The sequence below is a fragment of the Rhodoferax sp. P1_F3 genome (genome assembly GCF_056405715.1).
Window position 1 is genome coordinate 55,960 of the sequence record NZ_JBFUBO010000005.1, and the last position, 53,231, is coordinate 109,190.

A 53,231-nucleotide genomic window follows, 5' to 3' on the forward strand; every position below is an offset into this window, starting at 1 on the left:
TCGGAGGTGCGGGTGGTGCCGTCACGGCCGCCAGTGGACTTGGCGTGGGCTTGGTAAATCACTTTTTCGATCTTGTTGCTCATGGCGTTGCTTTCATAAAGTGCTGCGTGTGTTGCAGCGGGGTGGGTAATAGGGGGCGATCTATGCGGTGGTCAGGCGCTGGCGCAGGGCTTGTACCTGCTGTGTCAGGCTCATCAGTTCATCCAGCGGGCAGTCGGCTGCGGCCAGCACGCAGGCTGGAATGCGGGCGGCCTGCACTTTGAGGCTGCGGCCTTTGGGGGTCAAAAAAACTTCCACGCGGCGCTCGTCGGTGGCGCTACGCTCGCGGCTCAGCAAAGCGGCCTGCTCCATGCGCTTGAGCAGCGGGGTGAGGGTGCCGGAATCGAGATAGAGGCGCTCGCCCAAGGCCGAGACACTCAGACCATCCTGCTCCCACAGCACCATCATCACCAGGTACTGGGGGTAGGTCAGCTGCAGCGCTTCCAACAGCGGCTTGTACAGCTTGGTCATGGCCAACGAGGTGGAGTACAGCGCAAAACACAGCTGGTTGTCCAACCGCAGGGCTGCGTCGTTAGCGGATTGGGTGCGGCTGCTTGTCATGGGTTGAATTGTAGCTAACAATTTAATTGTGTGCAATACAAATTGTAGAAAATTGTTTCCATCCGTGTAGCGAGCGTGCAAGGGTAAACCGGACTTGGCAGGGCCGCGGCCTCTGCGGTAACGTCAACGCTACCTTGAGAGGAGCAGCCCCGTGTTTGACTACATCATTGTTGGCGGTGGTTCGGCCGGTTGTGTGCTGGCGGCCCGCCTGAGCGAAGACCCCACGGTCAACGTCGCCCTGCTGGAAGCCGGCCCGGCCGACAGCAGCGTGCTGGTCCACTGCCCGGCGGGTCTCGCCGTGCTGGCCAAAAATGGCCAGGCCAACTGGAAGTTCGACACCACGGTGCAGCCCGGCCTGAACGGGCGCCGCGGCTACCAGCCGCGTGGCAAGGTGCTGGGCGGCTCCAGCTCGGTCAACGCCATGATCTACATCCGCGGCCAAAAGGAAGACTACGACCACTGGGCTTCAGAGGGCAACCCGGGCTGGAGCTTTGACGAGGTGCTGCCGTACTTCAAAAAGGCCGAAGACAACGACCGCGGTGCCGACGCCTTCCACGCCCAGGGTGGCCCCCTGCACGTGCAAGATCTGACCACCCCCAACCGCCTGGGCCCGCTGTTTGTAGAAGCCGGGCGGCAGGCAGGCTATCCCGTCAACCCCGACTTCAATGGCGCCAGCCAGGAGGGTGTGGGCGTCTACCAGGTAACGCACAAGAACGGCGAGCGCTTCAGCGCGGCCAAGGGCTACCTCACGCCGCACCGCGGGCGCAGCAACCTGCATGTGTTCACCGGCGCGCACACCACGCGCATCCTGCTGGAGCACAAGAGCGCCGTGGGCGTGGAGTTTTTGCACGAAGGCGAGATGAAAGAGCTGCGGGCCAGCCGCGAGGTGCTGCTGTGTGCGGGCGCGCTGCAGTCCCCGCAGATCCTCATGCTCTCAGGCATCGGCCCGCACCAGCATCTGGTGGAAAAAGGCATTGCCACATTGCACGACCTGCCCGGCGTGGGCCAAAACCTGCACGACCACATCGACGTGGTGCAGGTGGTGAATGCGCCGCATTTGACGGAGACCTTTGGCATCTCCTTCAAGGGGCTGGCGAACGCGGTGCGCGGCGTCTTTGAATGGCGCAAACAACGCACCGGCATGCTCACTACCAACTTCGCCGAAGCCGGCGGCTTCATCAAAAGCCAGCCCGGTGAGCGCACGCCCGACCTGCAGTTCCACTTCGCCATTGCCAAGCTGGTGAACCACGGGCGCAGCACGGTGCTGGGCCACGGCTATTCGTGCCACGTGTGCTTGCTGCGCCCCTTCAGCCGCGGTAGCGTGCGCCTGGCCAGGAAAGACCCGATGGAAGCCCCGTTGATTGACCCGAATTTTCTAGGCGAGCGAGATGACGTGGAGCGCCTGGCGCGCGGCTTCAAACTCATGCGCACCGTGCTGCAGCAGCCTGCACTGGCCGCGCTGGGCGGCAAAGAGGGGCCGCGCTCAGCGGTGGCGCGCAATGACTTCGAGATTGAACAGTTCATTCGCGACAACGCCGACACCGTTTACCACCCCGTAGGCACCTGCCGCATGGGCCCTGGTCCGCAGGACGTGGTGGACCACGAACTGCGCGTGCACGGAATTCAGAGCTTGCGCGTGGTGGATGCTTCCATCATGCCCCGCGTGGTCAGCGGTAACACCAACGCGCCGACCATCATGATTGCGGAGAAGGCGGCGGACTTGATCAAGGCGGCGTGGCAGGCTCCGACGTAGATCAGCCGGCATGCATATCGAAAATCAAGCTGCGTAGCCATTGGTTGGCGGGGTCCTTGTGGTACTTCGCATGCCAGAAGAGGTTGATGGCAATCTGTGGCAGCTTCACCGGATGGGGAACATACCTGAGGTCGAAGGGGCCGGCCATGCGTTCGGCCAGACGTTCCGGCACGGTGGCCACGAGATCGGTGGTTTGCAGGATGTGGCCAATGGCCACGAAATGCGGGACCTGCAGCTTCACCCGCCGCTGGGGTGAATTGCTGTCAAGGATCTCATCCACCTTGCCATGGCCGGTACCGGCCGAGACCACCGCCACGTGGTCGGCTGCATAAAACTCCGACTCCCGGATGGTCTTCTTGTCCAGTGCGTGGCCCTTGCGAAACAGGCAGACGTAACGCTGAACAAACAGGCGCCGTTGGAAGAACCCGCCCTTGAGTTGCGGCAGCAGCCCGATGGCCAGATCGACCTGGCCGCCCTCCATGGCGTCTTTCAAATTGACGGCGGTGTTGCGCACGGTGCTGATGGAAACCAAGGGCGCCACGTCACGGATGCTCTGCATCAGCCGCGGCAGGAAATAGATTTCACCGATGTCGGTCATGCCCACTGAAAAGCTGCGCTTGCTGCTGGCCGGGTCGAAAGAGCTGCGCGCGTTCACCGCGCTGTGGATCATGCCTAGCGCATAGCCGATCGACTCGGCCAGTTGATCGGCAAATGGCGTGGGCTGCATGCCGGTTGAGGTCCGCAGGAACAACTCGTCGCCAAACAGCTTGCGCAGGCGGGCCAGCGCGTTGCTGACGGCGGGCTGGCCCAGGCCCAGGTTCTCCGCCACCTTGGAAACTTTTCTTTCCTTGAGCAGCTGGTTGAAGATGACCAGCAGGTTCAGATCCATGTCTTCGAGTTCCATCGCTGCCTTGTTTAACTATTGATTCAAATGATGTTGACCATTGATGTCATTGTATTGACTGATTTTGATGCGGTATCGATCATCACCCCCACTGAGCCGATTCCCCCACGAGACAACCCAGCGACAGAAGAACATGGAAATTTTTGTGCGTCCCTTGCAGCGCCGAATCAGCGTCAACGCGGGTGTCAACCTGCTGGATGCTCTGCGCGCCAACGACGTGCCGGTGTCGTACAGCTGCCTGGCCGGACGCTGCGGCACCTGCCGCTGCCGGGTGGTCGAAGGCGAGGTGCTGGAGTCGGGCCGCGAAACACAGCGCCCGGGCGGAGATGACGACCACTACGTGCTGGCTTGCCAGACCTTCCTGACTGAATCGTGCACGGTTGAAATTCCCGAGCCGGACGAGGTGGTGGTGCACCCCGCCAGGATCATCAAGGCGACCGTAGTCGCCATTGAGAACCAAACGCACGACATCAAGCGCATTCGCCTAAAGCCCGCCAAGCCCATTGAATTTTCTCCGGGGCAGTATGCCCAGCTCCAGTTCACACCCGACCATATCCGGCCCTATTCCATGGCCGGCCTGCATGCCGATGGAGAACTGGAATTCCATGTGCGGCTGGTGGCTGAGGGCCGCGTCACCGGCTACATCGCCCATACGCTGAAGGTGGGCGACGCGGTGCGGGTCAGTGGGCCACTGGGCTCGGCCTACCTGCGCCGCAAACACGAAGGGCCCATGCTGTGCGTGGCCGGCGGAACCGGTCTGGCCCCCATCCTGTCCATCATCCGCGGAGTGATTGCCCAGGGCATGCAGAACCCGATTCACCTGTATTTCGGTGTGCGCTCCGAACGCGACATCTATGGCCGCGAATGGCTGGCCGCTTTGCAACGCCAGCACCCGCAACTGAAAGTACATGTGGTAGTGACATCGGGCACGGCGCCCGGTTGCCGCACAGGCCTGGTGACCGAAGCCATCGCCAAGGACTGGCGCAGCCTCGAAGGCTTTCGCGCCTACCTCTGCGGCGCACCGCCCATGGTGGAGGCCACGACGCTGCTGGTGCGCCAGATGGGCGTCTTGCCTTCGCAGATCTACGCCGATGCCTTCTACGCCAGCGGCACCTGAGTCGCACCCCCCTACAGGATTTTTCATGAACGCCAACAATCTCGACCCCACAGCCCAACTGCAACGCCGGGCTTACTACGACCGCATCGGCATCGAAAGCATGACGCCGCTGTGGGAGGTGCTGGGTGCACTGGTGCCGCACCAGCCCAAGTCCCCGGCCGTGCCCCACCAATGGAAGTACGCTGCTGTGCGCGACAGCGTCATGGAGGCAGGCAGCCTGATCAGCGCGGAAGAGGCCGAGCGGCGCGTGCTGATCCTTGAGAATCCGGCGCTGCGCGGCCAGTCCTGCATCACGCAGTCGCTGTATGCGGGGCTGCAGCTCATCATGCCGGGGGAGGTCGCGCCAGCCCACCGCCACACCCAGTCCGCGCTGCGTCTGGTGCTGGATGGCGAGGGTGCCTACACAGCGGTCGATGGCGAGCGCACCACCATGCGCCGCGGCGACTTCATCATCACCCCGGCCTGGACTTGGCACGACCACGGCAACCTTGGCGACGAGCCTGTCGTCTGGCTCGATGGCCTCGACATCCCCATCGTGCGCTTCCTCGACGCGGGCTTTTCCGAGAAGAGCGACAGCGCCTACCAGACCGTGGCGCGCCCCGAAGGCGATGCGCTGGCGCGTTATGGCGCCAATATGGTCCCGGTCGATTTCTACCAGCAGCCGGCCGAGCCGACCAAGGTGTTTGTCTACCCCTGGGAGCGCACGCTGGCCTCGCTGCAGGCGATTGCCAGCGGCACGCCCGATGCCCATTTCGGCCACAAGCAGCGCTACGTGAACCCGGCCACTGGCCGCTCGCCGATGCCGACGATGGCTGCGTTTTCGCAGCTGATTCCCGCCGGCTTCGAGACGCGGCCCTACCGCTGCACCGACGGCACGGTGTACGTGTGCCTGCGCGGCAGCGCCGAGGCCAGTGTGGCGGGCCAGACCTTTAGCCTGGACGAGAACGACGTGATCGTTGTGCCCTCCTGGCACAGCCACCAGTTCCGCGCCGGCCCCGAGACCGTGCTGTTCAGCTATTCCGACCGCCCCGTGCAGCAGGCCCTCGGCCTGTGGCGCGAACAGCGCAACTGATTTCTCCCCTTTTCCTTCGAGAACACACCCCATGAACTATGTGATCCAACCCGCCGCCATCCCTTCACTCACCGTGGCCGGCATAGCCGAACGCTTTCCGGTCAACCGCATCTTTTGCGTGGGCCGCAACTACGCCGCCCATGCGCGCGAAATGGGCAAGGACCCTGATCGCGATCCACCGTTCTTCTTCATGAAACCCGCCAACGCGGCGGTCGACGCCGCATCGCCAGCGCGCATTCCCTATCCACCCAAGACCGCCAATTTCCACCACGAGATCGAACTCGTCGTGGCCATTGGCAAAGGCGGCAAAAACATCGCGCAGGCCGATGCGCTGAGCCATGTCTACGGTTATGCAACCGGCCTGGACATGACACGCCGCGACCTGCAGCTGGAGGCGCGCGACAAGGGCCGGCCCTGGGAGTTCGGAAAATCCTTCGCGCTGTCCGCGCCAATTGGGGCCATCTCCAAGGTGGCCGATGTCGGGCACATCGCCGAAGGCACCATCAGTGTCTTGGTGAACGGCGGCGCGCGCCAGTCGTCCGATGTGGCCAAGCTGATCTGGTCGGTGCCAGAGTGCATCGCCTACCTCAGCGAGTACGAAACCCTGGAGCCTGGCGACCTCATCATGACCGGCACACCCGAAGGCGTGAATGCGGTGGTGGCGGGCGATGTGATGCAGGGCGACATCGCCGGCCTGACCGGCATCACGGTGAGCGTCGGGGCCTGAGCGGCGGCTGTGCATTCGATCCAAGGAGATAGGCCATGACCCCATCCACCCCCACCTTTCCCGTCAAGATCCATTGGGAGTCGGAAGGCACGAGCCGCATTCCCTTCATGGCCTACACCGACCCCGATCAACACAAGAAAGAGCTTGATCGCTTCTTTTACAAGGCGCATTGGAACTACGTCGGCCTGGAGGCTGAAGTGCCCAACCCCGGCGACTACAAACGCACGGTGGTGGGCGAACGCTCAGTCATCATGGTTCGCGATGTCGATGGTGGCATCAGCGTGGTCGAAAACGTCTGCGCGCACCGCGGCATGCAGTTCTGCCGCGAACGCCATGGCAACAAGAAAGAATTCGTCTGCCCCTACCACCAGTGGAGCTACACCCTCAAGGGCGATCTGCAGGGCGTGCCGTTTCGCCGTGGCGTGAAGCAGGATGGCAAGGTCAACGGCGGCATGCCTGCGGATTTCAAGACCACCGACCATGGCCTGACCAAACTCAAGGTGGCTACCCGCGGTGGCGTTGTCTTCGCCAGTTTTGACCACGAGATCGAATCTTTCGAAGACTTTGTGGGCCCGGTCATCCTCGGCTACTTCGACCGGCTCTTCGATGGGCGCAAGCTGAAGATCCTGGGCTACAACCGCCAACGCATTCCGGGCAACTGGAAGCTGATGCAGGAGAACATCAAGGACCCCTACCACCCCGGCCTGCTGCACACCTGGTTTGTCACCTTCGGCCTCTGGCGTGCCGACAACAAGAGCGAGCTGAAGATGGACGCGCGGCACCGCCACGCGGCCATGATCTCCACGCGCGGCCAGTCCGGCCGAGCGGACCAGGTCACGCAGGTGTCCAGCTTCAAGGAGAGCATGGAGCTCAACGACCCACGCTTTCTCGACATCGTGCCCGAGCCTTGGTGGAATGGGCCAACCGCCGTGATGATGACGCTGTTTCCCAGCGTCATCTTGCAGCAGCAGGTCAACAGTGTGTCCACGCGGCACATCCAGCCTGATGGCCACGGTGCCTTCGATTTCGTTTGGACGCACTTCGGATTCGAGGACGACAGCGAGGAGATGACGCAGCGCCGCCTGCGCCAGGCCAACCTGTTCGGCCCGGCCGGCTTCGTGTCGGCCGACGATGGCGAGGTCATCGAGTTCTCGCAGCAGGGCTTCGAGCAAAAGCCCTTTCACCGCACCCTGGCCGAGCTGGGCGGGCGCACGGTCGAAGACACCGACCACATGGTCACCGAGACATTGATACGCGGCATGTACGCATACTGGCGTGAAGTGATGGAGGCCGAGGCATGAGCGCCGCGACCATCGTCTTCGCCGACTACCTGCAGATCTCGCAGCTTTATGCCGACTACGCACGCGCGGTCGATGCCGGTGACTGGGACCTGTGGACTGAGTTCTTTACCGACGACTGCATCTACAAGCTGATCCCGCGCGAGAACCATGAGCGCGGTTTTCCCCTGGCCACGTTGTTTTTTGAAAGCAAGGGCATGCTGAAAGACCGCGCGTACGGCATCCGCGAGACGCTGTTCCATGACCCGTATTACCAACGCCATGTCATCGGTGCGCCGCTGGTCCACAAGGTCGAGGCCGAGCGTTTCGAGACCGAAGCCAACTACGCCGTCTTCCGCACCAAGCTATCCAAGGAATCCACGGTGTTCAACGTGGGCCGCTACCTCGATGTGATCGTGCGCACGCCCGCTGGGTTGAAGTTCGCATCACGCCACTGCGTGTACGACAGCGAAATGATCCCGAATTCCATCATCTATCCCATCTGAATGCTGAGTAACTGCCATGAGTGATTCCCAATGGATTGATGCCGCTGACGAAGACGGCGTGCCCGAAGACGACGTGATCGGCCTGCAGGTGGCCGGCAAGGACCTGGCCCTGTACAAGGTCGAGGGCAGTGTGTTTGCAACCGACAACATCTGCACCCACGGCCACGCACGCCTGTGCGACGGTTTCCTTGACGGCTACGAAATCGAATGCCCGTTGCACCAGGGCAAGTTTGACATTCGCAATGGGCGTGGTACCTGCGCGCCCATTGTCGATGCTGTGCGCAGCTACCCGGTCCGCATCGAAGGCGGGCGGGTTTTTCTGAAGTTGAGCGACTGAGGGCCTGCCTCGGCCGCGTTCCGTTCCCCACTTTTATTCCAGGAGACAAAACAATGAAGACATTACAGACCTCTATTCGACGTACCGCGTTCGCAGCCCTGAGCGGTGCAACGCTTGCAGTGGCCAGCCCTTTCGCCACGGCGGCCACCATCGGTTTTATGGCCCCCCTATCCGGGCCAGTGGCGGTTGTCGGGCAGGACCAGGTGGACGGCTTCATGCTGGCGCTGGAGCAGCTCGGCGGCAAGCTCGGTGGCCAGGCCACGACCGTGATCAAGGAAGACGATCAGCTCAAGCCCGAAATCGGCGGGCAGATCGTGCGCAAGTTCATCGACAAGGACAAGGTCGATGCCATTGTGGGCCTGAGCTTCTCCAACGTGCTGATGGCCAGCCTGCCGCGCATCGTCGAGTCCGGTACCGTGGCCATTGCCACCAATGCTGGCCCGTCGCCGATGGCGGGCGCGGGCTGCAAGGCCAACGTGTTCTCCACCGCCTGGCAAAACGACGGTGCGGCCGAGGCCATGGGCAAGTTTGCGCAGGACAAGGGCGTGAAAAAGGTGTACCTGATGGCGCCCAACTACCAGGCTGGCAAAGACATGCTGACTGGTTTCAAGCGTTACTTCAAGGGCCAGATCGTTGACGAGGTCTACACCCAGGTGAACCAGCCCGACTACTCGGCCGAACTGGCGCAACTGCAGGCGGCCAAGCCCGACGCGGTATTTGTGTTCTATCCCGGCGGTATGGGGGTGAATTTCGTCAAACAAATGGCGCAGGCTGGCCTGATGGGCAAGTTGCCCCTGTATTCGGTGTTCACGGTGGACGGAACGACCCTGCCAGGTCTGCGCGATGCCGCCATCGGCAGTGTGAGCGGTGCCATGTGGGATGCGTCCCTAGACACGCCGGAGAGCAAGAAATTCGTGGCCGCCTTCGAGGCCAAGTACAAGCGCACGCCCAGCGCCTACGCGGCCACTGCCTATGACGCGGCCAACATCCTGAACATTGCACTGGCCAAGGCCAAGCCCGGCGATGCGAACGCTCTGGCTGCCGCGGTCAAGGCCGCTGGCGATGAAGTGAAGTCCGTGCGTGGCCCCTTTGCCTTCAACAACAACAACCTGCCGGTGCAGAACTACTACGCGTTTGAGACCGTCAAGACCGGCGGTGCCGTTGTCGGCAAGCTGGTGGCCACGCCGCTGGTGAAGCAGGTCGATGCCTACCACACGCAATGTGCCCTGAAGTGACCTCATGAGCGCCACTCTTGTTTTTGCGCAGCTGCTCAATGGGCTGCAGTTCGGGGTGCTGCTGTTCCTGCTGGCGGCGGGGCTGACGCTGGTCTTCGGCATCATGAGCTTCGTCAACCTGGCGCACGGCTCGCTCTACATGATGGGCGCGTATTTCGCAGCCAGCGCCTTCCAGTACACCGGCTCGTTCGGCCTGGCCGTCGCCGCGGCCATGGGTGGCTCGCTGCTGCTGGGCCTGGCGCTGGAGTTCGTTGCCGTAGCTCGGCTCTATCGGCGCGACCACCTCGACCACGTGCTGGCCACCTTCGGCATGGTGCTGTTTTTCAACGAGCTGGTACGCATCATCTGGGGTTCCCAGCCGGTCTTTCTGCAGGTTCCCGAGTTCCTCAGTGGCGCCATCGACATCGGTGGTTTCAGCTACCCCGCCTACCGCTTTGCCATCATCGTCGTCGGTCTGGTGGTGGCGCTGGGTTCCTGGCTGCTGATCAACAAGACCCGCGTCGGCATGCTGATCCGCGCTGGTGCGGTGAATCCGGCCATGGTTGCTGCGCTGGGCGTCAACATCCGGCTGCTCAATGCCATGCTGTTCGGCGTGGGGGCGATGCTGGCCGGCCTGGCCGGGGCCATGGCCGGCCCCATTCTGTCGGTGCAGTCGGGCATGGGCGAGTCGGTGCTGATCACCACCCTGGTGGTCATCGTCATCGGCGGCATCGGATCGGTGACCGGCGCCTTCTATGCGGCGCTCATCGTCGGCATCGTCGACACCATGGGTCGTGTCTTCCTGCCCCTGATGCTGCGGCAGATGGCTGAACGCTCTTTTGCGGATGCCGCTGGCCCTGCGCTGGCTTCGATGCTGGTCTACCTGCTGATGGCCGTGGTGCTGGCCTGGCGCCCGTACGGACTGTTTCCCGCCAACCGGTAACCCCCATGCACACTTTGTTTTCACGTCCCGGCACCTGGGTGCCCCTGCTGGTGCTATTGGCGCTGGCCAGTGTGCCCTTGGTGGCGCAGGCCACCAGTCAGCCGTTTTATGTCGCATTCTTTGCCCGCATCATCATCTATGCGATCGCGGCCTGTGCGCTCAACATCGCGCTGGGCTTTGGCGGCCTGGTGAGCTTCGGCCATTCGCTGTTCCTCGGCCTCGGCGCCTATGCGGTGGGGTTGGCGTCCTTCCATGGCGTAGGCAACGGCTGGGTGCACCTGGTACTGTGCCTGGGCGTCTGTGCCTCTGTCGGCCTGGTCACTGGCGCCATCAGCCTGCGCACCAGTGGCATTGCCTTCATCATGATCACGCTGGCTTTTGCGCAGATGGGCTACTTTCTGTTCGTCAGCCTGAAGAACTACGGCGGTGACGACGGCATGGCCATCACGCTCACCAGCCGTTTTGGTCCGGTGGACCTGTCATCGGCCACGAGCGTCTACATCACGGCCTTCGTCGTGCTGGTGCTGTCGATCTGGTGCCTGGCCCGGCTGCGGGTAGCGCCGTTCGGCATGGTGATTCGCGGGGCCAAGCAGAATGCGCGTCGCGTCAGCGCGGCCGGCATTCCGGTGGTGCGCTACCAACTGCTGGCCTATGTGATGTCGGGCATGCTGTGCGGCGTGGCCGGCCTGCTGCTGGCCAACCTCAATGCCTTTGCCTCGCCCAGCACCCTAGCCTGGACGGTGTCCGGTGAGCTGATCGTCATCGTGGTCATCGGCGGCTTGGGCACGGTGTTTGGCCCCTTGATGGGCGCGCTGGTGTTCCTGGGTTTGGAGGAGGTGCTGAAGGGTTTTACCGAGCACTGGATGGCGATCTTCGGTCCGCTGATCGTCCTCGTCGCGCTGCTCGGCAAGCGGGGCATCGTCGGGCTGCTGCAAGACTGGGATGGAAGTGCCACGAACGCGAAAGGAACCCTCTGATGGCCAGCGTACTCCGCACCGACGCATTGACCAAGCGCTACGGCGCGCTGCTGGTGACCGATGCCGTGTCACTCGACATCGGAGAGGGAGAACTCCACGCGATCATCGGCCCGAATGGCGCCGGCAAGACCACGCTGATCAACCAGCTCTCGGGCGAGTTGGCCGCCGACGGTGGCAGCGTCTGGTTCAAGGGGCGCAACGTTTCCGCGCTGCCCATCCACGAGCGGGCCCGGCTCGGCCTGCTGCGCTCCTACCAGATCACCTCCATCTTCGAAGACTTCTCCGTGCTGGAGAACGCCACTTTGTCTGCACTCGCCTCGCGCCAGCATGCGTTCAAATTCTGGGCACCGATGCTGGCCAGCAAGGAGGCACGCCGTGTTGCCGAAGAGTCTTTGGAAGCCACCGGCCTCACGCACCGGCTGCATGCCGCCGCGGGCGACCTGGGTTATGGCGAGCGGCGCCAGTTGGAGCTGGCGATGAGCCTGGCGGCACAGCCGCAGTTTTTGCTGCTCGATGAACCCATGGCCGGCATGAGCGTGCAGGAATCGGCCGCCGTGGTCGCACTGCTGCAGCGCCTGAAGCGCCGCTACACCATCCTGCTGGTCGAGCACGATATGGATGCCGTCTTTGCCCTGGCTGACCGCATCAGCGTGCTGGTCTACGGCAAGGTCCTGTTCACTGGCACGCCGGATGAAATTCGCAACCACCCGGAAGTCCGCGCGGTCTATCTGGGCGAAGAAGAGGCAGAGGCCGCAGTATGAGCGCATTTCTATCTGTCCAAGGACTGCAAGCATCGTATGGCCATGCCCAGGCCTTGTTCGACATTTCCTTTGACGTGGCCGAAGGTGAAGTGGTGACGCTGCTGGGTCGTAACGGCATGGGTCGCTCGACCACGGTGAAGTGCCTGTTCGGCATGCTGCCGGTGCGCGGGGGTAGTGTGTCCGTCGCCGGAGCACGAGTTGATCACTTACCCTCACATCGCATTGCCAGGCAGGGCTTGGCTCTGGTGCCCGAGGGCCGGCAGGTGTTCCCTAACCTCAGTGTCGAGGAAAACCTGGTGGCCACCGCCCGTGACGACAAGAAGGGCGCCGGCCGGCGCTGGGATCTGCAGCGGGTCTACAGCTTTTTCCCGCGGCTGAAGGAACGCCGCAGCAACCTCGGCTCGCAGCTGTCCGGTGGGGAGCAGCAGATGCTGGCCATTGGCCGCGCGCTGATGACCAACCCGCGCCTCTTGGTGCTGGACGAAGCCACCGAGGGACTGGCGCCGGTGATCCGCAACGAGATCTGGCGCGCGCTGGCGGAATTGAAGAAGGATGGCCTGTCGCAAATCGTCATCGACAAGAACGTGAAGGCCTTGCTGGGCCTGGCCGACCGGCATGTTGTGATCGAAAAGGGCCGCGTGGTGTGGGGTGGCACGTCCGCCGAACTCCAGGGCCAGCCGGAAATCGTGCACCAATATCTTGGAGTTTGAAACATGGACCGCATTCTTCACACCTACTTCCGCAGCTCGGCGGCCTACCGCGTGCGGATCGCGCTGAACCTCAAGGGCCTGGAGGCCGAGCAGGTCTTCGTGCACCTCAACCGCCATGGTGGCGAACAGTTTGCCGATGCGTTCAGGGCGATCAATCCGCAGTCCCTGGTGCCGGTGCTGCGCGACGGCGACGTGCAGGTCAGCCAGTCGCTGGCCATCATCGAATACCTGGATGAGGTCTATCCGCAGACGCCCCTGCTGCCGGCACGTGCCGCCAACCGCGCCTTCGTGCGTCAGCTGTCGCTGGGCATCGCCTGCGACATCCACCCGCTCAATAACCTGCGTGTGCTGAAGTATTTGACCGGCGCAATGGGCGTGTCGGAAGACAACAAGGCGCTGTGGGTTGCGCACTGGATCTCGGTCGGTCTGCAGGCTTTTGAGGCGCAGCTCCAGCGGCGTACGCATTCGGGGAGCTTCTGCCATGGCGACACGCCGACGATGGCCGACTGCTGCCTGGTGCCCCAGGTTTTCAGCGCCCAGCGGTTCGGCGTGGACCTGTCCGATTGTCCGCTGGTGAACGGCATCTACGGGCGATGTGAACAACTCCCAGCCTTTACCGCGGCCCACCCTGCGCGCCAGCCGGACGCGGAGTGACCCGCTACTTGGCAAACCGTTTCCGCGTCAACGCCAGCGCAATCCAAAACGATCCCACCGCATATACCGCCAACACCGCCAGATGGCGTGCAGCTTCTGCAGGCCACTGGTCCATGAACAGCGGCCGGATCAAGGCCACGGCGTTCGACAACGGCAGCCAGTCAGCCACCACGCGCACCACCACGGGCAGTTGCTCCAGCGGGAAGAACACGCCGCTGAGAAACATCATGGGCGTGAGGAACAGCGTGAAGTAGTAGGTGAAGAAGTCGTAACCCTTGGCGAGTGCGTTGAAGATCAGCGCGATGCAGCTGAAGGTGATGCCTACGCCAAACAGGATGGGCCAGGCCAGGAATAGCTTGGGGCTGTGGCTGATGCCCAGCGCGAGCATCACGCCCATGATGGCGGTCACCGTGAATAGCGACTTGAATGCGGCCCACAGCATCTCGGCCAGCACCACGTCGTCCAATGCTACCGGGGCGTTCATGATGCCGTCCCACGTCTTTTGCACATGCATGCGGCTGAAGGCGGAGTACAGCGCCTCGAACGACGCGGCCTGCATGGCGCTCATGCAGATGGAGCCGCTGGCCAGAAACAGGATGTAGGGCACCTGCACACTGCCCGTGGGGCTAACGACCGTGATCTGACCCACCAGCGCACCCATGCCATAGCCAAAGGCGACCAGCCACATCAGCGGCTCAGCAATATTGCCCACCAGGCTAGGGATGGCCAGCTTGCGCCAGACCAGCAGGTTGCGCAGGAAGACGGGCCAGAAGCGGAACGAGACCTCCGGCGCGCGCCAGATGCTTTGGGGCTTGGGTTGGGTGTAAGTGGATGCAGAGCTCATATCAGGCGTCCTCGCGGATTTGGCGTCCGGTCAGTTTCAAAAACAGGTCTTCCAGGTTGGCCGGGCGGTGCAGGGTGCGCAGCTGCGGGTGGGCGGCCAGGCCTTGCAGCAGGGCGCCGGCATCCTGGGTGTAAAAAAACACGGTCTCGCCGCTCACCTCCACACGCGCAGCCAGGCTGCGCAGCGGGCCGTCCACCAGCGCCAGTGCGCCCACACCAAACACCTCCACCACGTCGGGCTCCAGGTGCTGGGCGATCAGCGCACGCGGTGTGCCCTCGGCAATCTTTTTGCCATGGTCCAGCACCAGCAGGCGGTTGCACAGGCGCTCGGCCTCGTCCATGAAGTGGGTGGTCAACAAAATGGACTTGCCCTGTTGCAGCAGCACCTGCAGGCGCTCCCACATCAGATGGCGGGCCTGCGGGTCCAGGCCGGTGGTGGGTTCGTCCAACAGCAGCAGCTTGGGGTCGTTCACCAGCGCGCGCGCCAGGCTCAGGCGCCGGCGCATACCGCCCGATAGTTCACCGGGTTTGGCGTTGGCCTTGTGGGTCAGCGCCGCAAACTCCAGCAGCTGCGGAATGCGCGCGCGGATGGCCGCGTCCTTCATGCCAAAGTAGCGGCCATAGACCAGCAGGTTTTCCGCGCAGCTGAAGTCGGGGTCCAACGTGTCGAATTGGGTGACCACGCCCAACTGGGCCTTGATGGCCAGCGCGTCGCGCGGCATTTCCAGACCCAACGCGTGGATGCTGCCGCCATCGGGCACGGTGTGGCCCAGGCACATGCGGATGGTGGTGGTTTTGCCCGCGCCGTTGGGGCCAATCACGCCCAAACATTCGCCCGGCGCGATCTCGAATGACAGGTCTTTGACGACTTCGGCGTCGCCGTAGCGCTTGTGCAAGTGCTGCACTTCAAACAGTTTTTCGTTCATGCGGCCATTGTGCCGCAGGGGCCGTCAGTCGGCTTGCAGCAGGCGGCCACGGCCTTGTGCCTTTGCCTGGTATAGCGCGCCGTCGGCACGCGCCATCAGGTCTGATAACTTGAGGTCGCCTGGTTGCAGCAGCGCCAGGCCGGCGCTGTAGTTCACCCGCATGTGGGGTTCCTGGATGCCTTCTTCGCGTAGCGCCAGGCGCAGGCGCTGCTCCACATGCAGGGCGGCAGAGCGGTCGGTCTGCGGCAGCAGCAGGGCGAACTCTTCGCCGCCAATGCGCGCGGCCAGATCGCTGCTGCGCCGGTTTTCTTCCAGCACGGCGCCGGTCATGCGCAGCACCTGGTCGCCCATCTCGTGGCCCTGGGTGTCGTTGATGCGTTTGAAGTGGTCCAGGTCCAGCAGGATCAGGGCCAGTGGCGTGCGGTGGCGCCGAGCCTGGTCAAACAGCGCGGTGGCGCGGTCGTCCCAACCATGACGGTTCAGCAGCCCGGTGACATTGTCGGTAAAGGCCTGTTCGCGTAGCTGGGCCTCGGCCTCTTCGCGCCAAGCGACCAGAATGGCCACGGTGGTGAGTACCAGTGCCACGTTGGCGGTGATCTGGGCCACGATGTTGACGACATGGGGCGCGTCAAAGCTGGGGTACAGCTCGGGGAAGAACGCACCCAGCACACCGCGGGCCAGATTGGCCACGGCAAACGCTGCGTAGCACAGCGCGATGAGCGTGCGCCAGCGCAGGCTGGCATCACCCTTGGGGAACAGGGCCGCGCGCGCGACGATGAGCAACTGCATGCCAAACAGCAGGTTGGCATAGCCCACGCGCCAGCTGTAGTTGCCAAACACCAGGGCGTAGCCAATGGGCATCGCGATGGCTAGGCCCACCAGCAGGCGCGGATAGGGGCGGGGGCCTAGCCATTCGCGCAGGGCGAAGAACATCAGGCAGTTGGCCAGCGAGCCAAACGCCATGGACACGGTGGAGAGAACAGGGTCCAACCAGTGTCCGCCAAAAAAACCGGAGCTGATGATGGCCATCCAGCCAATAGTCTGGCTCAGCAGGCTGAGTTGTGCCAGCTTAGCTGCACGGCTGATGTCTTTGCCCATAATGACTGGCAATGCGATCGAGACGGTGCTCAGGTTGAGCGCTGTCAGGACCAGGATGGTCAGGACACTGAGGTGCTCCATGCGCTTACTGGAAGGCTACTTCGGCAAAGCTGCGTAGCTTGCGGCTGTGCAACTTGTTCAGACTTTGCGCGCGCAGCAGCTCCAGCGCGCGGATGCCGATGCGCAGGTGCTGATCCACCCGCTCTCGGTAGAAGTGGTTGGCCATGCCGGGCAGCTTGATCTCGCCGTGCAGCGGCTTGTCGCTCACGCACAGCAGGGTGCCGTAGGGCACGCGGAAGCGGAAGCCGTTCGCGGCAATGGTGGCGCTCTCCATGTCCAGCGCCACGGCGCGGCTTTGGCTGAAGCGGCGCTGGGGCTGATTGTCGGGCAGCAGCTCCCAGTTGCGGTTGTCGGTGCTGGCCACGGTGCCGGTGCGCATGATGCTTTTGAGCGCCGCGCCCTGCACCTGGGTCACCTCGGCCACGGCTTTTTCCAGCGCCAGCTGCACTTCGGCCAGGGCAGGAATCGGCACCCACAGCGGCAGCTCTTCGTCCAGCACATGGTCCTCGCGCACATAGCCGTGGGCCAGCACGTAGTCGCCCAGCTGCTGGCTGTTGCGCAGGCCCGCGCAGTGGCCCACCATGATCCAGGCATGCGGGCGCAGCACGGCGATGTGGTCGGTGATGTTCTTGGCGTTGGCCGGGCCCACACCGATGTTCACCATGGTGATGCCTGCGTTGTCGGAGCGCACCAGGTGGTAGCCTGGCATTTGGGGCAGGCGGGGCGGGGCGGCGCCCAGTGCGTCGTTGGGCTCGGCGGCCAGGCCCACGCGGCGGGTGACCACGTTGCCGGGTTCGACAAACGCGCAGTACTCGCTGTGGGGGTCGGCCATGGCGGCGTGGCCCATGCGCACGAACTCGTCGATGTAGAACTGGTAGTTGGTGAACAGCACAAAGTTCTGAAAATGCTCGGGCCCGGTGCCGCTGTAGTGGCGCAGGCGGTGCAGCGAGTAGTCCACGCGCGGAGCGGTGAACAGGGCCAGTGGCAGCGCTTCGCCCGCCTTGGGCACATAGGTGCCGTTGGCAATGCCGTCGTCCATAGCGGCCAGGTCGGGCAGGTCAAACATGTCACGCATCAGCGTGCGGCGCTCGGCTGACATATTGCCCTCCACGTGATCGTGTTCGGCAAACGAGAAATGCACGGGGATGGGCTGGCTGCTGGTGCCAATCTCCAGCTCGACGCCATGGTTTTGCAGCAGCAGACTGAACTGCTCCAGGTAGTAGCCGCTGTACAGGTCGGGGCGGGTTAACGTGGTCTCAAACCGGCCGGGGCCGGCCACAAAGCCGTAGCTCAACAGGGATTTGTCGGCCGTAGGTGCGCGGGACACGGTGTCTGTGTGGATGCGCACCAAGGGGTAACAGGCCCGCACATGGCCTGCGCTGTCGTCGCCGGCCACAAAGCGCTGCATGGCCTGGCGCAGGTGCTGGATGCTGGAATCGTAGATGCGGGCTACCTGGGCCAGCGCGGCGGCCGGGTCGGTAAAACGGGCGGGGGCGATGAAGGGGGGCAGACTGGACATAGCCTATTGTGCCCCGTGATTGTTGCGCCGGTATGCGGTAGAGTGATGGGCAAGACGCTAACCAAGGGCCGTGGTGCCAGATCCCAAAGACCCCAAAGACTCTCGTTTTCAGGAAACCGGTTTCCCCTCATTGCAGTGGGAAGAGGAGGATTTGCCCACGCGTCCCATGCCGTTCCACGAGCGGCCGCTGCAGGCCCGCATTGACCACGAGATGGCCATCATCGCGCACCACCACATCCGCATCGCCCTGGCCATTGAGAAATTCTGGGGCCACCGCGACTGTGTGGAGTACCTGCAGACCCTGGTGCTGAGCGGCGGCTACAGCGACACCAGCCGCAACCGAGTAGGGTTCAAACCCGAAGTGTTGTCCGCCCTGATTAACCTGGCGGGGTTGCACCGGCTGGAATAGTGGGGGGCTGTAGCGCCGCACATGCGGCGCAGATGCAGGCCTGGCCCCGGCTGTCGGCGGGCACGCTAGCGAGTAACTCGGCGCTGAAGCTGGCCAGGGTGCACCAGCAGGGCGGCTGCTTCTGGCCGGTGGTACGTTCCACCTCCATCGCGCACAGGTTGCCCCGGCCGCACAGCGGGCACACTTCAGGGTTGGTGGGGCGTGGCGTGGACATGCCCCCAGTGTAGCCACCAGCGCTCTTTTTTTCAGCAAGGACACCTGCCGCCATGGCCATCGAAATCGAACGCAAATTTTTGGTCAACGGAACTGCCTGGCAGCAAGCCCCCGGCGTGCTGTACCGGCAGGGCTACCTGAACCGCGACAAAACCCGCACGGTGCGCGTGCGCGTGGCCGGTGACGCTGCGTTTCTGACCATCAAGGGCGTGAGCGTGGGCGCCACGCGGGCCGAGTTCGAATACCCGATCCCCGTAGCCGATGCCCAGGCCCTGCTGGCACTGTGCGATGGTCCGCTGGTCGAGAAAACCCGCCACGTGCTGAACCATGAAGGCACGGCGTGGGAGGTGGACGTGTTTGCCGGCGACAACGCGGGCCTGGTGGTGGCCGAGGTGGAGTTGGCGTCCGAAGACCAGCCCTTTGCTCGGCCCGACTGGCTGGGCGCAGAGGTGACGCACGACGCACGCTATTTCAACTCCAATCTGGCGAGTCATCCCTTTACCAAGTGGTGACACACGGGCGGAAAACTTTACATTTCTGCAACATGGCTGGTGCACAGTAGAGGCCAGCATCACTGGAGACTGACCATGCGCACCCTTCCTTCCTCGCTGGCCATCTGTGCCGCCCTGCTGTGCTACGCGGCGCTGGCCCAACAGAGCGCACCGCCCAAGCCGCCCGAAGGCCAGAGCAATGGGCAGGACCCCGCCCATCGCGGCCCACCGTCTGAGGCGCTGGCGGCCTGCAAGTCGCTGGCCAGTGGTGCAGCATGCAGCATGACCACCCCGCGCGGCACCTTGACCGGCACCTGCGGTGGCCCTGAGGGCAAGCCCCTGGCGTGCCGCCCCGCGCAACCACCCCAGGGCGATGGCCAAGGCAAGCCGCCACCCAAGCCAGCCAACTAGCAGGCGGTTTTGAAGGTAAATAGGTCGCTAGCCCCCGTGGAATATGCGCGAGTAGCTCCTAAATAAGGAGCGTTACACTGGGCGGCCATGAACACCAGCTTGTCTCTCCGCGGCTTGCGCTACTTGCTGCTGTGCCTGGGGATGCTGCTCAGCGGTTGCGGCGTGCAAAGCGTTTTCTACCACCCAGACCGCGTGCTCTACAGCACACCGACCGATCTGGGCCTGCGGTTTGAGGCGGTGAACTTTCGCAGCCAGGACGGCACGCCGCTCACTGGCTGGTTCATCCCCGCCGCCGGCTACGCCAATCCGCGTGACGCCAAGGGCACCTTGGTGCACTTCCACGGCAATGCGCAGAACATGACTGCTCATTGGCAGTACGTGGCGTGGCTGCCGCGCCGCGGCTACAACGTGTTCGTGTTTGACTACCGGGGCTATGGTGCGTCCCAAGGCGAACCCGAGGCCAAGGGCGTGTTTGAAGATTCCCGCAGCGCGCTGGACTATGTGCGCGCGCGTAAGGACGTGAACCCAGAGCGCCTGCTGGTGCTGGGCCAGAGCCTGGGCGGCACCAATGCCATCGCCACCGTGGGCAGCGGGAACCGAGCCGGCGTGCGGGCCGTGGCCATCGAGGCCACGTTCTATTCCTACAGCCGCATCGCCAGCGACAAGGTGTCAGGCGCCGGCATGCTGATGAACGACACCTACAGCGCCGCGAACTATGTGGACCAACTAGCTCCCCTGCCGCTGCTGCTGATCCACGGCACGGCCGACCCGGTGATTCCCTATGCGCACGCGGTGCTGCTTTTCGGCAAGGCCAAAGAGCCTAAGCGACAGATCACCGTGGAAGGTGGCGGGCACATCGAGGCCTTCACCCCACGCTTTGGTAGTACCTACCAGGATGCTGTGGCAGATTTCTTTGACGCGGCCCTCGGGCTGGGGCCAGCAAAGCCCTGAAGATATGAAAAACGCGTTGCACCACAATGGCAAGCACTATGAACACTTCGCCCTTTGCCCCCTGCGTGTGGCAGCTCTTGCACAGCCTGGACCGCACTACCCATCTGTTGCGCCTCGCGCAGCGCCACTTGTCTGCAGACGGTGCACCGCTGCACAGCGCGTTGCTAGCCGCACGGCTGGCGCCCGACATGCTCCACCTGGCGCACCAGGTGGAGGTGCTGGCTGATGGCGTGGTGGGCAGCGTGGCCCTGCTGGCGGGCGCGGACCACGTAGCCACTGGCAAAGTGTTCAACCGCGGAGAAGACTTGTTGCCCTACTTGCACTGGCGCACGTTGGATGACGCGCTGGACCGCGTTGCCATTGCGCAGAGTGAGGCGCAAGCCCTGGCGACTGTCGCGCACTGGGTGCAGCCCGACGCCGTGCTGACGGTACGCCGCCCCGGCAATGCGCGGCAGTTTGTGGCAACTGCTTTTGCCGAGCGCTACGCCGTACCCAACGCACTGTTCCACCTCTCCATGGTCTATGCGCTGTTGCGCGCCAACGGCGTGCCCATTGGTAAGGCCGACTTTGGTGGCCCCAACCCCTACACCGTGGTGAACTGAGGGCAGACCATGGCCCTCACACTGCACTACTGGATGTGAAGTACGCACCACAGCCTGTGCCCTACACCCTGGCCGTGTCGGATGTGGCTGCTAGTATTCGCGAAAAATTCGTTCCATGCGGTACCGCGAGGTGAACTGCACCCAACCGGAGGCACTCTTGACGATTACTTTCCCTCACCTACGTGTGATTTTTTTCGCCTGTGCCGCTGCGTACAGTGCTCTCTCTGTGTCAGTGCACGCGCAAGACAATTCGGTCGCCTCACGCATCGCCCGTGTGACCGTGTACTCCGGCAGTGCCACCGTGGAGCGTATTGCCAAAGTGCCTGCCGGGGCCCGTAGCATTACCCTGGATTGTTTGCCCGCATCGCTGGACGCGCAGAGCCTGCAGATCAACGCCGATGCCGGCGTGCGTGTGGGCGAGTTCAATGTGCGTACCCAGGACCGCGATGTCGTCACCGCTTGCGCCAGCCCGCTGGACGGGCGCATTCGTGAAATGGAAGACCAGATCGCCTCCATCAAGGCTGACATGGAGTCCTTGCAACTGGTGGAGAGCTACCTCAAGACCGTGGCGGTTGCCGGTGCTGCGGAAGGCGCCAACGGCCGACTGCAGCCGCTTACGCCGGCGCAGATCACGAGCACGGCCGAGGTCTTGCGCAAATCAGCCCAAGACACACACACCCGCTCCAACCAGTTACTACGCAAGCAAGAGGCGCTGGAGTTGGCCCTGAAGCCCCTGGTCGCGGAGCGCGAGCGAACCGCCGGCCAGCGTGCGCAAGTGGTGTCGGTTTCTGTGACTTTGGCCACTGAGCATGAAGCAGAACTCCGCTTGTCGTACCAGGTGCGGGGCACCGGCTGGCAGCCGACCTACCGCGCTACGCTGGACGCCACCAAGGCCACGGTGGTGTTGGAGCGCCAAGCCCTGGTGGCACAAAACAGCGGTGAAGACTGGCGCAACGTCGAGCTCACCTTGTCAACGGGCCAACCTGGGCGTGCGACCCAGGGCCGATTCCCGCGCCCCTGGACGCTGGACGTCGTGCAACCGGTCAAGCCGACTAACGCCGCCGCAAACTACGGCACATTCGCTGCGCCGCCGGCACCAGCGCCTGCGATCTCTCTCATGGCACAAAAGCGCGCCAACGCAGAGGAAGCCCTGCCCAGTTTCGACGTGAGCAGTGTTGACAAAGGGTTCTCCACCGAGTTCTCAGTGCCGCAGCGCATCACCGTGCCATCCAATGGCCAACGCATCACGCTCGCGTTGGGTGCGCACGCCGCGCCCGTCACACTTCTCACCCGTGTCGCCCCAGCAGTGGAGGAGGCTGCCTATTTGGTGGCAGAGCTAGCACCCCCGCCCGGGGTGTGGCCTGTGGGGTCTGCCAACTTGTACCGTGACGGCGCCTTTGTGGGCACCGGGCGCATCGACTTTGCCTCCGCGACCAACGCAGCCAGCAAAAGCAGCCTGGCTTTCGGGCGCGACGAGTTGGTCACCGTGCGTGCGCTGCCGCCACAAGATCTGACGGCAAGTGCAGGTTTCACGGGCTCCCGCACCGAGCGCCGTAGCCGCCACGCCTATACGGTGGAGAACCGCCATAAGACTGCGATCACGCTGCAGGTGTTGCACGCTGCGCCTGTTTCCCGCAATGAAAAGATCGAGATCGAGTCGCGTTACCAACCCCAGCTCACCGATTTGATTTGGAATAACAACCCTGGCACCGTGGCCTGGCAGCAGCCCCTTGCAGCGGGCGCGACAGCGCAGTTCAGTGCTGAGCACACCATTCGCTACTCCAAAGATATTGAAGTGCAGGAGCGTCAATAAAAGCCGGAATGAGATGCCGCGGTGCCGTTCAGTCGTCGACCGGCACGTACAGGTCGGACTTCATCGCATCGATCACTACGTTGGTGGTCATGCGAACGACCTGAGGGACTTCGGCCATCAGGCGGGCGGAGAGGGCGTCGTATTCTTTGACGCTCTTGCTCAGAATGACCATGACCAAGTCCACCGCACCGGTCACATAGAACAGCTGCTGCACTTCCGGTTCTTTGTGCACCCAGGCGCGGATGCGTGGCAGGGCTTCGTAGTTGTCCTTGAGCTCAATGCCAGCAATGAACTGCATGCGCTGCCCGATGACGTGCGGGTCCACAATCGCCACTTCTGCGGTAATCACCTTGTCGGCACGCAAGCGCCGCAGGCGACGCTGCACAGCGGAGGCTGACAGCCCCACCGCTTCGGCAATCACTTCAGCATTGACCTGGCAATCGCGTTGCACGAACTCCAGAATCTTCCGGTCAAAGGGGTCCAAAGGCGTTTCCATCGGGTCATTGTAGGCAACACGGGTGGTTGGTCGGAATCCGCGTGGGGATGGCCTTGTGCGCCGTTTTTCCGCGCAAACCGTGCTGATTACGCAGCCCGGCGTTATTTCTTTTGCGGAAACTTGAGCTTCCTTTGCGTCTCAAAAGCGCAGTTATGGTTGAACAAAGCGGCGTCTTGCGGTGGGATGCCCGAATGGAGAAATGAAGCATGAAGCGTCAGGTTTTGAAAATGGTGGTGGCCGGTCTGTGGATGGCCGCAGGTCTGGCTTGTGCGCAGGACGTGGTGCGCATCGGCACCTTGTCCGACTACCCTCCGTTTGAATACAAGGATGCGTCCGGCCAGCTCAAGGGCATGGAGATCGAGCTGGGCAACGCCATCTGCAAGCACATGCAAGCCAAGTGCGAGTACGTAACCATGGACTTTGACGCACTAATTCCTGCGCTGAAGGCCAAGAAGATCGATGCGGTGCTGGCGCAGATGTCCATTACGGACGAACGCAAAAAGGTGGTGGACTTCAGCGACCTGTTCACTCTGGCACCGGTGCAATACGTAGCCAAGGTGGGCTCCGGCATCAGCGAAGACCCCGCCACCCTGCGCGGCAAGACCGTGGGTGTCTACAGCGGCTCCAACCACGAGACCTACCTGAAGAAGCGTCTGCCCAAGGCCAAGTCCGGCATCGCCACCAAGTCCTACCCCAACCAGGATGCCATTTGGCTGGACCTGGAAGCTGGCCGATTGAACACCACCCTGACTGACACCACCGTAGCCTACGAGTGGCTGGTGAAGACCGGCAAGGCCAAAGGCTTTGATTTCGCCGGCAAGCCATTGAATGACGTGGAGATGTTCGGTGAGGGCACCGGCATCGCCGTGCGCAAGGGCGACGCCTTGAAGGCACGCTTCAACCAAGCCATTCAGAAAGTGCTGGCCGACGGCACCTTCGCTGCCGAAAACAAAAAGGTGTTCCCGTTTAGCATTGCACCTGCTAGCAAGTAATTGACAGGCCGCTACCGCTCTTGGTGGGCGGTGGTCGCGCTTTCCCGGAGTCGAGATGGATGTTTTGCAGGCCTACACGGGCCAGCTGCTGCAAGGTGCGCTGATGACCGTGCAACTGGCCTGCACCGCCCTGCTGTGTGGACTGGCGCTGGGCTTGTTGCTGGCGGCCTGCCAGCTCAGCCGGCATGGCTGGTTGCGCCGCCCGGTGGCGGTGCTCACTGGCGTGCTGCGCGGCGTGCCAGAGTTTTTGGTGGTGCTGGTTTGCTACTTTGGTCTGTCCAACCTCATCAACAACCACTTTGACAGCGCCTTTGACATTAGCCCGTTTTTTGCGGGTGTTGTGTCTCTCGCGCTGGTGTTGGGGGCCTATGCGTCTGAGGTGTTCCGCGGCAGCTTTGTGGCGCTGGAGCGCGGGCAACTGGAAGCAGCCCGTTCACTGGGTTTGAGCTCGGTACAAACGTTTTTTCTGGTGCGCCTGCCACAGGCCTGGCGCATCGCCATTCCCAGCCTGGGTAACCTCTGGCAGTCCCTGCTCAAAGACACGTCGCTGGTGTCGGTGGTCGGTCTGGAAGATTTACTGAAAAAGTCCAACATGGCGGCACAGGCTTCGCACCAGCCCTTTTTGTTTTTGATGGCGGCTGCCGTGATGTATTTCTGCCTATTGGCCCTTTCGGACCCATTGGTCTCCGCGCTGGAGCGGCGGGCACAGCGACCCTACCAGGCGCACCTCAGCTAGCCATGGACACCTGGTTCACCGACATCCTCGTCCTGCTGCAGGACAACCGCGCCGAATTATTGGAAGGCCTGGTCGTCACCCTGCAGCTGTGGGCCGCATCCGGTGCAGCCGGCTTTGTGCTGGCGTTGGGCCTGGCCCTGGGTGCTACCCAGGGCGGCCCGGCCGTGCGGCGGCTGGTGCGTGCCTACAGCGCGGCCTTGCGTGGCACTCCGTTGCTGGTGCAGATGTTTCTGCTGTACTACGGGCTCAGCCAGTTTGAATGGGTGCGGGCCTCGGCAGCGTGGGTGGTTCTGGAGGACGCGCTGTACTGCGGCCTGATCGCCCTGACGCTCAACATCGCCGCCTACATGGCAGAAGACATCCGCGCCGGTATTCTGGCCGTGCCGCGGGGGCAGCAAGAGGCGGCCCGTGCCTTTGGCATGCGGGGCTTCACCCTGCTGCGTCGCATTGTGCTGCCGCAGGCGCTGCGCATTGCCACCCCGGCCCTGGGCAATGAGGTGGTCTCCCTGCTCAAGGCAACGGCCTTGGTGAGCACCATCACTGTCTTCGACCTCACCGGTGTGGCCCGCCGCTTGTCGACCGAGTCGTACACCACGGATGCCCTGGTGCTGGCCGGCGTGGTGTACGGGGTATTGACCCTGCTGATTACCGCGGGTGTGCACCTGCTGGAGCTGCACCGCAAAAGCCACGCGGCCTGAGCTGCTTGTCCGCAGAAGGGCGCACTAGTTTGCCGCCGCGGCGCACGCGCTTTGGATAACCTGATGGCCGATTTTTGAACAATGCAAATCATGTTGAATCCCCTTGAGAGCTTTTTGGCTCACGACCGCCTGATGGTGCTGGACGGTGCACTGGCTACCGAGCTGGAGCGCCGCGGCGCAGACCTCAACGATCCGCTCTGGTCCGCCAAACTGTTGATCGAGCAGCCCGACCTCATTCGCGCCGTGCATGCGGACTACTTTGCCGCCGGTGCCGACGTTGCCACCACGGCCAGTTACCAAGCCACCTTTGAGGCCTTCACCCGCCGCGGCATGGGCCGTGCGCAGGCGGCTGACTTGATGCGCCTGTCCGTGACGCTGGCCTGTGAGGCGCGCGATGCCTTTTGGGCCAACCCGGCTAACCGTGTCGGTCGGATTCGCCCTCTGGTTGCGGCATCGGTGGGGCCCTACGGCGCCATGCTGGCCGATGGCTCGGAGTACCGCGGCCACTACGGCCTGGGCCGCGCCGCGCTGGCAGACTTCCACCGCGAGCGCTTGCAGGTGCTAGCCACCTCGGGCGCAGACCTGTTGGCCTGCGAGACCATTCCCTGTCTGGACGAGGCTCTGGCGATTGCCGATGTGTTGACCGAGCAGGGCAGCATCGCGGCCTGGATCAGCTTCTCTTGCAAAGATGGAACGCACAATGTTCAAGGCGAGCGCCTGGCAGATTGCGTGGCCGCGCTGGAGGCCTGCCCGCACATCGTCGCCATTGGCGTGAACTGCACCGCACCCGAGTACGTGGCCAGCCTGGTAGAGCAGGCCAAAGCCCACACCACCAAACCTGTGCTGGTCTACCCCAACTCCGGTGAACACTACGATGCAGACGGCAAGGTTTGGAGTGGTGCCTGCGACCAGGCTGCTGCGTACGCAGAGCATGCCGCGCGCTGGCAAGCCAAGGGCGCACGCCTGATCGGCGGCTGCTGCCGCACCGGCCCGGACGACATCCGCGCGGTGCGTCACATGTCCGCAGCTTGACACGTTACGCCGACTTCACCTTCAGGCGCCATGCATGCAGCAGCGGCCTGGTGTAACCACCGTTCAGTTGCTACATCACGGCGGCGGCCGCGTCAGCCCCTGGCCGAGCTGCGCGTGATCCGCTGCGCTGCCAGTGCCAGCCGTTCCCGCAAGGCCGGCGGCTCGAGCACCTCGAACTCGACATCCAGCACCAGCAGCCAGTAGACCAGCGAATCGAGCGCGTGGGTGCCGCATTGCAGCAGGCAGCGCTGCGCATCGCCGTCTAATGCCTCCAGCTGCGCGGCTGTGGCCGGAATGCGGGCGGCCATTTGGGCCAGCGGCGCGTGCAGGATCACCCGGGCTTGCTCCGCATGGGGCCCAAGCACCACGGAGCGTGCAACAAAGGCACGTAGATCGCCGCCCTCGGGGCCGACGCGCGGCGCAAAATGCCCGCCAACCGCTGCCGGGCCGGCCATGCGGTCGATGCGGAAGGTGCGCCAATCGCTGCGCGCCCGGTCCCAGGCCACCAGATACCAGCGGCTGCCGGTGTGGACCACGCCCTGCGGCTCGACCGTCCGGCGGCTGTGCCCGCCCTTCGCGTCCACATAGTCGAAGTCCAGGCCCAACTGGTCGCGGCAGGCACCGGCAAGGTCGGTCAACAGGCCCGCATCGACGCTGGGCCCGAACCCGTCAATGGCGTGCACCGCCGAGCGCAGCGCATCAGCGCGCTGGCGCAAGCGCAGCGGCATCAACTGTTCGAGCTTGACCATGGCCTGCAGCGCGGGTTCCTCGATACCGCCGACCCGGCCGGAGGCGGCGGTGCGCAGCGCGATGGCGACAGCCAGCGCCTCGTCATCGTCCAGCAGCAGCGGCGGCAGGGCCTGGCCCGGCCGCAAGGCATAGCCACCCGCGACGCCGCTACTGGCCGCAACCGGATAGCCCAGCTCGCGCAGCCGGTCGATATCACGCCGCAGGGTGCGCGGATGCACGGCCAGGCGCTCGGCCAGCTCGGGCCCGGCCCAGTGGCGCCGGGCCTGCAGCAGGGAAAGCAGGCGCAGCAGTCGCGAGGAAGCACTCAACATCGGGCCACTATAGCGGCCATTGAGGGCTGAATCTGTCCGCAATGCTTTCTACAGTGGCTCCCTCATCGGCGCTGTGTCGATGCATCAACAAGGAGAACACACGATGTCCATCGTTTTCAATCGTTTTGTACAGGCACCCCATGTCCAGCTGTACTGGCACCCCATGTCCAGCGCCACCCCCGTTGCCTGTGCGCTGGCCGAGCTGGGCCTTCCGCATGAGAAGGTCAAGATCGATATCCGGGCGGGCGAGCAGCACCGCCCGGACTTCCTGGCCCTGAACCCCAATGGCAAGGTGCCTACGCTGACGGTCGACGGCGCGCCAATGTTCGAGGCGCTGGCCATCCAGCTGTGGCTGGGCGAGACCTATGGGGCGGAGCGCGGGCTGTGGCCGGCGGCCGGCACGCCCGAGCGCCTGCAAGCCCTCTCGTGGTGTGCCTGGGCCTATGTCAGTTATGGCGCGGTGTTGACGCGGCTGCACCGCGCGACCTGCACCGCGCTTGATGAGGCGCTGCGCAGCAGCGCCCATGCCGACGCGGCCCGGGCCGAGCTGGATGGGCTGTTGGCCCTGCTCGATGCCCGGCTGGCGCGCCAGCCCTGGATGCTGGGCGATACGTATTCGCTGGTGGACCTGCTGGTGGGCTCGGTGATGGGCTACAGCGCCTATGTCGGCGCTCCGGTGGGCGACCACGCCCACGTGCAGCGATGGCTGGGCCAGGTCCAGGCGCGGCCGGCGATGCAGATCGAAGGCGAAGTCACTAGTGTCCGGTAATTTTCCCTCTCTCAAAACAGCTCAGTCTGAGCCTGGATGTGTGCGAAGTCATCGCCCTTAATCGCGTTGCTCACCATCTGGGCCATGGTGATCTTCTCGAACATATTGACCTCCACCAAGTGCAAAAAATTGCGTAATGAGATATCCGCCTCAAAGTCCTTGTGAGCAATCAAGGCTATGAGGTAGGTAGATACTGCGATCCAGATCTGCGACTTCACTGCGTTGAGTGAATTGCCAAAGAAATGCTTGACGTTCAAGTTCTGCTTGAGCCACTTGAAGAACAACTCCACCTGCCAGCGCTGCTTATAGATAGCGGCAATGGTCAGAGCCGGTAAGTCCATGCGATTAGTCAGGAACACCAGCTCCAGACAACTCACGGCGTCATAAAAGCGGACCCGACGCAAAGGAGCGGGATAACCCTTCTTGGAGCGCTCCCCGGTCAGCACAATCGTCTGGTCTGAGTACACGCCAGCCTTGGCATCGCTGGGACGTGTCTCAAGGCAATGGAAACTCAAGTTGTCTTTGGCGCGCACCACGAAACTGCATTCACGCTGCACCAGCCCGTACCACCGGGCAAAGTCCACATAGCCCCGGTCCAGTACCACGATGGAGCCTTTGGGCAGAGTCACACTGTCGAGCATGCCCACATCGCTGACCTTGCCGGTAGTGATGGTAAGCATGACTGGAATGGAGCCGCGCAGGTCGATCACCGTATGGGCCTTGATGCCCGCCTTGGTAGACCGAAAGTCAGCCCAGGGAAACAAGCTCAGGCACAAATCGATGGTGGTGGAGTCCATGGCATATAGCGGCTCCTTAAGGCCCAGGCCGATGTCGTGGTCTTGGTACAAAGCCAGGGCTATCTCGGTCAGACGCTGACCCAGTGCTTCGAACAAAGCTGCATCACGCCGCTCGTTGGCATCGGCCAGCGTGGAGCGTGATACCCGCTGGCGCAGGCCCACGTGGTAGAGCTTGGTACTTTGCGAGTTCAGACACGCGATCAGATCACGCAAGCCCTCTCTGCGGGTGAGCTGTGCGTAGGCCATGCAGATGAAGTGGCTCCAGGCCGTGAAGTCGCGGGTCCAGCGGTTGGACTGGTGCTTGTTCACTAGGTGTTCAAAGTGCTTGAATGGCACGACTGAGAGCAGTTGTGCAAATACCGTGCGCCCAGTGTTCATGGGGGAGGCCTCGACAAAAGAGGCCTCCACGGTACGCAACCAGGAGATGTGCGTTTGAAATCGTCCGAATCTCAAAACCGCTGCAAACCCGCAGCCAGCTTGGGTTTGCGATACTTCTGGTCAGAATTTACCGGACACTAGTGAGGCGAAGTGCCAAATGGGCCGCTAGCCCCCGTGAAATTTGCGTAAGCAGCTCCTAAATCAGGAGCGTCTTACGGGGCTTGCCGTTCAGGCCGCTGCCTTCACCTTCAACCGCCAGGCATGCAGCAGCGGCTCGGTGTAACCACTAGGTTGCTCCAGCCCCTTGAACACCAGCTCGGTTGCGGCCTTGTATGCCGATGAGGTGCTGAAGTTGCCGGCCATCTTCTGGTACAGCTTGTCACCGGCGTTCTGCTTGTCCACCACGGCGGCCATGCGTTCAAACGTTTCGGTGATTTGCGCTTTGGTGACCACCCCGTGGTGCAGCCAGTTGGCCATGTGCTGGCTGCTGATGCGCAGCGTGGCGCGGTCTTCCATCAGGCCCACGTTGTGGATGTCGGGCACCTTGGAGCAGCCCACGCCCTGGTCCACCCAGCGCACCACGTAGCCCAGAATGCCTTGGGCGTTGTTGTCCAGCTCTTGTTGCTTCTCGGCCGCGGTCCAGTTGGGGGTGGCGGTCACGGGAATGTGCAGCAGGCCGGCCAGCAGGGCGTCGTGCTCTTGCTTGGCATTGCGCTTGGCGTGGGTGGCTTCGATGTCCTTTTGCACATCACTGACCAGCAGCTGGTGGTAGTGCAGGGCGTGCAACGTGGCGCCGGTGGGGCTGGGCACCCAGGCGGTGTTGGCGCCGGCCTTGGGGTGGGCAATCTTTTGCTCCATCATGGCCTTCATGAGGTCAGGCATGGCCCACATGCCCTTGCCGATCTGCGCCTTGCCGCGCAGGCCGCAGCTCAGGCCCACCAGCACGTTGTTCTTCTCGTAGGCATGGATCCAGGCGCTGGCTTTCATGTCCGCCTTGCGCACCATGGGGCCGGCGTGCATGCTGGTGTGCATCTCGTCGCCCGTGCGGTCCAGGAAGCCCGTGTTGATGAAGGCCACGCGGCTTTGCGCTGCGGCAATACAGGCCTTCAGGTTCACGCTGGTGCGGCGCTCTTCGTCCATGATGCCCAGCTTGACCGTGCTGTCCGCCAAGCCCAGCATTTTCTCCACGCGGGTGAACAGTTCGGCGGCGAAGGCTACCTCGGCAGGGCCGTGCATCTTGGGCTTGACGATGTAGACCGAGCCCTTGCGCGAGTTGCGGATGGCGTCCTTCTTGGTCTTCTTCAGGTCGTGCAGGGCGATGGTGGTGGTGACCACGGCGTCCATGATGCCTTCGGGGATTTCCTTGGTCGTGCCGTCGGCCGCGGTGTAGGTGATGGCCGGGTTGGTCATCAGGTGGCCCACATTGCGCACAAACATGAGGCTGCGGCCATGCAGCTTCACGTCCTTCTTGCCATCGGGCGCGGTGTAGATGCGGTCGGCGTTTAGGCCTCGGGTGAGCGTCTTGCCGCCCTTCTCGAACTGCTCCACCAGCGTGCCTTGCAGAATGCCCAGCCAGTTGCCATAGGCCAGCACCTTGTCTTCGGCATCCACCACGGCCACGGAGTCTTCCAGGTCCAGGATGGTGGACAGCGCCGCTTCCAGCACCAAGTCGCTCACGCCGGCGGCATCCGATTTTCCGATGGGGGTGGCGCGGTTGATGATGATGTCCAGGTGCAGGCCGTTGTGCTGCAGCAGCACGGAAGATGGGTCTTTGGCCGCGCCTTGGAAGCCGATGAATTGGGCCTTGTCAGCCAGCTTGCTTGTGCTGCCGTCCTTCAACGTCACGACCAGATCGCCGCCCTTGATGGCGTAGCCCGTGGAGCCCACGTGCGAGCCCTTCTTCAGCGGTGCGGTGCGGTCCAGCACATGGCGTGCGTATTCAATGACCTTCTTGCCGCGCATGGGGTTGTAGCCCTTGGGGCCGACTTTCTCTTGGCCCTTGTCTTCGCTAATCACATCGGTGCCATACAGCGCGTCATACAGGCTGCCCCAGCGCGCGTTGGCGGCGTTCAATGCGTAGCGCGCGTTGAGCACGGGCACCACCAATTGCGGGCCGGCCTGCGTGGCCAGCTCGGCGTCCACATTTTTGGTGCTGATCTTTACCTTCTTGGGCGTGGGTACCAGGTAGCCAATCTTTTCCAGAAAGGCCTTGTAGGCAGGCATATCGCTGATGGGGCCGGGGTTGGCTTTGTGCCAGGTGTCCAGCTCGGTTTGCAGGCGGTCGCGCTCGGCCAGCAGGGCAATGTTCTTGGGGGCCAGGTCGGCCACGATGGCGTCAAAGCCTTTCCAGAACGCGTCGGGCGCTATGCCGGTGCCGGGCAATACCTTCTCTTCGATGAACTGGTGCAGGCTGGTGGCCACTTGCAGGCGGTGCGCGCTGGTGCGGGGGGTAGATGGTGCGTTGGACATGGGCGATGCCTTTCGAGAAAAAGAGAAATGGGTTGCCGGCGCCATAGGCCTGAGGCTAGTGGGCTACTGTATTCCATCCTTTGCGGGCCACTATATGGAAGAATATCAATCTATTTGTGACAAAACCAAAGGTATTCCATGCCGATACGCCACCTAGTCCTGTTGAAATTCAAAGCCACTGTGACCGCGCCCGAGATCCAAAAGATCGAGATCGGATTTGTCGATTTGCGCAGCAAGATCAGTGCCGTGCAAAGCTTGGAATGGGGCACCAACAACAGCCCCGAAGGCCTGGCCAAGGGCTTCACCCACTGCTTCAACCTGACCTTTGCCGACGACGCAGGCCGTGCGGTCTACCTACCGCACCCGGACCACCTGGCGTTTGTGGAGATTTTGAAGCCCACGCTGGACGACGTGCTGGTGCTGGACTACGCGGTGTAAGCGCCCATGAGCGAGAGCAAGCCTCTGCCGCTGGCCGGCATCCGCGTGGTCGAATTCACCCACATGGTGATGGGCCCCACCTGCGGTATGACGCTGGGCGACCTGGGCGCCGAGGTCATCAAGGTGGAACCGCTGGCCGGCGACAGCACGCGCAAGCTGCTGGGCAGTGGCGCCGGCTTCTACCCGCTGTTCAACCGCAACAAGAAAAGTATTGCGGTGGACCTGAAAAGTGCGAAAGGCCGCGAGATCGTGCTCAAACTCATCGCCACGGCCGATATCGTCAGCGAGAACTTCAAGACCGAGACCATGCAGAAGCTGGGGCTGGATTACGCCAGCTTGAGCAAGCTGGACGAGCGCCTGATCTATGTGAGCCACAAGGGCTTCTTGCCCGGCCCCTACGACCACCGCACCGCGCTGGACGAGGTGGTGCAGATGATGGGCGGCCTGGCCTACATGACTGGGCGCCCCGGCGACCCGCTGCGTGCGGGCAGCAGCGTGAACGACATCATGGGTGGCATGTTTGGCGCGATTGGCGCCATGGCCGCGCTGATGCAGCGCGCCACCACAGGCAAGGGGCAAGAGGTGCAAAGCGCGCTGTTCGAGAACAACATCTTTCTTGTTGCCCAGCACATGATGCAGTTCGCCGTGACCGGCAAGGCCGCCGCGCCTATGCCCGAGCGCATCTCGCCCTGGGGCATTTACGACGTCTTCAGCGTCAAGGACAACGAGCAGATCTTCCTGGCCGTGGTAGGCGACGGGCAGTGGAAGACCTTCTGCGAGGCCTTTACCTACGCGGACCTGTTTGCCGACCCACGCGTCACCACCAACAACGACCGCGTGCTGGCGCGCGCTTGGCTGATCCCTGAACTCCGCACGCGCCTGGCCCAGTTCAGCCGGGCCGAACTGTCGCAGCGCTTTGAACAGGTGGGCCTGCCGTTTGCGCCCATCACTGATCCACAGCATCTGTTTGACGATCCGCACCTGCAGCAAACGGGTGGCCTGGCGCCCATGGAGTTGCCCGATGGCCGCCAGACCCAGGTGCCGCTGCTGCCCATCACCCTGGACGGTGAACGCCTGGGCCTGCGGCTGGACCCGCCCAAGCTGGGCGAGCACACCGACGCGCTGCTGCAAAGCCTGGGCTATTCCGCGGGCGAGGTGGCAACTCTGCATGCGGAAGGCGTCGTGCTATGAAAACCGTAGCGGCGTATAGTGATTTTGGCCGTTAGCATGTATAAAGTGATTGCAACTCTGGAGATTCCACATGTCATACCTTAGGCGGATGTGTTTGGTGGTCGGTTTCTGTCTTGTGGGGGTGCATCTCGTGCATGCACAATCGCCCCGCCCGGCGGCCCCTGCTGAGCTCAGTCTGGATGCCATGCGGCAGGCCGTTGCCAATGCCAGCAAGCATGGCGCGCCGTGGAACGGGCCTGAATCAGGCCCTGCGGCACAGCCCGGCGCCACCATCGCGATCATTAGCGAGGACCTGCGCAACGGCGGCATTCTGGGGGTCGGCAAAGGTATTCAGGAAGCGGCAAAGACGATTGGCTGGAAAACCAAAATCTATGACGCTGGCGGTACGCCGGCTGGACGCGCTAGCGCAATTGCCGCAGCATTGGCCTTGAAGCCCGATGGGGTCATTCTGGTCGGGGTCGATGTGAAAGAGGTCCAAGCCCAATTGGGACCCTTTGAAGAACGCAAGATACCCATGGTGGGCTGGCATGTCGGCCCCAATGCTGGCCCGATCGCCGGTAGCCCTATCGCCATGAATGTGTCCACCAATCCCCTGGATGTGGCGCGCATTACCGCGATGGCGGCCGTTGTTGCATCTGAGGGGCGCGCGGGTGTGGTCGTGTTCACAGACAGCAATTTTGAAATTGCCATGGCCAAGTCCAACGCCATGGCGGACATCATCCGGGCTTGCAAGGGCTGCCGTTTGCTGGAAATCAAGGACATGCCAATTTCCAGAAGTGCCGAGCTGATGCCTGCGGCGACGCAAGATTTGCTGAGCCGCCATGGCGCCCAGTGGACCCATGCCCTTGCCATCAACGACATTTATTTTGACTATGCCGCGCCCGAACTCACCCATGCCGGCAAATCGAGCAAAAGCATCAACATGCTTTCCGCCGGCGATGGCAGTGCAGCCGCGTTCTTGCGCATCCGGGCCGGAACATTCCAGACGGGCACAGTGTCCGAACCGCTCAACCTCCATGGCTGGCAGTTGGTCGATGAGTTGAACCGCCTGTTGGCTCACCAACCTGTCAGTGGCTACATTGTTCCGGTGCATTTGGTGACGTCCGACAACATCGCTTTCGACGGTGGTGCCCAGCGCCAGTACGATCCGGACAATGGCTACCGTGCCGTTTACCGTCGCATCTGGAAACGGTGAAAACACGCGTGGACATGTACAGCTGAATATGGGTTTGTCGCTACCCAAGTCTTTGCGCAGCCAATTCATATTGGCCGTCGCGGCACTGGCCATTCTGGTCCTCGCGGGCGGTGTGACCGCTGTGTATGCCTTGCATGTCAATACCAATGCCACCCGGCTGTTGGTTGAAAAACGCTTGGGGCAGATGCAGGATGCGCAAGACCTGGTCCGGAGCACCCTGCTGATTGAACGCGAGGCCTATCAGTTGGCCACGGCTGCATCCGTGGCGGACATGCGCGATAGCTATGCAGGCATCCTTAAACATCTGGAGTCGTTTGACCACACGATAGACCGTCTGGCCGCCACTGACGACGATATCGACGTGCTTGATCTGCATCAGTCCAGCCAGCTGTTTCGCAACACCGTCAACATCGTCGGGCAGCTGCGGGAAGGCGCACTCAAAGCCGCCGGGGCCTCGTCTCCCAACAACGCTGAGTCCGAACAGCAGTTTCATACCGAACTGCGTGAACAGGCCGGACAGATGGTGGAAACGACCCAGGCGCAATCGGATCGCGTGACCCAGGAATACCGGGAGGCCATGCTGACCCTGGCAGAAACCTCTCAAAAGAACCAGCGCTGGGTCACAGTCCTGTTGTCTGCCAGCTTGCTGCTGGCATGGGCGGTTGCCCAGAGTTTTCTGGGTAAGCATGTGCTGGCGCGCCTGGAGCTGGTCAGCGAAAGCTTGCGCAAAACAGAGATTGGAGAGGGCGGTTTTGTGGTTCCGGTGCGGGGCCAGGATGAGATTGGCGCCATGGCGCGAGCCGTTGAGCAATTCCAGGAAGATCGCCGACAACTGGCGTTGGCCAACGCGGCACTGTTGGTCGAGAAAGCTCGGCAGGAAGAACTTATCCGCAAGCTGGCACAAGCCCATAGCCAATTGCTGCAATCGGAAAAACTGGCGTCTATTGGCCAGTTGGCTGCAGGCGTCGCGCATGAAATCAACAACCCTGTGGCCTTTGTGAACTCGAATCTGGGCACTTTGCAGGGCTATGTCGAGGACCTTTTCAAGACCTTAGCTGCTTATGAGCAGAGCGAGAAGGAAATGAGCCCCGCGACACAGAAGGCCATGCGCGACCTGAAGCAGCAGATCGATATCGTCTATCTGCGCGAGGACATGAGCAGCTTGCTGGCCGAGTCGATGAGCGGATTGCAGCGGGTCAAACGCATCGTGCAGGATCTGCGGAATTTTTCCCATGTCGACGCGACTGACAAGCAATGGGCCAATCTGGAAGCTGGCCTCGACAGCACGCTGAACGTGGTGTGGAGCGCGCTCAAGGACAAGGTGGAAGTGCAGAAGGAATACGGTGCGATTCCGGAAATTGAATGCATTCCCTCGCAAATCAACCAAGTGTTCATGAACCTGCTGATCAATGCAGGGCAGGCGATCGAGGGGCGTGGCGTTGTCACCCTGCGCACAGGTTACGACAGCACCCATATCTGGGTAGACGTGCAGGACACGGGCGGTGGCATCCCCCCTGAGAATCTGGACCGCATCTTTGACCCCTTCTTCACGACCAAGCCCGTTGGCACGGGGACGGGGCTGGGCCTCTCCATTGCCTATGGCATTGTCAGCCGGCATGGTGGGCGCATCGAAGTCAACAGCGAACCAGGCAAAGGCGCGACTTTCAGGGTGCTGCTGCCGCGTCAGACTGTTGTTGCATCTGCTGAAACCCATTCGGAAGCGGTCTGACCAAGCCCACTTCCTGAGTCTGCAATGACCTGTATGCACTCACCCATACCGGTACAACCCCATGGACAAGCTCAAGCAACTCGAATCTTTTGTATCCGTCGCCACACGCGGTAGCCTGACTGCTGCGGCCAATGCCGAGGGCGTGGCTCCGGCCATCATGGGGCGGCGCCTGGACGGGCTGGAAGAGCGACTGGGCGTGAAGCTTTTGATCCGCACCACGCGGCGCATCACGCTTACGCATGAAGGCAGCGCCTTTCTGGAAGACTGTCAGCGCATCATTGCCGATGTGGCTAATGCCGAGGCCAGCGTCAGCGCCGGTGGCATCAAGGCCAGTGGCCACCTGCGCATCACCGCGCCGGCCGGCTTTGGCCGCCGCCACGTGGCGCCGCTGGTGCCCAAGTTCCGCGCGATGCACCCCGAGGTCACCGTGTCGCTGAACCTGTCGGACCGCGTGGTGGACATTGCGGGCGAAGGATTTGACTGCGCGGTGCGCGTGGGCGACATGCCCGACTCATCCCTGGTGAGCGTGCGCATGGCCGACAACCGCCGCCTGTGCGTGGCCACACCGGCCTACCTGAAGCGTCACGGCACGCCGCAGACACCGACTGACCTGGCAAAGTTCCACTGCCTCACGCTGTCCAGCGACGCCTCGCAAACCCGGGGCTGGGCGTTCAAGCTGCCCGCTGGGGCCAAGGGCACTGCGGGCAAAGACGGTGAGGTGAGCTACCTCAAGCCTGCTGGCCCGCTGGACTGCAGCGACGGGCAGGTGCTGCACGACTGGTGCCTGGCGGGCCTGGGCATCGCCTGGCGCAGCACCTGGGAGGTGGAGGCCGAAATCGCCGCGGGCCAACTGGTGGCCGTGCTGGAAGACTACGCCGCACCACCCAATGGCATCTACGCCGTCTTCCCCCAGCGCAAGCACCTGCCGCTGCGCGTCCGGTTGTGGATTGATTTCATCAAAGAGCGCTACGGCTCGCCGGGGTTCTGGCAGGCGCTACAAAAATAGTAGCTGCTCGTGCAATGGATACGGGGGCTGGAGGCCAAAAAGCCGGTCTACCTAGGTAGAGCCGGCTTTTCTTCTGAACAGGGCGCGGTTTACTCGGCGTCGTCTTCCGAAGGCACGTCGAATTCGTCTTCCAGCGTGTCGCTTTCCATCATGGCGATCTCGGCGCATTGCACGCCGTTGAGCTGGTGGCGGTAGGCCAGAAAAGCGTGGCGGGCGTTGGCTTCGTCGTCACCTTCATCATCGGCTGCAGCGGCTGCCAAGTGGTGTTTGGCGGCGGCCTGGAAATGGTGGGCTGCCATGCGGTGGTAGTCGCCGATGGTCTCAAAGTCTTCTTCCACCAGGTCGTCTGCAATGGCGTCAGTCACGGGGGCGTTGTCTTGGGTCATTCAGGGCTCGCTTTAGAGTGAAACACGGCGAGATGCCGCGCTCCACAGACTGCGCTTTGGCTATGAACCCTGTGTGACAGCCGAGCAATCTAGCGTTTGCGTTGCTTGGCGTTCCAGTAGGTGAATTCAGGTTCATGCACTTCGACATCCACCTCCATCACCCGTGCTCGCAGACGCTCTTGCACATCGGCCACGGCCCGGTTGTAGACCAGCGGGCCGATTTCTTCCAGGAAGAAGTTCAAGAGGCCACCTGCCGCCACATTGCCGATGGGCTCGTCCATGTACTCGCGGAAGTAGCGTTCTATCGATGCAATGGCCTGCGGCCGGAGTTCTTTGGGGATATCAATGGCCATGGCGTTGTACTAATTCGCTATAAATTCAGGAGCTGCTTGCGCACAAACTGCGGGCGCTAGAGGCCGATTTGACCTGTAAATCAGGCCTTGCCAAACTCGGCGCCCAGTTCACCCGCGCGCTTTTGCGCGGCAAACAGGGCCTTGGCAAACAGGGCCTTCACACCGCTTTCGTCCATGGAGGTGATGGCCGCATAGGTGGTGCCGCCCTTGGAGGTGACCTTGGCGCGCAAGGTCTCGGGCGAATCTGTGGACGCACGGGCCAGTTCACCCGCGCCGATGAAGGTGGCCACGGCCAGCTGGTAGGCCTGTTCGCGTTCGAGGCCCATCTGGGCGCCAGCCTCGGTCATGGCCTCCATGAAATAGAACATATAGGCCGGGCCCGATCCGCTGATGGCAGTCACCGCGTCCAGCTGCGCCTCGGCAGTCAGCCACACGGTGGCGCCCGTGGTGGCGATCACCTCGTCGGCCCAATCCTTGTCGGCCTGGGTGACGGCAGGGCGGGCGTACAACGCGGTGATGCCCTTGCCAATCAGTGCAGGCGTGTTGGGCATGGTGCGGATGATGCGCTCGCTGCCCAGCCACTGCGCAATGCTGCTGCTGGGAATGCCGGCCGCCACGCTGAGGTGCAGCGCGCCGGTGTTGTGCGCGGCCACGGCGGCAGCGGCGTCCTTGAAGGTTTGCGGCTTCACAGCCCAGACGATGAGGTCGGCGTTGACGAGAAACGCACCAGCCTCAGCCTGCGCGGCAATGCCAAAGTCGGCCTGCAAGCGCTCGCGCGCTTCGGCCCAGGGTTCCACCACATCGATATCGCTGGCTGCAAAGCCCTGGCGGAGCAGCCCGCCGATGATGGCGCTGGCCATATTGCCGCCGCCGATGAATGCAATGCGCTTGCCCATGGTGTGTCCTCTGAAAATGGTGCTGTGGTGTGGAGCGTCTGAGTCTATCCAAAGGCGCCCACCCAGGGCCAACAGCGGCTTACAGCGTGGTTTGCCGCACCGCGTGTTCCCAGCGGTCCATCAGCTCCCTGGCCCGCGCCGGGGGAAGGGTCGGCAAGAAGCGCCGTTCGGCTTTCCACAGGTCGGTCAGCTCACTGGTGCTGCCGTAGACACCGGTGGTCAGGCCGGCCAGGTAAGCCGCGCCCAGGGCGGTGGTCTCGGTGATCTCGGGGCGCACCACCGGAATGCCCAGCAAGTCCGCCTGGAACTGCATGAGCAAATCGTTCACACAGGCCCCCCCGTCCACGCGCAGTTCAGACACCTGCGCACCGCCCGCGCGCACGGCGTCGCGGCTCATGGCTTGCAGCAGCGCGGCACTTTGGAATGCTATGCTTTCGAGAGCAGCCCGTGCAATGTGGGCAAGGGTTGAGCCCCGGGTCAGGCCTGTAATGGAGCCTCGTGCGTCGGGTTTCCAGTAGGGCGCGCCCAAGCCGGTGAAGGCGGGCACCACAATCACGCCGCCCGAGTCCGGCACGCTTTGCGCCAGGCTTTGCACCTCGCCACTGCCCTGGATGGCATGCAGCCCGTCGCGCAGCCACTGCACCACGGCGCCGCCCACAAACACGCTGCCCTCCAGTGCGAACTCGGGCTTCACGGTGGTTTGCGCAGCGCTGGTGGTGATGAGACCGTTCTCAGACGTCTGAAAGGTATGGCCCGTGTGCATGAGCATGAAGCAGCCCGTGCCGTAGGTGTTCTTCACCATGCCTGCCTTGAAGCAGGCCTGGCCAAACAGCGCGCTTTGCTGGTCACCGGCCACACCGCCAATCGGAATCGCCTGCCCCAGCAGCGCGGGCACCACCTCGCCAAACACCGAGGCAGAAGGCTGCACCGACGGCATCAGGCTGGCGGGAATGTCTAGCGCGGCCAACAGGTCTTCATCCCACAGGTTGGTGTGCACATTGAAGAGCATGGTGCGCGAGGCATTGCTCACGTCGGTGGCGTGCACGCGGCCTTCGGTCAGCTGCCAGATCAGCCAGCTGTCGATGGTGCCAAAGGCCAGCTCGCCGTTGGCGGCCTGCGCGCGCGCGCCGGGCACCTGGTCCAGGATCCACTTGAGCTTGGTGCCCGAAAAGTAGGCGTCCACCAGCAGGCCGGTCTTGTCGCGGATGGTGTCGGCCAGACCTCGCGCGCGCAGTTCCACACAGGTGGGCTCGGCGCGGCGGTCTTGCCAGACGATGGCGTGGTGGATGGGCTGGCCGGTCTTGCGGTTCCACACCACGGTGGTCTCACGCTGGTTGGTAATGCCCACGGCCTTCACCTGCGCCGCGGTGATGCCGGCCTGGGCCAGTGCCTCACGCGCCGTGGCGAGCTGGATGCGCCAGATCTCCAGCGCGTCGTGCTCCACCCAACCGGGCTGGGGGTAAATCTGGGCCAGCTCCTTTTGCGCCATGGCGACTGTGCGGCCGCTGGGGTCGAACACGATGCTGCGGGAGCTGGAGGTGCCTTGGTCGAGGGCGAGCAGGTAGGTCATGGCAATCAGGGGTTCAAAAAATCAAGACTGACGAATCAGGGTAGCGCCACGTCCAGACGCACTTGGGCGTCGGCCAGCAGGGTGGCAAAGGGGTCGGGCGGTGGGGCGTCGGTGAATAGCCGGTCGATCTGTGACAGCGTGGCCACCTCCACCATGGCGGGGCGGTTGAATTTGCTGATGTCGGCCGCCAGCCAGACTTCGCGCGCATGCGAAATGATGGTTTGCGCCACTTTCACCTCTCGGTAGTCGTAGTCGCGCAACGTGCCATCGGCCTCGATGCCCGAGATGCCGATGAGCGCCAGGTCCACCTTGAACTGGCGAATGAAGTCCACCGCCGCTTCACCCACGATGCCTTGGTCGCGCCCGCGCACCACACCGCCCACCACGATGACTTCGCACTTCGGGTTGGTGCTCAGGATGCTGGCCACGTTCAGGTTGTTGGTGATCACGCGCAGGCCGCTGTGGTGCAGCAGCGCGCGTGCAATGGCCTCGGTGGTGGTGCCGATGTTGAGGATCAGCGAGCAGTCATTGGGCACCACAGCCGCCACTGCGCGCGCAATGCGCGATTTGCCTTCGGCGTTCAGGCTTTCGCGCTGCTGGTGGGCAATGTTCTCGGTGGTGGAGCTGGGCACCCGCACCCCACCGTGGAAGCGCGCCAGCATGCCCTCGTCAGCCAGGCGCTGCACATCGCGCCGCACGGTCTGCAGGGTCACACCCAAGGTCTCCGCCAATTGCTCCACGGTGACAGAGCCTTGGGCCTGGACGACGGAGAGCAGGGTGAGTTGTCGGGGGTTGGGTTGCATGGTGTGTTTTTACCCCGAATCGCCGGGACGGCCAGACTGTAAAACGAATCAAAAGGAATATTTATAGGGTTAATACCAAGATAAAACGAATCGAAACGAACAATAATTCTCGAATTCGAAAATCATCCCGGTTCTCTATGCAACAAGAAAAGGTGGCGTGATGCAGTTGACTCTGGAAGGCATCAGCAAAAAAGTGGGGCCGCAGACCTGGCTGTATGACATGAGCCTGGCACCGCGCAGTGGTGCGGTGACGGTGCTGCTAGGGGCTACCCAGGCTGGGAAGACCAGCCTGATGCGCATCATGGCGGGGCTGGATGCGCCCAGCGCCGGCCAGGTGCGCGTGGATGGAGCAGATGTGACCGGCATGCCCGTGCGTGAACGCAACGTGGCCATGGTCTACCAGCAGTTCATCAATTACCCCTCGCTCAAGGTGCGCGACAACATTGCCTCGCCGCTGAAGCTGCGCGGCGAAAAAAATGTGGACCAGCGCGTGCGCGAACTGGCTACCAAGCTGCACATCGAGATGTTTCTGGACCGCTACCCCGCCGAACTGTCGGGCGGCCAGCAGCAGCGCGTGGCCCTGGCCCGTGCGCTGGCCAAGGGCGCACCACTGATGCTGCTGGACGAGCCACTGGTGAATTTGGACTACAAGTTGCGCGAAGAATTGCGCGACGAACTGACGGCCCTGTTTGCTGCGGGTGATTCCACCGTGATCTACGCCACTACCGAACCCGGCGAAGCCCTGCTGCTGGGCGGCTACACCGCGGTGCTGGATGCGGGTGAGCTGCTGCAGTACGGCCCCACGGCCGAGGTGTTTCACGCGCCCCAATCGATTCGCGTAGCGCGTGCCTTCAGCGACCCCCCGATGAACTTGCTGGCCGCAAGTGTCGCGTCCACAGGCGTGCAATTGGCCAACGGACCACACATTGGATTGGCCCTACCACCTACCAAGTCGGCGACGCTGACGGTGGGCATGCGTGCCAGTGCGCTGCGGGTGCGTGCCCAAGAGGGTGATGTGGCCCTGGTGGGTACGGTGGAGCTGGCCGAGATCTCGGGCACTGACACTTTTGTGCACTTCGAGACGCCGCTGGGCGAACTGGTGGCGCAGTTGACCGGGGTGCACCACTTTGACCTGGGCCAGCCTTGCACTTTCTTCTTCAACCCCGCGCAGGTCTACGTATTCGATGCGCAGGGCATGTTGCTACTGGCCCCCGTGCGCGGCAAAGGACGCTGATATGGCACGCATAGAACTTGACTTGGCCCACGCCTACCGGGCCAACCCGCAGCAGGACAGCGACTACGCGCTGCTGCCGCTGAAAATGACCTTTGAAGATGGCGGTGCCTACGCACTGCTGGGCCCTTCGGGCTGCGGCAAGACCACCCTGCTCAACATCATGTCGGGCCTGGTCACGCCTTCGCAAGGCACGGTGCTGTTTGACGGCCAGGATGTCACGCGTGCCACACCGCAGCAGCGCAATATCGCGCAGGTGTTCCAGTTCCCGGTGATCTACGACACCATGACCGTGGCCGAGAATCTGGCTTTCCCGCTGCGCAACCGCAAGATGCCGGCCGACCAGATCAAGAAGCGCGTGGGCGTGATTGCAGAGATGTTGGAGATGAGCGGCCAGCTCAACCAGCGCGCTGCCGGACTTGCCGCTGACGCCAAACAAAAGATCTCGCTGGGCCGTGGCCTGGTGCGCCCTGATGTGTCGGCCGTGCTGTTTGACGAGCCCCTCACGGTGATTGACCCGCACCTGAAATGGCAGCTGCGCCGCAAGCTCAAGCAGATCCACCATGAGCTCAAGCTCACGCTGATTTATGTGACCCACGACCAGGTGGAGGCCCTGACCTTTGCCGAGCAGGTGGTGGTGATGACGCGCGGCCGCGCCGTGCAGGTGGGCTCAGCGGCCGATTTGTTCGAGCGCCCCAGCCACACCTTTGTAGGCCACTTCATTGGTTCGCCAGGCATGAACTTTCTGCCCGGTCGCAATGCCGATGGTGACTTTCATACCGCCGGTGCCGTGGTGGCGCTGCCGCACTCCCGGCCGTTGGCCAATGGCGAATTCAAGCTGGGTGTGCGCCCCGAGTACGTCAGTGTGGCCGGTGCGAATGCTCCCGGCGCCCTGCCCATGACCGTGACCCAGGTGCAGGACGTGGGGACGCACGTGATCGTGAGCGCAGCGCGCGAAGGCCACACCATCAAAGCCCGCCTGGCGGCCGACGCCGCACAGATCTCCGCTGGTGACAGCGTGTGGCTGCAGGTGATGGGTGAACACACCTGCTTCTACCAAAACGAGGAGATCGTGGCATGAGCACCACCACTAAACCGGTCAACCAGCGCGCCTGGTTTTTGATTCTGCCCATGCTGATTTGCGTGGCCTTCTCGGCCATCGTGCCGCTGATGGTGGTGGTGAACTATTCGGTGCAAGACATCATCTCGCCCGAGCGCCGCGTGTTTGTGGGCACCGAGTGGTTCGCAGCCATCATGCGTGACGAAGAGCTGCACGGTGCGCTGCTGCGCCAGATCACCTATTCGTTTGCGGTGCTGGCGGTCGAGCTGCCTCTGGGCATTCTTCTGGCGCTGTCCATGCCGGCCCAGGGCTGGAAGTCGTCCGCCGTGCTGGTGATTGTGTCGCTCTCACTGCTGATTCCCTGGAACGTGGTGGGCACCATCTGGCAAATTTTTGGCCGTACCGACATCGGGCTGATGGGCGCTGCCTTGCAAGGCCTTGGCATTGAATACAGCTACACCGGCAATGCGGCGCATGCGTGGCTCACGGTGTTGCTCATGGACGTATGGCACTGGACGCCCCTGGTAGCGCTGCTGGGCTATGCAGGGCTGCGCTCCATCCCCGATGCGTATTACCAGGCTGCCAGCATTGATGGTGCCAGCAAGCTGGATGTGTTTCGCTATGTGCAGCTGCCCAAGATGCGTGGTGTGCTGATGATTGCGGTGCTGCTGCGCTTCATGGACAGCTTCATGATTTATACAGAGCCTTTTGTGCTCACGGGCGGTGGACCAGGCAACTCAACCACCTTCTTGTCACAGTTCCTCACACAAAAGGCCGTGGGTCAGTTTGACCTGGGACCCGCCGCCGCGTTCTCGCTGATCTATTTCCTGATCATCTTGTTGATGTGCTTTATTTTGTACAACTGGATGCAGCGCGTCGGCACCCAGGCTAAGGAGGGTGGCCATGACTAAACCCAAGTTTCAAAAGCGCTCGCTGTTCATGCTGGCGTACATCGTGTTTGCCCTGCTGCCCATCTACTGGATGGTCAACATGTCGTTCAAGACGAACAACGAGATCCTAGCGGGCTTCACACTGTTCCCGGATCACTTTACCTGGGACAACTACAAGACCATCCTGACGGACCCGGCCTGGTATTCGGGCTACATCAACAGCCTGATCTATGTGGGCATCAACACCGTCATTTCCTTGACCGTGGCCTTACCCGCAGCCTACGCGTTTTCGCGCTACAGCTTTCTTGGTGACAAGCATGTGTTCTTCTGGTTGCTGACCAACCGCATGACGCCGCCCGCGGTGTTTCTGCTGCCATTCTTCCAGCTCTACACCTCGGTGGGATTGATGGATACGCACATTGCGGTAGCGCTGGTGCACCTGTTGTTCAACGTGCCGTTGGCGGTGTGGATTCTGGAAGGTTTCATGAGTGGCATCCCGCGCGAAATTGACGAGACCGCCTACATCGACGGCTATTCGTTTCCGCGCTTCTTCATCCGCATTTACATCCCGCTGATCAAGGCCGGTGTGGGCGTGGCGGCGTTCTTCTGCTTCATGTTCAGCTGGGTGGAGCTGCTATTGGCACGCACCTTGACTAGCGTGAACGCCAAGCCGATTGCCGCGACCATGACCCGTACCGTCTCGGCATCGGGCATGGACTGGGCCACGCTGGCGGCGGCCGGCGTGCTGACCATCGTGCCAGGTGCCATCGTTATCTGGTTTGTTCGCAACTACATCGCGAAGGGTTTCGCGATGGGCCGTGTTTGAGAGGACCGCACGATGTTTGATTGGATGGCTTGGACCACGCCGGTGGCCGTATTTTTCTGCTGCATCGCACTGATGCTGGTGGGCATGACCGTGTGGGAAATCAAATCGCCCACCATTTCTCGCAAGGGTTTCCTGCCCATGGAGACCACGCGCGGCGACCGTCTGTTTGTCGGGCTGCTGAGTGCGGCCTATGTGAATCTGGCGTTTGTGGGCATCAGCGGACGCCTGGTCGAGTGGATGGGCCTGGAGTCCGAGCCCTCGATCTGGATCAGCTTTGTGCTCTCCATGGCCTTGTTGGGGCTGGTGATGCGCAAGGGCTGACCTCTCTTTTCAAAGGTTCGGCTTATCTCCCCTGGGGCCGCGCCATTCTTTCAAACAGGGGTTAATCAGACCGAGGAGATTGACAATGAAATTGAGATATTCCGTATTGGCCGTCGCCATGGCGTGCGCCGTGGGAACCCAAGGGTGGGCGGATGAAGCGGCTGCCAAGAAATGGATCGACAGCGAGTTCCAGCCTTCCACCTTGAGCAAGGACCAGCAGGCTGCGGAGCTGAAGTGGTTCATCGAAGCGGCCAAGAAGCTGCAGGCCAAGGGCGTGAAGGAAATTTCCGTGGTGTCCGAGACCATCTCCACCCACGAATACGAATCCAAGACACTGGCCAAGGCCTTTGAAGAAATCACCGGCATCAAGGTCAAGCACGACCTGATCGGTGAAGGCGACGTGGTGGAAAAGCTGCAAACCTCCATGCAATCCGGCAAGTCCATTTATGACGGCTGGATCACCGACTCCGATCTGATCGGTACCCACTACCGCTACGGCAAGATCATGAATCTGACCGACTACATGGCGGGTTCTGGCAAAGAGTGGACCAACCCCGGTTTGGATATCAAGGATTTCATCGGCACCAGTTTCACCACCGGTCCCGACAAGAAGCTGTACCAACTGCCCGACCAACAGTTCGCCAACCTGTACTGGTTCCGTGCTGATTTGTTCGAGAAACCCGAGCTGAAAGCCAAGTTCAAGGCCAAGTACGGCTACGAGTTGGGCGTGCCCTTGAACTGGAGTGCCTACGAAGACATCGCCGCGTTCTTCAGCGAAGACGTCAAGACCATCGACGGCAAGCCTATCTATGGCCACATGGACTACGGCAAGAAAGATCCTTCCCTGGGCTGGCGCTTCACCGACGCATGGTTGTCCATGGCCGGTACGGCTGACGTGGGCATTCCCAACGGCAAGCCTGTGGACGAGTGGGGCATTCGCGCTTCCGCTGACGGCTGCACACCACAAGGCGCGTCCGTGTCTCGCGGCGGTGCGACCAACTCGCCAGCCGCCGTGTACGCATTGACCAAGTACATCGACTGGATGAAGAAGTACTCGCCCAAGGAAGCCATTGGCATGACCTTCGGCGAAGCCGGCCCCGTGCCTGCGCAAGGCCAGATCGCCCAGCAAATCTTCTGGTACACCGCCTTCACCGCCGACATGATCAAGCCCGGCTTGCCTGTGGTGAATGCCGACGGCACACCCAAGTGGCGCATGGCCCCCGGACCTAACGGCCCGTACTGGAAGCAAGGCATGCAAAACGGCTACCAGGACGTGGGTTCCTGGACGTTCTTCAAGGACCACGATGCCAACAAGGTAGCCGCTGCCTGGTTATACGCCCAGTTCGTGACCGCCAAGACCACGTCGCTGAAGAAGACCACCGTGGGCCTGACGCCTATCCGCGAGTCCGACATTCAGTCCAAGGCCATGACCGACATGGCACCCAAGCTCGGTGGCCTGGTGGAGTTCTACCGCAGCCCTGCGCGCGTGGCATGGACCCCCACCGGCACCAACGTGCCGGATTACCCCAAGTTGGCCCAGCTCTGGTGGAAGAACGTGGCTGTTGCGGTGACCGGTGAGAAGACCCCGCAAGCAGCCATGGACAACCTGGCCGAAGAGATGGACGGCGTGATGGGCCGCCTGGAGCGCTCTGGCATGGCCGTGTGCCCACCCAAACTCAACCCCAAGAGCAGCCCCGACAAGTGGCTGAGCGACAAGGGTGCGCCATGGAAGAAGCTGGCCAACGAGAAGCCTAAGGGTGAGACCATTGCGTACGACACTTTGTTGAACGCATGGAAAAACGGCAAGGTTCGCTAATTCGCGAGCAGTAGAGTAACGGCCATGCAGGAACTTCCTGCATGGCCGTTGTTCACAAGGTTCTTTCAGCGGGTTCTGGGTGCTGTGCCCGCCCGCTGTCCATTTAAAAGATATTTATGGCCATTGACGCGCCCCCTCTCCCCACCCTGCGTGAAGACCTGATTGCGCGCTTGGCGCAAGACCGCACGTATGACATTGCTGTCGTCGGCGGCGGTGCCACCGGTCTGGGTGTAGCGCTGGATGCCGCGGCGCGCGGCTTCAGTGTGGTGCTGATCGATTCGCATGATTTTGCCAAGGGCACTTCATCGCGGGCGACCAAACTGGTGCATGGTGGCGTGCGCTATCTGGCCCAAGGCAATATTTCCCTGGTGCGCGAGGCGCTGCATGAGCGCACCACCTTGCTGAACAATGCCCCGCATCTGGCGCAACCGCTACCCTTTGTGATGCCCTCCTACCAATGGTGGGAGACCCCGTTTTATGGGGCCGGACTGGTGGCCTATGACGCCCTGGCGGGCAAGGCTGGTTTGGGCAAGACCCAGTTTCTCGGGCGTGATGCCACCCTCAAGCTGTTGCCCACCGCCCGTGCCCAGGGCCTTAAGGGTGGTGTGAAGTACTGGGACGGACAGTTCAACGACGCCCGCCTGGCCCTGGCCCTGGCGCGCACGGCGGCTACCAAAGGCGCGCTGCTGGTGAACTACTGCCGGGCGGCGGACCTTCTCTATATAGATAACAAGGTGCAGGGTGTCTTGTGCGAAGACACGCTGACTGGCAAGCAATACCCGGTGAAAGCGCACTGCGTGGTCAATGCCACAGGCGTGTGGGTCGATGAGCTGCGGCAAAAAGACGGGGATGCCAATGCAGGAGACGGCCGCAAGCCCACCAAGCCCATGGTGGCGCCCAGCCAGGGCGTCCACATCGTGGTGGACCGTGAGTTTCTGGGCGGTGACACCGCGCTCATGGTGCCTAAAACTGCCGATGGCCGGGTGCTGTTTGCGGTGCCGTGGCTGGGCAAGGTCATCCTGGGTACCACGGATACACCGCGCCATGACCTGGCGCGCGAGCCACTGGCCTTTGAGGAAGAAATTGAGTTCATCCTGACCGAATCGGCACGCTACCTGCGCCGAGCGCCCACACGGGCGGATGTCAAAAGCATCTGGGTGGGTTTGCGGCCTTTGGTTAAACCTCAAGATGACGAAGGTAACAATACCAAGGGCATCAGCCGGGAGCACACCGTGCTGGTGAGCCGCAGCGGGCTGGTCACGGTGACTGGTGGCAAATGGACCACCTACCGGGCCATGGCCGAGGACGTGCTCGAGAAATGTGCAGAAAAGCAGCTGCTACCCCCGCGTCCGCAGGGCGCGACGGTGCGTCTGAAGCTGGTAGGGGCCACGAAGGGCGGGTCGGCCGTGCAGTCCATTTGTTTGCCCCCAGGGCTGCCTAGCTACGGTGACGAGCAAAGCGTAGTGGCCCGCATGCCAGGGGCCAGCGTCGAGCTAGCGCCGGGGTTGACCGAGGGCATGGTGCGCTTTGCCGCCCGCTATGAATATGCGTTGACCGTGGAAGATGTGCTGGCCCGCCGCTCGCGCCTGCTCTTCCTCGATGCAGCCCTGGCAAGCTCTCTGGCGCCGCGGGTTGCCGAAATCCTTGCGGAAGAGACCGGCTTGCCGCCTCAGGAGGCAGAATTTAAGGCGTTGGCACAACAATATTTGTTGATTGCGCCTTAAAAGGTGTTGACAGTCCATAGAACAGGGGGCACAATCGTGGGCTTCGCTTGAAAAAGTATGAAGGTTCTGCCCAAATGAATGCAGCATGAGTGGTTTGTGCTGCAAACAGCGGGCCCAAGACTGACTGGACGAGGGTGTTTGCCGTAGTGGTAAATGCAATCTCTGGTGCAAGTTGGGAATATTGAAATGATCCAAACTGAATCTCGATTGGAAGTCGCCGACAACACCGGCGCTAAGTCCGTCCTTTGCATCAAGGTGCTGGGTGGTTCTAAGCGTCGCTATGCAAGCGTTGGCGACATCATCAAAGTTAGCATCAAAGAAGCCGCTCCCCGTGGCCGCGTCAAAAAAGGCGAGGTTTACAGTGCTGTGGTCGTTCGTACTGCCAAGGGCATCCGCCGTGGCGACGGTTCTTTGGTGAAATTCGACGGCAACGCAGCAGTGTTGCTCAATGCCAAGCTGGAGCCCATTGGCACCCGCATCTTTGGACCAGTGACGCGCGAGCTGCGCACTGAAAAGTTCATGAAGATCGTGTCCTTGGCTCCTGAAGTTTTGTAAGGACCCGCCATGAACAAGATTCGCAAAGGCGATCAAATCATCGTTATCGCAGGTCGCGATAAGGGCAAGCGCGGAGTTATCTCCCTGCGTAAAGACGACTCTCACGTAGTTGTCGATGGTATTAACTTGGTGAAGAAGCACACCAAGCCAAACCCCATGAAGGGCACAACCGGCGGCATCGTTGAAAAGACCATGCCTATTCACCAATCCAACGTGGCTATTTTCAATGCCGCGACTGGCAAGGCTGACCGTGTTGGTATCAAGGTGCTGGCTGACGGCAAACGCGTTCGCGTTTACAAGTCCAGCGGCGAAGAAATCAAGGTGGCATAACCATGGCACGTCTCCAACAACACTACCGTGAAAAAGTGGCAGCTGAGCTGACAACCAAGTTTGGTTACACCTCGCCCATGCAAGTGCCTCGTCTGACCAAAATCACCCTGAACATGGGTGTGAGCGAAGCCGTTGCTGACAAGAAGGTCATGGACAACGCTGTGAGCGACTTGACGAAGATTGCGGGCCAAAAGCCTGTGGTGACCAAGTCCAAGAAGGCGATTGCCGGCTTTAAGATCCGTGAAGGCCAAGCGATTGGTTGCATGGTGACTTTGCGTGGCGTTCAGATGTATGAATTCCTGGATCGTTTTGTGACCGTGGCTCTGCCTCGTGTACGTGACTTCCGCGGTATTTCTGGTCGCGCGTTCGATGGTCGTGGCAACTACAACATCGGCGTGAAAGAACAGATCATTTTCCCTGAGATTGAATATGACAAGGTTGATGCCTTGCGTGGCCTCAATATCAGCATCACCACAACGGCCAAGACCGACGAAGAGTGCAAGGCACTGCTCGCTGGCTTCCGTTTCCCTTTCAAGAATTGAGGTGACCTGTGGCTAAGATGGCATTAATCGAACGCGAAAACAAGCGTGACAAGTTGGCAGCCAAGTACGCGAAGAAATACGCGGAATTCAAGGCTATCGCTGGTGACGTGAAGCGCACTGATGAAGAGCGCGCTGCAGCCCGTTTGGGTCTGCAAAAGTTGCCTCGCAACGCAAACCCCACGCGCCAACGTAACCGTTGTGCGATCACGGGTCGTCCCCGTGGAACGTTCCAGCACTTCGGTCTGGCCCGTGCAAAGATTCGTGAAATGGCTTTTGCTGGTGAGATCCCCGGCATTGTCAAAGCCAGCTGGTAAGCGATAGGAGAACAAAACATGAGCATGAGTGATCCCATCGCCGACCTGTTGACACGCATCCGCAATGCGCAAATGGTTGCCAAGACGACTGTCTCGGTACCTTCTTCCAAAGTGAAGATTGCTATTGCCCAAGTGTTGAAAGACGAAGGCTATATTGACGGCTTCAAAGTTTCTACCGAAAGTGGAAAGTCTGAACTCCAAATCGCCTTGAAATATTACGCCGGTCGCCCCGTGATTGAGCGTATCGAGCGCGTTAGCCGCCCTGGCCTGCGTGTATACCGTGGTAGCGAAGCAATTCCTCAAGTCCAAAACGGCTTGGGTGTTGCCATCGTGACCACCCCCAAGGGTGTTATGACTGATCGCAAAGCGCGTGCCTCCGGTGTCGGTGGCGAAGTGCTGTGCTACGTCGCTTAACGCTGCATTGAGGAGTAATAAACAATGTCCCGTGTAGGCAAACTTCCTGTCACCATTCCTGCAGGTGTCGAGGTATCCATCAAGGCTGATCAAATCAGCGTGAAGGGTACTGGCGGCTCCTTGCACTTGGCTCAAAACAGCCTGGTGAAAATCGCTAACGACGCTGGCAAGCTGAGCTTTCAGCCTGCCAACGAATCCCGTGAAGCTGACGCAATGACTGGCACGATTCGCCAGTTGGTCAACAACATGGTGGTTGGTGTGACCAAAGGCTTTGAGCGCAAGCTGAGCTTGGTTGGTGTGGGTTACAAGGCGCAAGCCACTGGTGCCAAGTTGAACTTGGCGGTGGGTTACTCCCATCCTGTGAACGTGGATATGCCTGCTGGCATTACCGTGGCCACTCCCACCCCAACTGAAATCTTGATCAAAGGTGCTGATCGCCAACGTGTTGGTCAGATCGCCGCTGAGATTCGTGCGATTCGTCCCCCAGAGCCTTACAAGGGCAAGGGCATCCGTTATGCGGATGAGAAGATCACGATCAAAGAAACCAAGAAGAAATAAGGAGCTGCAACATGTTGACCAAAAAAGAGCAGCGTCTTCGCAGAGCCCGTCAGACTCGCATTCGCATTGCTACGCAAGGCGTTGCACGTTTGACCGTGACACGCACCAACCTTCACATCTACGCCAGCGTTATCTCTGGCGACGGCGGCAAGGTCTTGGCAAGCGCCTCCACTGCAGAAGCAGAAGTGCGCAAGTCCTTGGGTGCTAGTGGCAAAGGCGGCAACGTTGCCGCGGCCCAAATCATTGGCAAGCGTGTGGCTGAAAAAGCCAAAGCCGCTGGTGTGGAAAAAGTTGCGTTTGACCGCGCAGGTTTTGCCTACCACGGACGCGTCAAGGCGTTGGCTGATGCCGCGCGTGAAGCTGGCTTGCAGTTCTAAGCAGATCGGAAATAAAGATGGCTAAAGTTCAAGCAAAAATGCAAGGTAAGGCCGAGGGTCCTGAGGACGGTCTGCGCGAAAAAATGATCGCGATTAATCGCGTCACCAAAGTGGTGAAGGGCGGCCGTATTCTCGGTTTCGCAGCCTTGACCGTAGTGGGTGATGGCGATGGTCGCATCGGCATGGGCAAAGGCAAATCCAAGGAAGTGCCTGCAGCAGTTCAAAAAGCGATGGAAGAAGCCCGTCGCAACATGCTCAAGGTTTCGTTGAAAAACGGAACCATTCACCACAAGGTGATGGGCCACCACGGTGCAGCCAGCGTCATGATGGCGCCAGCTCCCAAGGGTACCGGCATTATTGCGGGCGGCCCTATGCGCGCAGTTTTTGAGG

General features: G+C 62.0%; 61 protein-coding genes (2 of these 61 only partly in view). 44 read left to right on the top strand and 17 right to left on the bottom strand.

From position 1 onward, the window contains the following. Window positions 1-83 carry the 5' end (the start) of an organic hydroperoxide resistance protein gene (locus AC1DZ5_RS09600; RefSeq protein ID WP_296467939.1) on the bottom strand. Its footprint begins 346 nt before the window's first position, so only the first 83 of its 429 coding nucleotides appear in the window; its start codon is at window positions 81-83; the stop codon falls past the left edge of the window. 58 nt (window positions 84-141) lie between these two features. Next, window positions 142-600, bottom strand: coding sequence for a MarR family winged helix-turn-helix transcriptional regulator (locus AC1DZ5_RS09605; protein WP_477888453.1), 459 nt, complete (start codon window positions 598-600; stop codon window positions 142-144). 151 nt (window positions 601-751) lie between these two features. Between AC1DZ5_RS09605 and AC1DZ5_RS09610 the strand changes: the two genes are divergently transcribed. Further along, window positions 752-2,353 (top strand): GMC family oxidoreductase, encoded by a 1,602-nt coding sequence (locus AC1DZ5_RS09610; protein WP_477888455.1) that lies wholly within the window; start codon window positions 752-754, stop codon window positions 2,351-2,353. A 1-nt stretch (window position 2,354) separates the two neighbouring features. On the opposite strand, the gene AC1DZ5_RS09615 is transcribed toward AC1DZ5_RS09610, so the two are convergent. Continuing rightward, window positions 2,355-3,257 (bottom strand): LysR family transcriptional regulator, encoded by a 903-nt coding sequence (locus AC1DZ5_RS09615; protein ID WP_477888457.1) that lies wholly within the window; start codon window positions 3,255-3,257, stop codon window positions 2,355-2,357. 133 nt (window positions 3,258-3,390) lie between these two features. On the opposite strand from AC1DZ5_RS09615, the gene AC1DZ5_RS09620 reads away from it, so the two are divergent. The 12 genes from AC1DZ5_RS09620 to maiA are packed head-to-tail and all read left to right on the top strand — an operon-like array spanning window position 3,391 to window position 13,552. Continuing rightward, window positions 3,391-4,374 carry a 2Fe-2S iron-sulfur cluster-binding protein gene (locus tag AC1DZ5_RS09620; RefSeq protein ID WP_477888459.1) on the top strand — a complete coding sequence of 328 codons (984 nt, stop codon included), beginning with the start codon at window positions 3,391-3,393 and terminating at the stop codon, window positions 4,372-4,374. Between the two features lie 25 nt (window positions 4,375-4,399). Next, entirely contained in the window at window positions 4,400-5,446 is a 1,047-nt protein-coding gene (gtdA, locus tag AC1DZ5_RS09625) for a gentisate 1,2-dioxygenase (RefSeq protein WP_477888461.1), read from the top strand. A 31-nt stretch (window positions 5,447-5,477) separates the two neighbouring features. Continuing rightward, the gene (locus tag AC1DZ5_RS09630; protein WP_477888463.1) at window positions 5,478-6,173 is read left to right on the top strand and encodes a fumarylacetoacetate hydrolase family protein; all 696 of its coding nucleotides are present in this window, start codon (window positions 5,478-5,480) and stop codon (window positions 6,171-6,173) included. A gap of 35 nt (window positions 6,174-6,208) precedes the next feature. Then, complete coding sequence (locus AC1DZ5_RS09635; RefSeq protein WP_477888465.1) at window positions 6,209-7,474, top strand: aromatic ring-hydroxylating dioxygenase subunit alpha; 1,266 nt, start codon at window positions 6,209-6,211, stop codon at window positions 7,472-7,474. Next, a complete protein-coding gene (locus AC1DZ5_RS09640; protein WP_477888467.1) occupies window positions 7,471-7,956 on the top strand; it encodes an aromatic-ring-hydroxylating dioxygenase subunit beta in 486 nt (161 codons plus the stop codon). Before AC1DZ5_RS09635 ends, AC1DZ5_RS09640 begins: the two co-directional genes overlap by 4 nt. Window positions 7,957-7,972: 16 nt before the next feature. Beyond that, a complete protein-coding gene (locus AC1DZ5_RS09645) occupies window positions 7,973-8,293 on the top strand; it encodes a non-heme iron oxygenase ferredoxin subunit (RefSeq protein ID WP_310341057.1) in 321 nt (106 codons plus the stop codon). A 53-nt stretch (window positions 8,294-8,346) separates the two neighbouring features. Then, the gene (locus tag AC1DZ5_RS09650) at window positions 8,347-9,528 is read left to right on the top strand and encodes an ABC transporter substrate-binding protein (RefSeq protein ID WP_477888469.1); all 1,182 of its coding nucleotides are present in this window, start codon (window positions 8,347-8,349) and stop codon (window positions 9,526-9,528) included. Between the two features lie 4 nt (window positions 9,529-9,532). After that, entirely contained in the window at window positions 9,533-10,450 is a 918-nt protein-coding gene (locus AC1DZ5_RS09655; RefSeq protein WP_477888471.1) for a branched-chain amino acid ABC transporter permease, read from the top strand. A 5-nt stretch (window positions 10,451-10,455) separates the two neighbouring features. Next, entirely contained in the window at window positions 10,456-11,427 is a 972-nt protein-coding gene (locus tag AC1DZ5_RS09660; protein ID WP_477888473.1) for a branched-chain amino acid ABC transporter permease, read from the top strand. Then, window positions 11,427-12,188 carry an ABC transporter ATP-binding protein gene (locus AC1DZ5_RS09665; protein ID WP_477888475.1) on the top strand — a complete coding sequence of 254 codons (762 nt, stop codon included), beginning with the start codon at window positions 11,427-11,429 and terminating at the stop codon, window positions 12,186-12,188. Before AC1DZ5_RS09660 ends, AC1DZ5_RS09665 begins: the two co-directional genes overlap by 1 nt. Then, window positions 12,185-12,898, top strand: coding sequence for an ABC transporter ATP-binding protein (locus AC1DZ5_RS09670; RefSeq protein ID WP_477888477.1), 714 nt, complete (start codon window positions 12,185-12,187; stop codon window positions 12,896-12,898). The genes AC1DZ5_RS09665 and AC1DZ5_RS09670 overlap by 4 nt, the downstream gene beginning before the upstream one ends. A gap of 3 nt (window positions 12,899-12,901) precedes the next feature. Next, complete coding sequence (gene maiA / locus AC1DZ5_RS09675; protein ID WP_477888479.1) at window positions 12,902-13,552, top strand: maleylacetoacetate isomerase; 651 nt, start codon at window positions 12,902-12,904, stop codon at window positions 13,550-13,552. Between the two features lie 4 nt (window positions 13,553-13,556). Here maiA and AC1DZ5_RS09680 read toward each other — a convergent pair whose 3' ends face one another. Genes AC1DZ5_RS09680 through AC1DZ5_RS09695 form a run of 4 tightly spaced genes read right to left on the bottom strand, consistent with a single transcriptional unit; the run spans window position 13,557 to window position 17,998 of the window. Beyond that, on the bottom strand, window positions 13,557-14,396 hold the full coding sequence (locus tag AC1DZ5_RS09680; RefSeq protein WP_477888481.1) for an ABC transporter permease: 840 nt from the start codon (window positions 14,394-14,396) through the stop codon (window positions 13,557-13,559). Window position 14,397: 1 nt separating this feature from the next. Beyond that, on the bottom strand, window positions 14,398-15,321 hold the full coding sequence (locus AC1DZ5_RS09685; RefSeq protein ID WP_477888483.1) for an ATP-binding cassette domain-containing protein: 924 nt from the start codon (window positions 15,319-15,321) through the stop codon (window positions 14,398-14,400). Window positions 15,322-15,345: 24 nt separating this feature from the next. Continuing rightward, the gene (locus AC1DZ5_RS09690) at window positions 15,346-16,500 is read right to left on the bottom strand and encodes a GGDEF domain-containing protein (RefSeq protein ID WP_477888485.1); all 1,155 of its coding nucleotides are present in this window, start codon (window positions 16,498-16,500) and stop codon (window positions 15,346-15,348) included. 4 nt (window positions 16,501-16,504) lie between these two features. After that, on the bottom strand, window positions 16,505-17,998 hold the full coding sequence (locus AC1DZ5_RS09695) for an AMP nucleosidase (protein WP_477888487.1): 1,494 nt from the start codon (window positions 17,996-17,998) through the stop codon (window positions 16,505-16,507). Between the two features lie 73 nt (window positions 17,999-18,071). Here AC1DZ5_RS09695 and AC1DZ5_RS09700 point away from each other — a divergent pair, with 73 nt between their 5' ends. Continuing rightward, entirely contained in the window at window positions 18,072-18,407 is a 336-nt protein-coding gene (locus AC1DZ5_RS09700; RefSeq protein WP_477888489.1) for a hypothetical protein, read from the top strand. Here AC1DZ5_RS09700 and AC1DZ5_RS09705 read toward each other — a convergent pair. Then, window positions 18,376-18,621, bottom strand: coding sequence for a cysteine-rich CWC family protein (locus AC1DZ5_RS09705; protein WP_477888491.1), 246 nt, complete (start codon window positions 18,619-18,621; stop codon window positions 18,376-18,378). The two genes, AC1DZ5_RS09700 and AC1DZ5_RS09705, sit on opposite strands and share 32 nt — an antisense overlap. A 52-nt stretch (window positions 18,622-18,673) precedes the next feature. Between AC1DZ5_RS09705 and AC1DZ5_RS09710 the strand changes: the two genes are divergently transcribed. The 5 genes from AC1DZ5_RS09710 (at window position 18,674) to AC1DZ5_RS09730 (ending at window position 22,888) form a co-directional block, all read left to right on the top strand. Next, the gene (locus AC1DZ5_RS09710) at window positions 18,674-19,132 is read left to right on the top strand and encodes a CYTH domain-containing protein (RefSeq protein WP_477888493.1); all 459 of its coding nucleotides are present in this window, start codon (window positions 18,674-18,676) and stop codon (window positions 19,130-19,132) included. A 75-nt stretch (window positions 19,133-19,207) separates the two neighbouring features. After that, on the top strand, window positions 19,208-19,522 hold the full coding sequence (locus tag AC1DZ5_RS09715) for a hypothetical protein (protein WP_477888495.1): 315 nt from the start codon (window positions 19,208-19,210) through the stop codon (window positions 19,520-19,522). 87 nt (window positions 19,523-19,609) lie between these two features. After that, entirely contained in the window at window positions 19,610-20,473 is an 864-nt protein-coding gene (locus AC1DZ5_RS09720; protein WP_477888497.1) for an alpha/beta hydrolase, read from the top strand. Between the two features lie 38 nt (window positions 20,474-20,511). Further along, entirely contained in the window at window positions 20,512-21,075 is a 564-nt protein-coding gene (locus tag AC1DZ5_RS09725; protein WP_477888499.1) for a DUF1993 family protein, read from the top strand. Between the two features lie 226 nt (window positions 21,076-21,301). Continuing rightward, window positions 21,302-22,888, top strand: a complete 1,587-nt coding sequence (locus AC1DZ5_RS09730) for a DUF4139 domain-containing protein (protein ID WP_477888501.1) — start codon at window positions 21,302-21,304, stop codon at window positions 22,886-22,888. 28 nt (window positions 22,889-22,916) lie between these two features. Here AC1DZ5_RS09730 and AC1DZ5_RS09735 read toward each other — a convergent pair whose 3' ends face one another. Further along, window positions 22,917-23,384 carry an Lrp/AsnC family transcriptional regulator gene (locus AC1DZ5_RS09735; RefSeq protein ID WP_310341015.1) on the bottom strand — a complete coding sequence of 156 codons (468 nt, stop codon included), beginning with the start codon at window positions 23,382-23,384 and terminating at the stop codon, window positions 22,917-22,919. Window positions 23,385-23,590: 206 nt separating this feature from the next. Between AC1DZ5_RS09735 and AC1DZ5_RS09740 the strand changes: the two genes are divergently transcribed. From AC1DZ5_RS09740 to mmuM, 4 genes are all read left to right on the top strand, one after another. Then, window positions 23,591-24,376, top strand: coding sequence for a transporter substrate-binding domain-containing protein (locus AC1DZ5_RS09740; protein ID WP_477888503.1), 786 nt, complete (start codon window positions 23,591-23,593; stop codon window positions 24,374-24,376). 55 nt (window positions 24,377-24,431) lie between these two features. Beyond that, window positions 24,432-25,112: an ABC transporter permease gene (locus AC1DZ5_RS09745; protein ID WP_477888505.1), complete on the top strand. Its 681-nt coding sequence runs from the start codon at window positions 24,432-24,434 to the stop codon at window positions 25,110-25,112. A 2-nt stretch (window positions 25,113-25,114) separates the two neighbouring features. After that, entirely contained in the window at window positions 25,115-25,810 is a 696-nt protein-coding gene (locus AC1DZ5_RS09750; RefSeq protein WP_477888507.1) for an ABC transporter permease, read from the top strand. 90 nt (window positions 25,811-25,900) lie between these two features. Beyond that, window positions 25,901-26,842: a homocysteine S-methyltransferase gene (mmuM, locus tag AC1DZ5_RS09755; protein ID WP_477888509.1), complete on the top strand. Its 942-nt coding sequence runs from the start codon at window positions 25,901-25,903 to the stop codon at window positions 26,840-26,842. Window positions 26,843-26,934: 92 nt separating this feature from the next. On the opposite strand, the gene AC1DZ5_RS09760 is transcribed toward mmuM, so the two are convergent. After that, on the bottom strand, window positions 26,935-27,903 hold the full coding sequence (locus AC1DZ5_RS09760; protein WP_477888511.1) for a helix-turn-helix transcriptional regulator: 969 nt from the start codon (window positions 27,901-27,903) through the stop codon (window positions 26,935-26,937). Between the two features lie 103 nt (window positions 27,904-28,006). Between AC1DZ5_RS09760 and AC1DZ5_RS09765 the strand changes: the two genes are divergently transcribed. Continuing rightward, window positions 28,007-28,672, top strand: a complete 666-nt coding sequence (locus AC1DZ5_RS09765; RefSeq protein ID WP_477888513.1) for a glutathione S-transferase family protein — start codon at window positions 28,007-28,009, stop codon at window positions 28,670-28,672. Window positions 28,673-28,683: 11 nt separating this feature from the next. Here the strand turns inward: AC1DZ5_RS09765 and AC1DZ5_RS09770 are convergent, their stop codons facing one another. After that, the gene (locus AC1DZ5_RS09770; RefSeq protein WP_477888515.1) at window positions 28,684-29,847 is read right to left on the bottom strand and encodes an IS4 family transposase; all 1,164 of its coding nucleotides are present in this window, start codon (window positions 29,845-29,847) and stop codon (window positions 28,684-28,686) included. A 228-nt stretch (window positions 29,848-30,075) separates the two neighbouring features. Next, a complete protein-coding gene (locus tag AC1DZ5_RS09775; protein WP_477888517.1) occupies window positions 30,076-32,316 on the bottom strand; it encodes a malate synthase G in 2,241 nt (746 codons plus the stop codon). 138 nt (window positions 32,317-32,454) lie between these two features. On the opposite strand from AC1DZ5_RS09775, the gene AC1DZ5_RS09780 reads away from it, so the two are divergent. The 5 genes from AC1DZ5_RS09780 (at window position 32,455) to AC1DZ5_RS09800 (ending at window position 37,875) form a co-directional block, all read left to right on the top strand. Then, a complete protein-coding gene (locus AC1DZ5_RS09780) occupies window positions 32,455-32,754 on the top strand; it encodes a Dabb family protein (protein WP_477888519.1) in 300 nt (99 codons plus the stop codon). 6 nt (window positions 32,755-32,760) lie between these two features. Continuing rightward, window positions 32,761-33,945: a CaiB/BaiF CoA transferase family protein gene (locus tag AC1DZ5_RS09785; RefSeq protein WP_477888521.1), complete on the top strand. Its 1,185-nt coding sequence runs from the start codon at window positions 32,761-32,763 to the stop codon at window positions 33,943-33,945. Between the two features lie 88 nt (window positions 33,946-34,033). After that, a complete protein-coding gene (locus AC1DZ5_RS09790) occupies window positions 34,034-35,140 on the top strand; it encodes a substrate-binding domain-containing protein (protein WP_477888842.1) in 1,107 nt (368 codons plus the stop codon). Then, on the top strand, window positions 35,073-36,869 hold the full coding sequence (locus AC1DZ5_RS09795) for an ATP-binding protein (RefSeq protein ID WP_477888523.1): 1,797 nt from the start codon (window positions 35,073-35,075) through the stop codon (window positions 36,867-36,869). The genes AC1DZ5_RS09790 and AC1DZ5_RS09795 overlap by 68 nt, the downstream gene beginning before the upstream one ends. Window positions 36,870-36,930: 61 nt before the next feature. After that, entirely contained in the window at window positions 36,931-37,875 is a 945-nt protein-coding gene (locus AC1DZ5_RS09800) for a LysR family transcriptional regulator (RefSeq protein WP_477888525.1), read from the top strand. A gap of 89 nt (window positions 37,876-37,964) precedes the next feature. Here the strand turns inward: AC1DZ5_RS09800 and AC1DZ5_RS09805 are convergent, their stop codons facing one another. From AC1DZ5_RS09805 to AC1DZ5_RS09825, 5 genes are all read right to left on the bottom strand, one after another. Next, entirely contained in the window at window positions 37,965-38,261 is a 297-nt protein-coding gene (locus AC1DZ5_RS09805) for a hypothetical protein (protein ID WP_477888527.1), read from the bottom strand. Between the two features lie 89 nt (window positions 38,262-38,350). Next, window positions 38,351-38,614, bottom strand: a complete 264-nt coding sequence (locus tag AC1DZ5_RS09810; protein ID WP_477888529.1) for a DUF2164 domain-containing protein — start codon at window positions 38,612-38,614, stop codon at window positions 38,351-38,353. 80 nt (window positions 38,615-38,694) lie between these two features. Further along, window positions 38,695-39,510: a pyrroline-5-carboxylate reductase gene (gene proC / locus AC1DZ5_RS09815; RefSeq protein ID WP_477888531.1), complete on the bottom strand. Its 816-nt coding sequence runs from the start codon at window positions 39,508-39,510 to the stop codon at window positions 38,695-38,697. Between the two features lie 79 nt (window positions 39,511-39,589). Next, window positions 39,590-41,080 carry a glycerol kinase GlpK gene (gene glpK / locus AC1DZ5_RS09820; RefSeq protein WP_477888533.1) on the bottom strand — a complete coding sequence of 497 codons (1,491 nt, stop codon included), beginning with the start codon at window positions 41,078-41,080 and terminating at the stop codon, window positions 39,590-39,592. 35 nt (window positions 41,081-41,115) lie between these two features. Next, window positions 41,116-41,883 (bottom strand): DeoR/GlpR family DNA-binding transcription regulator, encoded by a 768-nt coding sequence (locus AC1DZ5_RS09825; RefSeq protein WP_477888535.1) that lies wholly within the window; start codon window positions 41,881-41,883, stop codon window positions 41,116-41,118. A gap of 160 nt (window positions 41,884-42,043) precedes the next feature. On the opposite strand from AC1DZ5_RS09825, the gene AC1DZ5_RS09830 reads away from it, so the two are divergent. The 15 genes from AC1DZ5_RS09830 to rpsE form a co-directional block, all read left to right on the top strand. Beyond that, on the top strand, window positions 42,044-43,117 hold the full coding sequence (locus tag AC1DZ5_RS09830) for an ABC transporter ATP-binding protein (RefSeq protein ID WP_477888537.1): 1,074 nt from the start codon (window positions 42,044-42,046) through the stop codon (window positions 43,115-43,117). 1 nt (window position 43,118) lies between these two features. After that, the gene (locus AC1DZ5_RS09835; protein ID WP_477888539.1) at window positions 43,119-44,195 is read left to right on the top strand and encodes an ABC transporter ATP-binding protein; all 1,077 of its coding nucleotides are present in this window, start codon (window positions 43,119-43,121) and stop codon (window positions 44,193-44,195) included. Then, entirely contained in the window at window positions 44,192-45,085 is an 894-nt protein-coding gene (locus AC1DZ5_RS09840) for a carbohydrate ABC transporter permease (protein ID WP_477888541.1), read from the top strand. The genes AC1DZ5_RS09835 and AC1DZ5_RS09840 overlap by 4 nt, the downstream gene beginning before the upstream one ends. After that, window positions 45,078-45,890 (top strand): carbohydrate ABC transporter permease, encoded by an 813-nt coding sequence (locus tag AC1DZ5_RS09845; RefSeq protein WP_296467876.1) that lies wholly within the window; start codon window positions 45,078-45,080, stop codon window positions 45,888-45,890. Before AC1DZ5_RS09840 ends, AC1DZ5_RS09845 begins: the two co-directional genes overlap by 8 nt. Before the next feature lie 12 nt (window positions 45,891-45,902). Beyond that, window positions 45,903-46,211 carry a DUF2160 domain-containing protein gene (locus AC1DZ5_RS09850; RefSeq protein WP_477888544.1) on the top strand — a complete coding sequence of 103 codons (309 nt, stop codon included), beginning with the start codon at window positions 45,903-45,905 and terminating at the stop codon, window positions 46,209-46,211. An 85-nt stretch (window positions 46,212-46,296) separates the two neighbouring features. Beyond that, complete coding sequence (locus AC1DZ5_RS09855) at window positions 46,297-48,027, top strand: ABC transporter substrate-binding protein (RefSeq protein ID WP_477888546.1); 1,731 nt, start codon at window positions 46,297-46,299, stop codon at window positions 48,025-48,027. 116 nt (window positions 48,028-48,143) lie between these two features. Further along, on the top strand, window positions 48,144-49,751 hold the full coding sequence (locus AC1DZ5_RS09860; RefSeq protein ID WP_477888548.1) for a glycerol-3-phosphate dehydrogenase/oxidase: 1,608 nt from the start codon (window positions 48,144-48,146) through the stop codon (window positions 49,749-49,751). Window positions 49,752-49,937: 186 nt separating this feature from the next. Next, on the top strand, window positions 49,938-50,306 hold the full coding sequence (gene rplN, locus AC1DZ5_RS09865; protein ID WP_007861702.1) for a 50S ribosomal protein L14: 369 nt from the start codon (window positions 49,938-49,940) through the stop codon (window positions 50,304-50,306). Window positions 50,307-50,315: 9 nt separating this feature from the next. Beyond that, entirely contained in the window at window positions 50,316-50,636 is a 321-nt protein-coding gene (gene rplX, locus AC1DZ5_RS09870) for a 50S ribosomal protein L24 (RefSeq protein ID WP_477888550.1), read from the top strand. A 2-nt stretch (window positions 50,637-50,638) separates the two neighbouring features. Beyond that, window positions 50,639-51,178 carry a 50S ribosomal protein L5 gene (gene rplE, locus AC1DZ5_RS09875; RefSeq protein ID WP_310340943.1) on the top strand — a complete coding sequence of 180 codons (540 nt, stop codon included), beginning with the start codon at window positions 50,639-50,641 and terminating at the stop codon, window positions 51,176-51,178. Window positions 51,179-51,186: 8 nt separating this feature from the next. Then, complete coding sequence (gene rpsN / locus AC1DZ5_RS09880) at window positions 51,187-51,492, top strand: 30S ribosomal protein S14 (RefSeq protein ID WP_310340938.1); 306 nt, start codon at window positions 51,187-51,189, stop codon at window positions 51,490-51,492. 18 nt (window positions 51,493-51,510) lie between these two features. Then, complete coding sequence (gene rpsH / locus AC1DZ5_RS09885) at window positions 51,511-51,906, top strand: 30S ribosomal protein S8 (RefSeq protein ID WP_310340935.1); 396 nt, start codon at window positions 51,511-51,513, stop codon at window positions 51,904-51,906. Window positions 51,907-51,930: 24 nt separating this feature from the next. Next, the gene (rplF, locus tag AC1DZ5_RS09890) at window positions 51,931-52,464 is read left to right on the top strand and encodes a 50S ribosomal protein L6 (protein ID WP_310340932.1); all 534 of its coding nucleotides are present in this window, start codon (window positions 51,931-51,933) and stop codon (window positions 52,462-52,464) included. Window positions 52,465-52,475: 11 nt separating this feature from the next. Then, a complete protein-coding gene (rplR, locus tag AC1DZ5_RS09895; protein WP_310340929.1) occupies window positions 52,476-52,841 on the top strand; it encodes a 50S ribosomal protein L18 in 366 nt (121 codons plus the stop codon). 17 nt (window positions 52,842-52,858) lie between these two features. Next, window positions 52,859-53,231, top strand: partial view of a 30S ribosomal protein S5 gene (gene rpsE / locus AC1DZ5_RS09900; RefSeq protein WP_310340927.1) — the 5' portion only. 152 nt of this gene lie beyond the right edge of the window; 373 of the gene's 525 nt are visible here — the first part of the coding sequence; it begins with the start codon at window positions 52,859-52,861; its stop codon lies beyond the right edge, outside the window.

What these genes read in the sequence shown, in the direction of transcription:
- AC1DZ5_RS09665 (WP_477888475.1), top strand. Translation starts at nt 11,427, where the DNA reads ATGGCCAGCGTACTCCGCACCGACGCATTGACCAAGCGCTACGGCGCG.
- AC1DZ5_RS09825 (WP_477888535.1), bottom strand. Translation starts at nt 41,883, where the DNA reads ATGCAACCCAACCCCCGACAACTCACCCTGCTCTCCGTCGTCCAGGCC.
- AC1DZ5_RS09735 (WP_310341015.1), bottom strand. Translation starts at nt 23,384, where the DNA reads ATGGAAACGCCTTTGGACCCCTTTGACCGGAAGATTCTGGAGTTCGTG.
- AC1DZ5_RS09630 (WP_477888463.1), top strand. Translation starts at nt 5,478, where the DNA reads ATGAACTATGTGATCCAACCCGCCGCCATCCCTTCACTCACCGTGGCC.
- rpsH (WP_310340935.1), top strand. Translation starts at nt 51,511, where the DNA reads ATGAGCATGAGTGATCCCATCGCCGACCTGTTGACACGCATCCGCAAT.
- AC1DZ5_RS09680 (WP_477888481.1), bottom strand. Translation starts at nt 14,396, where the DNA reads ATGAGCTCTGCATCCACTTACACCCAACCCAAGCCCCAAAGCATCTGG.
- AC1DZ5_RS09750 (WP_477888507.1), top strand. Translation starts at nt 25,115, where the DNA reads ATGGACACCTGGTTCACCGACATCCTCGTCCTGCTGCAGGACAACCGC.
- mmuM (WP_477888509.1), top strand. Translation starts at nt 25,901, where the DNA reads ATGTTGAATCCCCTTGAGAGCTTTTTGGCTCACGACCGCCTGATGGTG.
- AC1DZ5_RS09710 (WP_477888493.1), top strand. Translation starts at nt 18,674, where the DNA reads ATGGCCATCGAAATCGAACGCAAATTTTTGGTCAACGGAACTGCCTGG.
- rplF (WP_310340932.1), top strand. Translation starts at nt 51,931, where the DNA reads ATGTCCCGTGTAGGCAAACTTCCTGTCACCATTCCTGCAGGTGTCGAG.
- AC1DZ5_RS09790 (WP_477888842.1), top strand. Translation starts at nt 34,034, where the DNA reads ATGTGTTTGGTGGTCGGTTTCTGTCTTGTGGGGGTGCATCTCGTGCAT.
- AC1DZ5_RS09720 (WP_477888497.1), top strand. Translation starts at nt 19,610, where the DNA reads ATGAACACCAGCTTGTCTCTCCGCGGCTTGCGCTACTTGCTGCTGTGC.
- AC1DZ5_RS09645 (WP_310341057.1), top strand. Translation starts at nt 7,973, where the DNA reads ATGAGTGATTCCCAATGGATTGATGCCGCTGACGAAGACGGCGTGCCC.
- AC1DZ5_RS09830 (WP_477888537.1), top strand. Translation starts at nt 42,044, where the DNA reads ATGCAGTTGACTCTGGAAGGCATCAGCAAAAAAGTGGGGCCGCAGACC.
- AC1DZ5_RS09605 (WP_477888453.1), bottom strand. Translation starts at nt 600, where the DNA reads ATGACAAGCAGCCGCACCCAATCCGCTAACGACGCAGCCCTGCGGTTG.
- AC1DZ5_RS09650 (WP_477888469.1), top strand. Translation starts at nt 8,347, where the DNA reads ATGAAGACATTACAGACCTCTATTCGACGTACCGCGTTCGCAGCCCTG.
- AC1DZ5_RS09840 (WP_477888541.1), top strand. Translation starts at nt 44,192, where the DNA reads ATGAGCACCACCACTAAACCGGTCAACCAGCGCGCCTGGTTTTTGATT.
- AC1DZ5_RS09845 (WP_296467876.1), top strand. Translation starts at nt 45,078, where the DNA reads ATGACTAAACCCAAGTTTCAAAAGCGCTCGCTGTTCATGCTGGCGTAC.
- AC1DZ5_RS09690 (WP_477888485.1), bottom strand. Translation starts at nt 16,500, where the DNA reads ATGGAGCACCTCAGTGTCCTGACCATCCTGGTCCTGACAGCGCTCAAC.
- AC1DZ5_RS09860 (WP_477888548.1), top strand. Translation starts at nt 48,144, where the DNA reads ATGGCCATTGACGCGCCCCCTCTCCCCACCCTGCGTGAAGACCTGATT.
- AC1DZ5_RS09740 (WP_477888503.1), top strand. Translation starts at nt 23,591, where the DNA reads ATGAAGCGTCAGGTTTTGAAAATGGTGGTGGCCGGTCTGTGGATGGCC.
- AC1DZ5_RS09620 (WP_477888459.1), top strand. Translation starts at nt 3,391, where the DNA reads ATGGAAATTTTTGTGCGTCCCTTGCAGCGCCGAATCAGCGTCAACGCG.
- AC1DZ5_RS09640 (WP_477888467.1), top strand. Translation starts at nt 7,471, where the DNA reads ATGAGCGCCGCGACCATCGTCTTCGCCGACTACCTGCAGATCTCGCAG.
- AC1DZ5_RS09660 (WP_477888473.1), top strand. Translation starts at nt 10,456, where the DNA reads ATGCACACTTTGTTTTCACGTCCCGGCACCTGGGTGCCCCTGCTGGTG.
- AC1DZ5_RS09775 (WP_477888517.1), bottom strand. Translation starts at nt 32,316, where the DNA reads ATGTCCAACGCACCATCTACCCCCCGCACCAGCGCGCACCGCCTGCAA.
- AC1DZ5_RS09805 (WP_477888527.1), bottom strand. Translation starts at nt 38,261, where the DNA reads ATGACCCAAGACAACGCCCCCGTGACTGACGCCATTGCAGACGACCTG.
- AC1DZ5_RS09615 (WP_477888457.1), bottom strand. Translation starts at nt 3,257, where the DNA reads ATGGAACTCGAAGACATGGATCTGAACCTGCTGGTCATCTTCAACCAG.
- AC1DZ5_RS09715 (WP_477888495.1), top strand. Translation starts at nt 19,208, where the DNA reads ATGCGCACCCTTCCTTCCTCGCTGGCCATCTGTGCCGCCCTGCTGTGC.
- AC1DZ5_RS09705 (WP_477888491.1), bottom strand. Translation starts at nt 18,621, where the DNA reads ATGTCCACGCCACGCCCCACCAACCCTGAAGTGTGCCCGCTGTGCGGC.
- AC1DZ5_RS09785 (WP_477888521.1), top strand. Translation starts at nt 32,761, where the DNA reads ATGAGCGAGAGCAAGCCTCTGCCGCTGGCCGGCATCCGCGTGGTCGAA.
- AC1DZ5_RS09725 (WP_477888499.1), top strand. Translation starts at nt 20,512, where the DNA reads ATGAACACTTCGCCCTTTGCCCCCTGCGTGTGGCAGCTCTTGCACAGC.
- rplE (WP_310340943.1), top strand. Translation starts at nt 50,639, where the DNA reads ATGGCACGTCTCCAACAACACTACCGTGAAAAAGTGGCAGCTGAGCTG.
- AC1DZ5_RS09635 (WP_477888465.1), top strand. Translation starts at nt 6,209, where the DNA reads ATGACCCCATCCACCCCCACCTTTCCCGTCAAGATCCATTGGGAGTCG.
- maiA (WP_477888479.1), top strand. Translation starts at nt 12,902, where the DNA reads ATGGACCGCATTCTTCACACCTACTTCCGCAGCTCGGCGGCCTACCGC.
- AC1DZ5_RS09780 (WP_477888519.1), top strand. Translation starts at nt 32,455, where the DNA reads ATGCCGATACGCCACCTAGTCCTGTTGAAATTCAAAGCCACTGTGACC.
- rplX (WP_477888550.1), top strand. Translation starts at nt 50,316, where the DNA reads ATGAACAAGATTCGCAAAGGCGATCAAATCATCGTTATCGCAGGTCGC.
- AC1DZ5_RS09685 (WP_477888483.1), bottom strand. Translation starts at nt 15,321, where the DNA reads ATGAACGAAAAACTGTTTGAAGTGCAGCACTTGCACAAGCGCTACGGC.
- AC1DZ5_RS09810 (WP_477888529.1), bottom strand. Translation starts at nt 38,614, where the DNA reads ATGGCCATTGATATCCCCAAAGAACTCCGGCCGCAGGCCATTGCATCG.
- AC1DZ5_RS09765 (WP_477888513.1), top strand. Translation starts at nt 28,007, where the DNA reads ATGTCCATCGTTTTCAATCGTTTTGTACAGGCACCCCATGTCCAGCTG.
- gtdA (WP_477888461.1), top strand. Translation starts at nt 4,400, where the DNA reads ATGAACGCCAACAATCTCGACCCCACAGCCCAACTGCAACGCCGGGCT.
- rplN (WP_007861702.1), top strand. Translation starts at nt 49,938, where the DNA reads ATGATCCAAACTGAATCTCGATTGGAAGTCGCCGACAACACCGGCGCT.
- AC1DZ5_RS09745 (WP_477888505.1), top strand. Translation starts at nt 24,432, where the DNA reads ATGGATGTTTTGCAGGCCTACACGGGCCAGCTGCTGCAAGGTGCGCTG.
- AC1DZ5_RS09800 (WP_477888525.1), top strand. Translation starts at nt 36,931, where the DNA reads ATGGACAAGCTCAAGCAACTCGAATCTTTTGTATCCGTCGCCACACGC.
- AC1DZ5_RS09655 (WP_477888471.1), top strand. Translation starts at nt 9,533, where the DNA reads ATGAGCGCCACTCTTGTTTTTGCGCAGCTGCTCAATGGGCTGCAGTTC.
- AC1DZ5_RS09760 (WP_477888511.1), bottom strand. Translation starts at nt 27,903, where the DNA reads ATGTTGAGTGCTTCCTCGCGACTGCTGCGCCTGCTTTCCCTGCTGCAG.
- AC1DZ5_RS09835 (WP_477888539.1), top strand. Translation starts at nt 43,119, where the DNA reads ATGGCACGCATAGAACTTGACTTGGCCCACGCCTACCGGGCCAACCCG.
- rplR (WP_310340929.1), top strand. Translation starts at nt 52,476, where the DNA reads ATGTTGACCAAAAAAGAGCAGCGTCTTCGCAGAGCCCGTCAGACTCGC.
- AC1DZ5_RS09770 (WP_477888515.1), bottom strand. Translation starts at nt 29,847, where the DNA reads ATGAACACTGGGCGCACGGTATTTGCACAACTGCTCTCAGTCGTGCCA.
- AC1DZ5_RS09670 (WP_477888477.1), top strand. Translation starts at nt 12,185, where the DNA reads ATGAGCGCATTTCTATCTGTCCAAGGACTGCAAGCATCGTATGGCCAT.
- AC1DZ5_RS09695 (WP_477888487.1), bottom strand. Translation starts at nt 17,998, where the DNA reads ATGTCCAGTCTGCCCCCCTTCATCGCCCCCGCCCGTTTTACCGACCCG.
- AC1DZ5_RS09850 (WP_477888544.1), top strand. Translation starts at nt 45,903, where the DNA reads ATGTTTGATTGGATGGCTTGGACCACGCCGGTGGCCGTATTTTTCTGC.
- glpK (WP_477888533.1), bottom strand. Translation starts at nt 41,080, where the DNA reads ATGACCTACCTGCTCGCCCTCGACCAAGGCACCTCCAGCTCCCGCAGC.
- proC (WP_477888531.1), bottom strand. Translation starts at nt 39,510, where the DNA reads ATGGGCAAGCGCATTGCATTCATCGGCGGCGGCAATATGGCCAGCGCC.
- AC1DZ5_RS09855 (WP_477888546.1), top strand. Translation starts at nt 46,297, where the DNA reads ATGAAATTGAGATATTCCGTATTGGCCGTCGCCATGGCGTGCGCCGTG.